Genomic DNA, 55,911 nt, shown 5'->3' with positions numbered 1-55,911 from the left:
CAGACCGTGGTCCGCGCCGCGAAGCTGGCGACCGTGGCCCGCGTCGTGACAATGCAGACCGTCCGCCGCGTCGCGAAGGCGAAGACCGGGCTCCCCGCCGTGATTTCGGCGATCGCCCCCGCGCCGATCGCTCCGGCGAGGAGCGCCCGCGCGGCGAACGTCCGTTCGGCGACAAGCCGCGTGGTGCAAAGCCCTTCGGTGACAAGCCTCGCGGCCCCAAGGCCTTCGGCGACAAGCCGGCCGGCCGGGCCTATGGCGACAAACCCGCCGGAAAGCCTTTTGGTGACAAGCCGGCTGGCAAGTCCTTTGGTAAGCCCGGCGGCAAGCCGGCTGGCAAGAGCTTCGGTGGCAAGCCGGGCGGTCGCCCTTCAGGCGGCCCGCGCTCCGGTGGTCCCGGCGGCTTCGGCGGCAAGCCCGGCGGTGGCGGTCGCGGCGCGCCGAAGGGCAAGAGGTAAGGCCTCATGCGCATCGTTGGCGGAGAGTTTCGCGGCCGTAACCTGGCCACGCCCAAATCCAATGACATCCGGCCGACTGTCGACCGGACGCGCGAAAGCCTTTTCAACATCCTTGCCCATGCCCATCCGGGCTTGCTCGATGGCACGCGCATCCTCGATCTTTTCGCCGGCACCGGTGCCGTCGGGATCGAGGCTTTGTCGCGCGGCTGCAAATCGGCGCTGTTCGTCGAAAACAGCGTCGAGGGTCGTGGGCTTCTGTGGGAAAACATCGAGGCCCTCGGCCTGCATGGCCGCGCCCGCATCCTGAGACGCGACGCGACTGATCTCGGTCCCTCGAACAATATCGAGCCCTTCGAAATCGTCTTTGCCGATCCGCCGTATGGCAAGGGCCTCGGCGAAAAGGCGCTTCTCGCGGCCCATCAGGGTGGTTGGCTGGCCCCAGGCGCGCTTGCGATCCTGGAGGAACGGGCCGATGTCCAGGTCGCGGTCGATCCGGTTTTCAACTTCATCGAACAGCGCACCTTCGGTGACACGAAAATGTACTTCTTTTCCTATAGGCCGGACTGACACTCTCTGCACAGCAGGCCCGTCGCATGGACCAGATCGCCGAAACGCCTATTCCCTCCACTGGCCGCAAGGCGGTCCCGACCATTGGTCTGGCGCTCGGCGCCGGGGGTGCACGGGGTTTCTCCCATATCGCCGTGCTCGACGTCTTCGATGAACTGGGCATCCGCCCCGCCTTGATCGCGGGCTCCTCCATGGGCGCGATCATCGGGGCGGGTTATGCGGCCGGCATGAGCGGCCGTGAGATCCGCGAATACGTGCTCGACCTCGCCGACAACAGGGCCCGCGTGCTGAATATGTTCTGGGGGCTGCGGCCCGCGAGCATCCGCGCGCTCGGCGGCTTTCGCATCGGCCAGTTCAATCTGCGACGCATCCTGCGCACCTTTCTGCCGCCGCAGATCCCCGAAACCTTCGATGCGCTCGGCCTGGCGCTCAAGGTGGTTGCCACGGATTATTACGGACAGTGTGAACTGGTCTGCTCCGACGGGGATCTCTATGAAGCGCTGGCGGCATCCGCCGCGATACCCGCTCTGTTTGCCCCTGTCGTCATCAATGGCCGCCTGATGATCGACGGCGGCATCTTCAATCCCGTTCCTTACGACCATCTCGCCGGTGAGACCGATCTGATGGTCGCCATCGATGTCATCGGCGCGCCGGAAGGTGACGGCGCACACATTCCCAACCGGATCGACAGCCTCTTTGGCGCCTCGCAATTGATGATGCAGTCGCATGTCGCGCTGAAGATGAAGCTCTGCCAGCCGGACATCTATTTGCGGCCCGACGTGAACGGTTTTCGCGTGCTCGACTTCTTCAAGGCGCGCCAGATCCTTGAAGCCGCAGACAGGCTGAAGGAACCGCTGAAGCGGGATCTGTCGGAGCGGATCGAGGATTTCATCCGCCGCTGACGCGTTACTCCGCGGCTACGGTGTCTTCGGCCTCGACGCTCTGCACGGGCCGCTTCGGCTTGACCAGCGGTTCCGGCTTGACCGGCCGCTGATGCATGAGTTCGCGCCCGGCCTGGATGCCTTCTTGCGCCTGCAGTTTCAGCCGCTCCTCGTCGCGACGGCGGATGTCCTCGCCGATCTCATAGGCTTCATCCTCGGAGACGCCGAGCCCTTCCAGGGTCCGGCGACCGAACAACAGGCCCGATTCCAGCGTTTCGCGCACTTCGTATTCAACGTCGCGGCTGCGCAACTCGATGCTGTGCACACGGTCATAGGAGCGGGCATAGATCCGCATTTCCGGGCATTCCGACTGGATCAGCTCGACGATCTTCGAGGTGGTTTCCTTCTTGTGCGTGCAGATCGCCACGATCTTCGCCTTCTCGATCCCGGCCGCCCTCAAGACATCGAGCCGCGTGCCGTCACCGAAATAGATGCGGAAGCCGAAGGCTGCGGCCTGGCGCACGCGGTCAGCGCTGTCGTCGATGATCGTGACATCGCGACCGCTGGCGAGCAGGATCTGCGCCGCGATCTGGCCGAAACGCGAAAACCCGATCATCAGCACGTCCGAACCGGCGCCCTCGAAATCCTCTTCCAGCTCCTCGCGCTCGCTCGTTTCGCGCGCCAGAAGCCGCTGCCCGATCAGCGCCGAAAGCGGGGTCAGAGCCATGGACAGCGTGACGATGGAAATCAGCAGCGAGCCTTGAGCATTGCTGAGCACGCCTCCGGCGGCAGCCGTGGTGAAAAGCACGAAGCCGAATTCGCCGCCCTGCGGTAGCAGAAGGCCGATCCTCAGCGCATCGCGATGCGGCGACCCGGCAACCCGGCAGATCCCGTAGAGCGTGATCGCCTTGGCGATCATCAGCACGGGGACCGCAACGAGAATGAGCAGCATGTTGTCGACGATGACCTGCAGTTCCATCGACAGCCCGACGGCGATGAAGAACAAGGCGAGCAGCAAACCGCGGAACGGCTCGATATCGGCTTCCAGCTCGTGTCGATAGGAGGATTCAGCCAGCATCACGCCAGCGAGGAAGGCGCCCATGGCCATTGACAGGCCGGCAAGCTGCATGACGAAGGCAGAGCCGAGCACCACGAAAAGGGCGGCTGCAATCATGACCTCGCGCGCACCCGTCCGGGCGATCACCTGGAACAGCGGCGTCAGCAGGTAGCGCCCCGCCATGATCATGGCGATCACGGCACCGATCGCGACGGCGATCTCGATCAGCGGCGACTGCTGTGCCTCGCCGCCTGGACCGCCGAGAACGCTGACCATGGCCAGAAGCGGCACGATGGCGAGGTCCTGGAACAGCAGGATGGAGAAGGAGCGCTGCCCGTAACGGCTGTTCATGTCGCCATAGTCTTCCAGCAGCTGCAAAGCAAAGGCGGTGGACGACAAGGCAAGGCCGAACCCGGCGACCAGCGCGCCGCGCCAGTCGAGAAGGCCCGATGCAATCACGACCCCGGTCAGCACGAGGCCTGTCAGGACCACCTGCGTGGCACCCAGGCCGAAAATGTCGCGCCGCATGTGCCAGAGCCGTGTCGGCTTCAGCTCAAGCCCGATAATGAAAAGAAGCAGAACGACGCCAAGTTCCGCAACCGCCAGGATCTCGCCCGAGCCGCCGATCAGATGCAGAACCGGGCCGATGACGACGCCGGCGGCGAGATAACCGAGAACGGTTCCAAGGCCCAGCTTGCGGAAGATCGGGGCGGCAACGACGGCGCCTCCCAGCAGGAGAAGGGGTTGGGCAAACAGGGCTTCGGTGGCGCTGGCCAAGTGTCGATCTCCTCAGGCGTCCATGCAGGGACAAGAATGGGACTGGAACTATGTCGGGCTCGTGAACGGGAAAAGCCCGAACCGCACTTGATGCCCTTTCTAAGGCACAATAAATGGAGCGGGAAGGAAAGGCCAAGCCATGCCCCATGAAATTGATTCCGCCAATCTCCTCGAACGTGCCGAACAACTGGTCCAACTGGCCCTGAAGGCAGGCGCGGAGAAGGCGGATGCTGTTGTCGTCCGCTCGCGCTCCAAGGGCGTCAGCGTCCGTCTCGGCAAGGTCGAGTCGACGGAAGCCTCCGAAAGCGACGATTTTTCGCTGCGCGTCTTCTTCGGTCGCCAGGTGGCGAGTGTCTCGGCCAATCCGGGCTTCGACCTGACGGCGCTGGCCGAACGCGCCGTCGCCATGGCCAAAGTCTCGCCGGAAGATCCGTTCGCCGGCCTCGCTGACGAGAGCGATCTCGCCCGTGATATCGCCGATCTCGAACTCTACGATCCGACCGAGGTTTCCAGCGACAGCCTGCGCGAAAGCGCGCTTGCCATGGAAGAGGCCGCACGGTCTGTGCCGGGCGTCAGCAATTCGCTCGGCGCCGGCGCCTCTGCCGGCATGGGCGGCCTGGTCCTGGTCACCTCGCACGGCTTTTCCGGAAGTTATGCCGGCTCGCGTTTCTCCCGCTCCGTCGGCGTCATCGCCGGCGAAGGCACGAAGATGGAGCGCGACCACGATTTCGACAGCCGCCTCTATTTCGCCGAGCTCGACAGCCCGGAAGAAATCGGGCGCCGCGCCGCAGAGCGCGCCATCCGCAGGCTGAACCCGCGCCAGGTCCCGACGGCATCCAATCTCACCGTTGTCTTCGACCCGCGCGTGGCGCGCGGTTTCGTCGGCACGATCGCCGGCGCCATCAATGGCGCGTCGGTCGCCCGCAAGACCTCCTTCCTGCGCGACCGCATGGGACAGCAGGTTCTGAAATCAGGCCTCAACATCACTGACGATCCGTTGAAGGTTCGCGGGTCCTCCTCGCGGCCGTTCGACGGCGAAGGCATTGCCGGCCAGCCGCTGACCATGATCGAGGACGGCGTGTTGAAGCACTGGTTCCTCTCCTCCTCGGTGGCGAGAGAACTTGGCCTCAAGACGAATGGTCGTGGCGTGCGTGGCGGCACCGCCGTCTCGCCATCCTCGACCAATCTCGCGCTCGAACCCGGCAACGTGTCGCCACAAGACCTGATCCGTGGTGTCGGCACGGGCCTCTACGTCACCGACATGATCGGCCAGGGCGTCGACATGATCACCGGTGAATACAGTCGGGGTGCGAGTGGCTACTGGATCGAGAACGGCGAGCTGACCTATCCGGTCTCCGAGATCACCATCGCGTCCAATCTCAAGGACATGTTCATGCGGATCACGTTGGCGAACGACATCGACCGCAAGTTCGGCGTCGCTTCTCCGACACTCGCCATTGAGGGCATGACCCTTGCCGGGCTCTGACGGCAGGGATCAGCCGGTGGACTGGACTGCCGATCTCGCCCTGATCACGCAAGCTGCCCGCGAGGCCGGCAAGGTGGCGCTGTCGCATTTCGGACAGTCGCCCGAAGTCTGGTGGAAGAACGAAGGCATGTCGCCCGTCAGCGCCGCCGATTACGCCGCCAACCGCGTGCTCGAACAGATGCTGCTCGCGGCCCGACCCGGCTATGGCTGGCTCTCGGAAGAGACGGACGATGATTCGGACAGGCTCGCCCGAGAAACGCTGTTCGTCGTCGATCCCATCGACGGCACGCGCGCTTTCCTTGCCGGCAAGAAGACCTGGTGCGTCAGCGTCGCCGTGGTGCACAAGGGCGCGCCCGTTGCGGGCGTGCTCGTCGCACCGGCTCTCGAGGAGGAGTTCACCGCCGTTGCCGGTGGCATCGCGCGGCGCAACGGCGTCGAGATTGTCGTTTCGACGCCGGAGCCAGAGGGCCGGCTGAAGATCGCCTCGGCCCAGGATATGGTGGCCGCCATCGACAGGGCTCTCCGCCCGCGCGTCGACCGCGTCGACCACATCCCCTCGCTCGCCTACCGGCTGGCGCTTGTCGCCGATGGCCGGATCGACGGCACATTGGTCAAGCCGAACGCGCACGATTGGGATCTGGCCGCCGCCGATCTCATCCTGTCGCGCGCCGGTGGTGCATTGACCGATCTTGAGGGCAGGGCGCTCGTCTACAATCGCGTCGAGGTCACGCATCCGGTCCTGTGCGCCGCCTCGGGCAGTATTCTTCCGATATTGCTGAAGAATATTACCCAACTTTCCCGGAGTTGACCTTTCCGGCGAAATCGCGCAGATGAATGACCGACAGATGACGAACGGGAAAAGACGGTAAATATGACGGATTCCAGCGAAAACAAGCAGCTCCTCCACCTGGTTTTTGGCGGCGAACTGTCGAACCTTGAAGAGGTTCAGTTCCGCGATCTGGACGCTCTCGATATCGTTGGTATTTTCCCGGATTACGCCAGCGCCCTCGTTGCCTGGAAGGGCAAGGCTCAGGCGACCGTCGACAATGCACATATGCGATATTTCATTGTTCATATGCACCGGCTTCTGAACCCGACGGAAAAGTAGGACGGGCACCCGGCGGTCCCTCCCAGCCGCCGCCTCCGAGGATCCGCAAGGGTCACGTTTTGAACTCAGTCTTCTTGCATCTCTCAGATATTGCGTTGCCCGCCTCCGGAAAGGGCCAAATGGTATTGTCGATCAAGATGAGCAGGTTGATCCGATGACGTTGAGCGAGGCCCTGGCATCGTTCGCGGTCAGATCCTATGGTTGGTTCGGCGCGGCCGCATACCCGCTGACCGCGCCGCTGCTCGCCTATCGGGCCGCCAAGGGCAAGGAAGATCGCAGCCGTCGTGCCGAGCGCCTGGGCCATGCGAGCCTGGAACGTCCCTTCGGGCCACTCGTCTGGATCCATGCCGCTAGCGTTGGCGAAACGACCGCCGTCATTCCGCTGATGCGGGAACTCCGCCGCCGCGATATCCACGTGCTGTTGACCACCGGAACGGTCACCTCGGCCGCCGTTGCCGAGAACCGGCTCGGTGACACGGTCATCCACCAATATGTGCCGCTCGATGTGCGCCCCGCCGTGCGCCGCTTCCTCGACTACTGGCAGCCGGACGCCGCCATCGGTGTCGAATCCGAGATCTGGCCGACGACACTTTCGGAATTGCGTCGCCGCCATATCCCCCAGATACTCGTCAATGCCCGCATGTCCGATCGCTCCTTTGATCGCTGGCAGCGTTACAAGTCGGTCGCCGAAGCCCTGTTCGGCAAACTGGCGCTGGTCATTGCCCAGTCGGATGTGGATGCCGAGCGGTTTCGCGATCTCGGCGCCTGGCCGGTGATCGTCTCCGGCAACATCAAGGTCGACAGCGACGCGCCGCCCTGTGACGAATCGGTTGTGGATTTCTACCGACGCCAGATCGCCGGACGCAAGACCTGGGCCGCCATCTCCACCTTCGAGGGTGAGGAGAAGATCGCCGCCATGGTGCAGCGAGCGCTGAAAGCCCATACGGGCCTCCTCACCGTGCTTGTGCCGCGCCACCCCGAGCGCAGCGACGAGATTGAGGCCATGCTGGTGGAGAAGGGGCTGGTTGTTGCTCGCCGCACCCGGGGCGATGCGATCACGCCGGAAACCGATGTCTTCCTCGGCGATACCATCGGCGAAATGGGCCTGTATCTTCGCCTGACTGAAGTCGCTTTTGTCGGCCGCTCGCTGTCCGGTGACGGTGGCCAGAACCCGCTGGAGCCGGCGCTGCTTGGCTGTGCCGTCCTGTCCGGCCCGCATGTCAGCAATTTCCGTGAGAGCTACCAGCGTCTCGTCCGCAAGGGTTCGGCCCGCATCGTGCGCGATGCCGAAATGCTGGCCAAGGCGGTTCACTTCCTGCTCAACAACGACGTGGCACGCCTGAAGATGATCGACGCCGGTCATGAGAGCGTGCAGGAGATGCGGGGCGCTCTGACCGCGACGCTGAAGGGGCTTGAACCCTATATCAGCCCGCTCTCGGTCAAGGCCAAGCTCGAGCCGCGCGGCGCAAGCCAGAGCTGACGGCCAGAGCAAAAATTAAGCCGGAGGACGCAGCATGAACGACAACGCCAAGATCGCCGGCATCCTGTTCGACAAGGACGGCACGCTGCTTGATTTTGATGCGAGCTGGGGGCCGGTCAACCGCAAGGTCGCCCTGATCGCCGCAGACGAAGATCAGGACCTTGCCGACCGACTTTTATTGGCCTGTGGCATGGATCCCGTTACCGGTGCCATCGTGCCCGACAGCCTCTTTGCATCAGGCAATACGCAGGAGATCGCCGAGGGCATGATCGCCGCCGGGGCTGCCGTGCCGCTCGAAACGCTTGTCCCGAGGATCGACGATTGTTTTGCCGAGGCCGCGAGGCTGTCCGTGCCGATCACCGACCTTGAGCCGCTGTTTGCCCGCCTCCACGGGCGAGGCCTGCGCCTCGGCATTGCCTCAAGCGACAATGAGCGCTCGATCCGCATCGCCGCCGAACGCTTCGGCATCCTGCCTTATCTCGACTTTATTGCCGGCTACGACAGCGGTCATGGCAGCAAGCCGCAGGCCGGCATGGTGCTCGGTTTCTGCGCGGCCACCGGTCTTGCCCCCGCGGAAGTCGCCGTCGTCGGAGACAACAATCACGATCTGCATATGGGCATCAATGCCGGCGCCGGTCTCAAGGTCGGCGTGCTCTCCGGCACCGGTTCGCGCGAGACGCTGACCCGGCATGCCGATGCCGTGCTTTCGGATATCACTGAGCTCGAAACCGTTCTCGGCTGATCTTCAAAGACCCTTTCGGATTGCAGGTGCTTGACCATTTCCTGCCGCGATGGTTCTTGTTGCGCGCATAAGGACGCAGGCGAGCAGCCTGCGGCCAAGGCAGGGATGAGGATGGTTTCAGAGGCACCGCCCTTTTGGTGGACGTCGATCGGCTGGCAGGCGCGTTGCCTCGCTCCGGTATCCTTCGTCTATGGCCGGGTCGCAGCTGCCCTGATGCGCCACCGCCGCCGTCACGCGCTGCCCGTGCCGGTGATCTGCGTCGGTAATTTTACTGTCGGCGGTGCCGGCAAGACCCCGACCGCCATCGCGATTGCGCGCGCCGCCAAGGCCAAGGGCCTGAAACCGGGCTTCCTCAGCCGCGGTTACGGCGGGTCACTCGATGTCACCACCGTCGTTGATCCCCATCATCACCGCTCGACCGCCGTGGGCGATGAACCGCTTTTGCTCGCCCGCGAAGCCGTCACCGTCATTTCCCGGCGTCGCATTCCCGGAGCCGAAAAGCTGGTCGCCGAGGGCGTCGACCTCGTCATCATGGACGATGGTTTCCAGAGTGCCCGTCTGAAGGTCGATTACGCGCTGATCGTCATCGACAGCATCCGGGGCATCGGCAACGGCCGGGTCGTTCCGTCAGGCCCGGTGCGCGCGCCGATCGGCGTCCAGATGAGCCACCTCGACGCGATCCTGAAGGTTGGAAAGGGCGACGCCGCCGATCGTCTCGTCCGCCAGGCCGCCCGGTCCGGCAAGCCGGTCATGGTCGCCGAGGTCCTGCCCGCAGAGCGGGATGCCTTGAAGGGTAAGTCGGTGCTTGCCTATGCCGGCATCGCCGATCCGACGAAGTTCTACAGGACGATTGAACAGATGGGCGCGCTCATTGTCGATCGCCAGGGTTTCCCCGACCACCATCATCTCGCCGAGGACGAGATCGCCGACTTGATCGAGCGAGCCGCGCGGCAGGGCTTGCAACTGGTCACGACGACCAAGGATCACGTCCGCCTGGCAGGCGGTCACGGCCGCAGCGGCGAACTCGCCGAACTGTCGCATGTGGTGGATGTCAACATGGTCTTCGACGACCCCAAGGCGCCCGATCTGATCATCGAGGCTGCCATCGCCAATTGCCGTCGCCGCAGGCTGGTGGCGGCGATCGAGGGCTAGCGTTTCTGGTTGGGCAGGGCACCCGCGCGCTTTTCGGCTTCGAGCGAAGCCGCAGCATCGGCATAGGCCTCCTGCCGGGCGACACTCCAATAGCGCAGCTCGTCGACCAGCACGGGCCGGCCGCTGATTGCGCAGGTCACGAAAGTGCCCGGAGTGAGAATCTGGAAATCGGCATCGAGATAGCGGATCTTGGCCTCGCGGTTGCCGCCGCCTTCAAAACGGTTCATCACTCTTCTCCTGCGCCGCGTGTCACGGACCTGCAATACAGCGACCTCCGTGCCTTTTAAAGGGTCTTTTGGCTTCGTCCTGCGATCAGCTCCGGCCGAACAGGCGCTCTATATCCGAAAGCTTCAGTTCGACATAGGTGGGCCGGCCGTGATTGCACTGGCCCGATCCCGGTGTCTGCTCCATTTGCCTCAGAAGGGCATTCATCTCCTCGACCCGCAACTGCCGACCGGAGCGCACCGAGCCGTGGCAGGCCATGGTCGCGGCGACGTGTTCAAGTTTGGCGTTCAGCCGGTCGGCCGTGTCCCATTCCGCGATTTCGTCGGCGAGATCGCGGACCAGGCCGGCCGTGTCCATTTCACCCAGCATGGCGGGCGTCTCGCGCACGGCAATCGCACCGGGGCCAAAGCGCTCGATGGCGAACCCCAACTGCTCCAGGCCCTTCGCATGGGTCATCAGCCGGTCGCAATCCTCTTCCGGCAGGTCGACGATTTCGGGGATCAGCAGACCCTGCGACGGCAGCCGCCGACCTGTCAGCGCCTTGCGCATCTGTTCGAACACCAACCGCTCATGCGCGGCGTGCTGGTCGACAATGACGAGACCGTCGGACGTCTGGGCCACAATGTAGTTCGCATGCACCTGCGCGCGCGCAGCGCCCAGCGGATAGCTGGCGATCGCCTCCACCTGACCGGCCGGCTGCGCGGCAACGGGCTCGCTGCGGGCTGTCGGAACGGAGAGGCTGTCGAAAGCGGCCTGAGCCACTTCGCCAAATCCGCGTGCGACCGAGGCCGCAGCCGCGCCTGAGCCGACACCACCGCCGAACCCGCCGCCAAAACCGGAGGATCCGCCATGCAGCGGCCGGCTGGGCGAGGCGTCCGCCGACCAGCCTTGTGCCGGTTGCGGGCTGAAACCGGGGCGAAACGCGCGGAGCATGCCTCCGGCTCCCGTCGTCGATGCCCGGTCGCCCTCTCTTTGCAGCGATTGCCGGATCGCGCCCACGATCAGCCCGCGCACCAGGCCGGGATCGCGGAACCGCACGTCGGACTTCGCCGGATGTACGTTGACGTCGACCAAAGCCGGATCGAGTGCCAGCGACAGGACCGCTACGGGATAGCGCCCCTGCGGAATGGTCTCGGCATAGGCGCCACGGATGGCAGACAGGATCTGCTTGTCCTGCACCGGGCGACCGTTGACGAAGGCATATTGATGCGCGGAATTCCCCCGGTTGAAGGTCGGCACCCCGGCAAAGCCGGTCAACCGCACATCCTCGCGCTCGGCATCGAGTTCGATCGCATTGTCCTTGAAGTCGGCGCCCAGCACCTGGGCAATGCGCGCCAGATGGTCGTCGCCGGTCGCCGGAAACTCCAGGAGCGAGCGATCGGTGCCCGAAAGCACGAAGCGGATCGCTGGAAACGCGATTGCCATGCGCTTGACGATCTCGGTAATCGCCCCGGCCTCCGCCTTTTCCGTCTTCATGAATTTCAGACGTGCCGGCGTCGCAAAGAACAGGTCGCGCACTTCGACGGTCGTGCCCGGATTGGCTGCTGCGGGTCGGACATCACCGACCTTGCCGCCGGTGACGGTGATTTCGGCCCCGCTGCCGGCCCCCTGCGGCCGGCTGGTGATGGTGAGTTTGGCGACTGAACCGATCGAGGGCAGCGCTTCGCCGCGAAAGCCGAGCGAGCGGATATCGAACAGCGTATCGCTGAGCTTCGAGGTGCAATGACGGCGGATGGCGAGCGACAGGTCGTCCGGCCCCATGCCCGACCCGTTGTCGATGACGCGCAGCAGCGTTTTGCCACCGCCGGCCGTTGCCACCTCGATGCGCGTCGCGCCTGCGTCGATCGCGTTTTCGATCAATTCCTTGGCGGCACTGGCCGGTCGTTCAATGACCTCGCCGGCGGCGATCTGGTTGATCAGGGTCTCTGAAAGCTGCTTGATGATCATGGAGCCATTTTCCGGGATTCGCCGCCTGCGGGAAAGGCCAAATCGCCGTCCGTGCTGACTGCCCCCATCATTAAGCCGGTTTTAACGGAATGATTCTAGTTTGACCAATGACTTGAGATGTTTCTCGGCGGGTCCGCGGACCAGAGGAAGAAGGACACAGCCGGTGTGTCCTTTGCCACACTCCTTGCCACATCAAGCACGATCGGCATGTTTAGCGCCTATCTTCAGCAGGAATTCAGGCTTGTCGCATCAGCGGCAATGGTCTTAGAGGCAGCAGTGTGAGCGAGTATCCACCGGCCCCCGGCGACAGAAAGGGACACCAGGGTCCGGATGCGCCATTGCCCGAGGCCTCGCTCGACCTTGCGCTGATGGATGCGGTGTCCGATGCCTTCCAGGCAGCTTTCCTGATCTACGACCGCAATGACGAGCTGATTTTTGCCAGCCGATCGGTCACCACCTTCCTGCCGCTGCCCTCAGAACATTTCCACCGGGGCAATCGCCTGCGTCATCTCCTGGGTGCGGCTTATGATCTCGGCCTGCGCGCTGGCGAACCCGATTCGGCACTCAGCCGTGACGAATGGCTGACGCGCCAGATCGCCACCAACTGGAAAGAGCGCTACGAGGCCCAGGTCAGCGAGGACGGCAAACGCTGGACGCGCTTTTCCAAGCGCCGCCTCCCGTCCGGTTACGGCTTCTGCATCATGACCGACATCAGCGAGCAGAAGCGTCGCGAGGAGCAGTGGCGCGCCGATGTTGAACGCGTGCAGATCACCGAGGAGATCCTCGACAACCTCGGCCACCCGGTGTTCGTCCAGGACCGCAATCTGCAACTGGTCGCGGTCAACAAGGTCTTCTGCTCGGCGCTGTCGATCGGGGCCGACAATGCGCTCGGTGCCGACCTTCGTCGCGTTTTCGATGCCGAGCTCGCGGCGAGGCTTCAAGCCGTCTCGCGCGACGTCCTGGAGAGCGGACTGACGGCGTCGATTACCCAGTCCATGCGTCTCTACGGCGACCCGCCGCGTCCGATCCTCGTCCACGTCCAGCGCGTCGGCAAGCCGGGCCGTTACTTCGTCGTGGCAAGCCTCGGGGAAGTGGGGGCTATCGGCACGGTTCCCGTCGTTGCCATCCCGTCCGCTGCCGAACCATCTCCGCCTGCACCGTCTGCAAGGCCGATCCGACCCGACCGCAGCCTCGCGGGCCGCAAGGCGCTCATCGTCTCGGGCGATCGGCGGTTCGAGGCCGCCGCCCTCGACATTCTCGAACTTCTCGGCCTCGACAGCTGCTGTGTGCGCGGCGAGGACGAACTGCAGGCCTTTCTCGATGCCGCCCGTTCCGTCCGCGTCACAATCGACCTCGCGATCGTCGACACCCATGCCGATCCGAGATGTCTGCAAGTCCTCCAGGCGGCCGAAGTCGACTATGCCAGCATCGCCGAAAACGACGTCGCCGCTGAACTCGCCTTCATCGTGCTCGAGCGTTTGGCAGACCTGAGGAGACGGCCGGAACCGGTCGATGACTGGGAAATCAGCACTGATCATGACCTGGCTGCGCCGGAGGTGCCGGAACCGCATTCGCCGGCTCCACAGCCCCTATCCTCACTGGTCCTCGTGGCCGAGGACAACGAGATCAACCAGATCGTCTTTTCGCAGATACTCGAAGGTCTCGGCTATTCCTATCAGATCTGCGACCACGGCGAGGAGGTCGTGAGGCTCTGGGCCGAACTCAATCCGGCTGTCATCCTGATGGACGTGACGCTTCCCGGTATCAACGGCTTCGAGGCGGCCCGGCGCATTCGCGAAGCCGCCGGTGACCAGGCGGAGGGAACTCCGATCATCGGCGTGCTCGCCCAGGCCTTCGACCGCGATCGGGAGGCTTGTTATGCCTCCGGGATGAATGACGTCATTTTGAAGCCACTGAGCCCCGATGTCGTCGAACAGGCTCTGATGCGCCTCGTCCCGCAGGTGGCTCGCGCGACGACCGGCTGACTTGCGCCAGGCGGCCGCCCTCCCGCAAGTGCCCGTTGCTATTATTATATTAATGCTTTGGATCCATTATCCCGGCTGTGGAAGGAACCGTAGCAGGAAGAATGAATGGGTCCCGCTGGCACTGCCCTTGAGCAGCACAACCAGAAAGAGCTTCAGCGCTTGGCCTACACCGATCATCTGACCGGATTGGGCAACCGCAACCGCCTTGCAGACAAGATCCGCCAACTCGCTGCCGATCGCGCCTCCGATCCTGCCCCCTTCACTGTCGGCATCGTCAACCTCGACGGCTTCAAGCCGATCAATGATCTCTTCGGCCAGGCCTCCGGCGACGAAATCCTCTGCCAGGTCGCCCATCGCCTCAAGGCCTGCGTGCCCGATGGCGCCACCGTCACCCGCCACGACGGAGACGAGTTTGCCATTGTCCTGCCGTTGGTCTTCGAGCGCACAGGGGCCGAACGCGCCGGCCAGTTGATCAAGGACGTGCTCTCGGCCCCTTACGATCTCGGTGACCGCAACGTGCGCCTCTCGGCGTCGCTGGGCTTTGCGGTCTATCCCTTCGCCGGCGAGGAATTCGAAGAGCTGATGAAGAGTGCGGAGACCGCACTCTACCGGTCCAAGCGTCGTGGCCGCGGCCAGATCACCGTCTATTCGCGCGAGATCGCCCAGGAGATGAAGCGCGCGACGCAGCTTGAGCAGGCCCTGCGCAACGCCATCATCAACGACACGGTCGACGTGCATTTCCAGCCGATCGTGCGCCTGCGCGACAACCGCGTCGTCGGTTTCGAAGCGCTCGCCCGCTGGATCGATCCCGATCTCGGCTTCGTCTCGCCCGCCGTCTTCGTGCCGCTCGCTGAAGAGCGTGGCTTCATCGACACGCTGTCGGAGACCCTGCTGCGCAAGGCTGCCGAAGCAACGCTCGCCTGGCCGCGCGACCTCTTCCTCTCGTTCAATCTTTCGTCCGTCCAGCTGATGGATCTGCGCACCTCGCACAACACGCTGTCGATCCTGAATAGCGTCGGCTTCGACCCGCGCCGGCTGGAGATGGAGATCACCGAAACCGCCGTGATGACGTCGGCCGATACCGCGCGCCGCATCATCAAGGACCTGAAGGACGCCGGCATCCGCATCTCGCTCGACGATTTCGGCACGGGTCAGTCGAGTCTGGGGCGCCTGCGTGACTTCACCTTCGACAAGGTGAAGATCGACCGCGCCTTCGTCTCCGCCATCACCACCGACCGCACCTCCGAACACATCATCAAGGCCATCATCACGATGTGCGAGGGGCTGGATCTGGAAGTTGTCGCCGAAGGCATCGAGACGGAAGCCGAGGCGCAGAAGCTGCGTGATCTCGGCTGCGGCATGGGGCAGGGGTATCACTTCGGCCGCCCCGCCGATGCCGCCGCGACCCTGCGTTATCTCGCCGAACACCACCACGAATTCGCCCTCGTGGATCGCATCTCGGCGTAAGCCCCTGTCCTATCACGCGTGATCGAGCAGCCAGTTGCGCACGCGCGTCGCCGCACCGCTGAGGTCACGCGACCGTGGCCAGACGACGTGAAAGGCAAGCTCCGTGCGAAGGGCGTGTCCGCCCACCTCCACCAATTGCCCCTGCGCGACAAGCTGCCGCACCAGATGCGTCCAGCCAAGCGCGATCCCCTGGCCGGCCAGCACCGCCTGGATGACGAGCACGTAGTCGTTGATTGCGAGGCGCCGGCTGGCCGGCTTGTAGTCGATGCCGGCCGATGAGAACCATTCGGGCCAACTGCAGGCCTGGCGCACCGGCTCTTCCAGCCAGATCAGCGGATGGTGGGTGAGCGCTTGGGGTGTTTCAGGCATGCCATGGGCCTCGACGAAAGCCGGGCTTGCCACCGCCGTGATGACCTCGGGCGCCAGGAGCGCGGAATGGTAATGTGGCCAGTCTTCCGCCTTGCCACCGCGCACGCCGAGCGGAATGGCTTCTTCCTCGAGGTCGAGATCCCGCACACTGGTCTGGATGCGCAAGTCGATATCCGGCAGGTCTTCCCGCAAGGCCGTCAGCCGCGGCAGCATCCACATCGAGGCAAAGGCCGTGGAGGCGGCGAGCGTGACATTCACTTCCCGCCCCTTGCTGCGAATATCCTCCGCCGCCCGGCCAATGCGCGAGAGACCGGCCGAAACATCCGCGTGAAAGCGTTCGCCCACCTCCGTCAGCCGCGCCGCCCGATGCTGGCGTTCGAACAGCGCGACCCCAAGCTGCTGCTCCAGCCCGCGAATGGCATAGGAGACCGCGACCTGCGACATGCCGAGCTCAGCCGCAGCGCGGGTAAAATTCTCGTGCCGCCCGGCCGCCTCGAAGACGATGAGCGCATTGGCCGACGGGATCAGGTGCCGATAGGGTGTCATAAGTTCAGCTTATTGCATCACGAGGATTTTTCCAGCGTCACAGGCAACTTGTGCTGCTCTAGCCTGCGAAAAAAGCGAGGGCAGGGCGATGGACAGCGTAACAGCGGAACAGACGGGTGGCAGAAAGAACAGACCGGTGCGACGCAGCGCCGGTTCGCAGGCGGGCCTGAAGGTCCCCTTCATCCGCCGAAACATTCCAACCTACGACATCCTGTCCGAGGAGAACCTGCAACGGATCGAGGCCGTGGCGGATCGCATCCTCGCCGAAATCGGCATCGAATTCCGCGATGACCCGGCAGCGCTGGAGCTCTGGCGCAAGGCCGGTGCCGAGATCGACGGCCTGCGCGTCCGCTTTCCCAAGGGCATGCTGCGCGAGATCCTGGCGTCAGCCCCGCCGGTCTTCACCCAGCACGCCCGCAATCCTGCGAACAATGTCGAGATCGGCGGCAGTGCCGTGGTCTTCTCGCCGGCTTATGGCTCGCCCTTCGTCATGGATCTCGACAAGGGGCGTCGCTACGGCACGATCGAGGACTTCCGCAACCTCATCAAGCTCGGCCAGTCCTCGCCTTATCTGCATCATTCCGGCGGCACGATCTGTGAACCGGTCGACGTGCCCGTCAACAAGCGCCATCTCGACATGGTCTACAGCCATATCAAATATTCCGACCGCGCCTTCATGGGTTCGGTCACGGCAGAGGAGCGCGCGGAAGAGTCGATCGAGATGGCCCGCATCCTCTTCGGCGCCGACTTCGTCGACCAAAACTGCGTCATCCTCGGCAATGTCAACGTCAACTCGCCGCTCGTCTGGGATGGCACCATGACCAAGGCCTTGCGCGCCTATGCCCGCGCCAACCAGGCCGCCGTCATCGTGCCCTTCATTCTGGGCGGCGCCATGGGCCCGGTCACCTCGGCCGGTGCGATCGCCCAGTCGCTCGCCGAAACCATGGCCGGCTGTGCGTTGACCCAGCTGGAGCGCCGTGGCGCCCCCGTGATCTTCGGCAACTTCCTCTCCTCCATGTCACTCCGCTCCGGCTCGCCAACCTTCGGCACGCCGGAACCCGCCATCGGCTCCATGGTCATCGGTCAGCTCGCCCGCCGCCTGAAACTGCCGCTCCGCTGCGCCGGCAACTTCTCCAATTCCAAGCTGCCGGATGCCCAGGCCATGCAGGAGGGCGTCATGTCGATGCTGTCTGCCGTGCATTGCGGCGCCAATTTCATCCTGCATTCGGCCGGCTTCGTCGATGGATTGCTCGCCATGTCCTACGAGAAGTTCGTGATGGACACCGACTTCTGCGGTGCCCTCCACTCCTACCTCGCCGGCGTCGTGGTCGACGACAACACGCTCGCCATGGATGCCTTCGAGGAGGTCGGCCCCGGCAGCCATTTCCTCGGCTGTGCCCACACCATGCGCAATTACCAGACCGCCTTCTGGGATTCGGCCCTCTCCGACAACGAACCCTTCGAGAAATGGTCGGAAGCCGGCTCGACCGACATGGCGACGCGGGCCAATGCGCGCTGGAAAAAGACGCTCGCCGAATACGAAGCGCCGCCTTTGGACATCGCCACCGACGAAGCGCTCCTTGATTATGTGGAACGCACGAAGCGCGCCAAGCCGGATGCCTGGTACTGAATAGGACGCAATGACGCATGACTGAAAGCCGGGACCCGCTCCTCCAGCCCTTCCAGCTGAAGCACCTCACCTTGAAGAACCGCATCATGTCGACGGCGCATGAACCGGCCTATTCGGAAGCCGGCATGCCGACCGAGCGTTACCGGCTTTACCATGTGGAGAAGGCCAAGGGCGGCATCGCGCTCACCATGACGGCCGGTTCCGCCAGCGTCAGTCGCGACAGCCCACCCGCTTTCGGAAATCTCTTGGCCTGGAAGGACGAGATCGTCCCGCATCTGAAGCGGTTGACCGACGACTGTCACGAGCATGGCTGCGCCGTGATGATCCAGCTCACCCATCTCGGCCGCCGGACCAACTGGAACAAGGGCGATTGGTTGCCGGTGCTCGCCCCATCCCCGATCCGCGAACCGGCCCACCGGCATTTCCCCAAGGAGATCGAGGACTGGGATATCGAGCGCATCGTTGCGGATTACGCGACCGCCGCCGCCCGCATGCAGGATGCCGGCCTCGATGGCATCGAGTTCGAAGCCTATGGCCACCTGATGGACAGCTTCTGGTCGCCGGCGACCAACCGCCGCGACGACGAGTTCGGCGGCTCGCTCGACAATCGCATGCGGTTCTCCAACATGGTGATCGATGCCGTCCGACAGTCAGTCGGCCCGGATTTCATCGTCGGCATCCGCATGGTCGCTGACGAGGACTGGGACAAGGGCTTGACCCGCGACGAAGGCGTTGAGATCGCCAAACGTTTTGCCGGCGGCGGAAAGATCGACTTCCTCAACATTATCCGAGGCCATATCGAACACGACGCCTCCCTCAACAACGTCATCCCCATCCAGGGCATGGCTGCCTCGCCGCATCTCGATTTTGCCGGAGACGTGCGCGCGGCGACCAAATTCCCTGTCTTCCATGCCGCCCGCATCGCCGATGTCGCGACCGCCCGCCATGCGATCGCCGAAGGCAAGCTCGACATGGTCGGCATGACCCGCGCCCATATCGCTGATCCGCATATCGTGCGGAAGATCATTGAGGGCCGAGAGGATCAGATCCGCCCCTGCGTCGGCGCAACCTATTGTCTTGATCGCATTTATGAAGGCGGCGAGGCGCTGTGCATCCACAATGCCGCGACCAGCCGCGAGGCGCTGATCCCGCATCAACTTCCGAAGGCGGCGAAGTCCCGCAAGGCGGTCGTCGTCGGGGCAGGCCCGGCCGGCCTCGAAGCCGCCCGGGTGCTCGCCGAACGGGGGCACAGGGTCGAGGTTCTCGAGGCGTCGGGCAAGGCCGGCGGTCAGGTCAACCTGATGACGCGCAACCCGCGCCGAAAGGAAATGGTCGGCATCGTCGACTGGCGTCTCTCCGAACTCGACCGCCTCGGCGTCACGATTCACTACGACACCTATGCCGGTGCTGACGAGGTTCTCGCCCATCAACCGGATCTCGTGGTGATCGCAACCGGTGGCATCGCGCAATCGCCGGAACTGGAAGAGGGCGAGGATCTGGTGATATCGAGTTGGGACATCCTGGCGGGCGCCGTGAAGCCGGAAGGCCCGGTTCTCCTCTTCGACGACAATGGCGGTCATCCGGGCATGAGCGCTGCGGAAGTGATTGCCCATGCCGGCGTCGAACTGGAAGTGGTCTCGCCCGAACGTTTCTTCGCGCCGGAAATGGGCGGCATGAACCACGTGCCCTATGCAAAAACCTTTGCCGAGAAGAATGTCCGCGTCACCATCAACACAAGGCTGTCAGGCGTTCGCCGTGAGGGCAATGGTCTCGTTGCCACGCTCGGCTCCGATTTCTCCGATGTGAAGGTCGAACGGCGGGTCGCCCAGGTGGTGGTCGAACATGGCACCATGGCCAATGCCGATCTCTATCTGGAACTGAAGCCGCTCTCCCGCAATCGAGGGGCCGTCGATTACACCGCCCTCATTGCGCGTCAGGAACCGCTGCCGCTCAAGGACGAGACGGCAGGCTTCGATCTGCTGCGCATCGGCGATGCGATCGAGAGCCGAAACATCCACGCCGCGATCTATGATGCGCTGCGCTATTGCAGCCTGCTGTAGCCCAAACATGAAAAGGCGGCGCCGAAGCGCCGCCCATCAGGACCTAGAGCACGAAGCTCGTTCCGGGATTAGTTGTTGTCCGTCGACGAGGTGGTGGTGCCGTCGGTCGTCGTCATGCCCGTGCCGGTGGTGCTGCTTGCGTCGGCAGCCTGATCATCCAGGGTCTTGAACTCAGGCGCGTTCTTCAGGCTGTCAGCCGTCTCGGTCGTCGTCAGGCGCACTTCGGCTTCGGCAACGACTTCCGCCTTGGTGTCGCCATCGGCAGCCGCATCAGCTGCGTCGCCGGTCGCGGTTTCGCGGGTGATGGTGATCTTGTCGAACGGGATTGCGACATTCTTTTCGCCGATCCCGAGGAAGCCACCGACGCCGACGACTGCAGCGACAACGCCGCCATCATTCTGCACCAGCAGGTCGTTGATATTGCCGATCGACTGGTTGTCGGCGGTGTAGATCGCCTGACCCATGAAGTCGTTGACCGAAATCTGGTTTTCAGCCTGCTCCGTCAGGTAGGTGGCAGAGCCGGCGGCGTCCGCAGTCGTGTTCGGCGCCATGGTGGTGGCAGCGCCGCCAGTGGCGTCAGGTGTTGCCGGTGCCATTTCGGTGGCGGCTGGAGGAGTGGTCGTGGTCGTGCCCGTGGCGTCCTGGGCGAAAGCGACCGGTGCCATGGCGGTGGAGCCGAGCAGCATGGCGGCGGCGATCGTGGTAAGGGTCTTTTTCATGGTGGGCTACCTTTCCTCTGAGATAACTGGTGACTGGCGAGGCTTGGCAAAAACTGCCTGGGCCGCGTCGGTTCGAGAGGAAAATGCCCGGGAGGCGGCTTCGTTCCCGGCTTTATTTTTGCCTGTTATGCGGAACAAATCAGAGACTTGGCGGTTTCGCGGCGCCTTCGGGCGGGGCCTGGGTTGGGAAAGTCCGCAGGCGCCTTGGCCTGTAAGTCGTGGCCGGCGCGCTGGAGCACGCCGGCCACGAGGATCAAAGCTTGAAGACAGGCTCCGGCTTGCCCTGGACCGGAAGCCCCAGTTCGAACAGCGATCCGGCATGCACATCTGTCTGCCGTTCGGCATCGCTCAGCCCTTCCCAGCAGGAGGTGACTGCCAGTCGGTCGAAGCCTGGGCCGAAGAAGGCGGGGCAGGTCGGACGACGGGTCGGGATCTCGAAGCGTCCGATCTGGCTTCCGTCCGGGGCATAACGGTCGACGGCACCGCCATCCCAATTGGAATTCCAGATCGTGCCTTCGAGGTCGACCACCGATCCGTCGATCACCCCATTGCGCGCCGACTGGTCGATGAAGACGCGCGGCGCACCTGTCGGCATGCCTGTTGCCGGGTTGAGGTCGACGCGCATCATGTGGTTGACCTTGGAATCGTTGAAGTAGCCGACCGCGCCATCCGGCGAGAAGCAGATGCCGTTCGGAATGCTGACCGCCTCGAACAGCTTCGTCACCTGCGTCCCGGCCACGTGATAGATCGCGCCGGCACCGGTGTCGGCCGTCTTGCTCATCGTGCCGATCCACAATGCGCCGCTTGGATGCACGCGCCCGTCATTCGAGCGGTTCTGCGGCTTGTCGGCCTCGATCTTGGCATACGGTTTCAACACGCCGGAAGAGCGCTCGCGCAGGAAAAGCCCCTGGTCGGAAGCGATCAGCTGGCGATCCTTGTCGATCACGGCGAGCACGCTGCCGAGGAAGGGCAGGTCGTGTTTGACGAGCGTGCCCGTCTCGACGGTCAGCTCGCACAGGGTCTTGCCCAGGATGTCGAACCAGAACAGCGAGCCGCTCAGCGGGTCGTAGGTCGGGCCCTCTCCCAGTTCCATCTGCTCGGCCACCAATACCTTACCCTTGAAGCTTTTAGTCGGGATCACGTTCTTCTCCTCGTTGGACTGTGTGAATCTGTCGCCATTAGCCGATTTCTGACAGGGGTTTACGGTAAAATACAGGGTCTCTCTGGACCCTCCCGCCTTTAGAAGTCTATGGTTTATAACCTTAAGGGGTCGAGATTCGCGTGGATGCTCACTTCTGCTCTCCCGGGGTTCTTTTCGATACGGTGTCCAGGTACCCAGGAATGGGATTGGCGCTTGCGGATCAAATCGTGGATGATGCCTCCCACCGGCGCTCGAACAACCGTAGGTTTGGAAAACAGTTGACGTATTCATCGATCAAGTTTGGATTCCTCTTGATGGCGAACCGGCCGTGAAGAAAACGCGCTCATGACAGATCTGGATCCGCCCACGTTTGAACGCATCGAAAGCCTCGTGACCGAGGTCAAGACGTTCAAGACCCAATTCGACGTGTTTCGCTTCATGAAGCGGGCCACGGAAGCGTTCGGTGCGCGCTGCTTCATGGTGCTCAACATGCCGGGGCCGACGGCGAGGGACCTCAGCAGCAGTTCGATCATCACCAACTGGCCCTCCGACCTTCTGACCGAGTTCGACCAGGTCTCCCTGCTGTCGGACAGCCCGGTCCTTGCCCATCTGCGCCGCGCATCCATCCCGTTCCGCTATGACATGGATGATACCAGCTTCGTTCGCGATCCGCGCTCGACCGAGGTGGCGAAGTCGCTTTTCTGCCGCTTCCGGATGAATCGCGGGGCCTATTTCCCGGTGCATGACGCAAGCGGTGCCCGCGGGGCCGTCTCCTTCAACGGCGACCGTGAGCCGTTCACGACAACGGAGATGATGGAGCTGACCTATCTGTCGGTCCACGTCTTCAACCGCCTGGCCGAAATCCGGGAGATGGACAGTCGCAACAGCGACATGCTGACGGAACGTGAACTGGACTGCCTCAACTGGACGGCGGCCGGGAAGACCAGTGTCGAAATCGCGGAAATTCTGACGCTGTCGGAGCACACGATCAACCACTACCTCAATCGGGCGACCAAGAAGCTCGATGCGGTCAACCGCACTCAGGCGGTCGCCAAGGCGCTTCGGCTTGGTCTGATCAAGTAGGTCGGACCTGTCGCTTTTTTGGGCGGATTTGCGAGACGAGCCTAGTTTGCTGGCAGATCCTCTCGCAGTTTACCGGTTCTTTGCCCTGATTTGCCGGTAAACCCGGCGCAGAACCGCTCTATTCGGATTGGCACGCTTCCTGCATTTCAAGTGTCAGTCCAGAGGGGACGCTGCAAGCTGCCCGTAAAGGGTGCTGCAAGGACAAGCCGCCGCAGGGAGCTCATCCCCCTGCAGGCGGCTTTCCTTTTTTGTGGTCCATTCTTCCTTCCCGAAAATCTGTCGCACAGGCTCGCTGCATTTGCGGTTGGCGAAGCCGCAGCACTCCATTATTGGTTCGGCAACACAGTGAAGCGGAAAGAGGAAGACGATGGCCGATTTGACGCGCGATACGGTTCTGGAAGCGCTCGGTCGCGTCCGCGGCCCGGACCTTGATCGCAGCATCGTCGAAATGAAGATGGTCTCCGACATCTTCATTTCGGATGGCAAGGTCTATTTCTCGATCAACGTTCCCGCAGAACGCGCCCAGGAACTGGAGCCCTTGCGCCAGGCAGCAGAGCGCACCGTGAAGGCACTGCCCGGCGTCAAGGGCGCCGTGGTCAGCCTGACGGCGGAGCGCAAGCAGGGGTCTGCACCCCCGCCGCCGCGTCCGCAGGCGGGTGCCCCGGCGCATTCCCATGGTCACAGTCACGCGCCGGCCCCTTCGGGCACCCAGCGTTCGAAGGCCGGTGTTCCCGGCATCGAGGCGATCATTGCCGTCGCCTCCGGCAAGGGTGGCGTCGGCAAGTCCACGACGGCCGTCAATCTCGCTTTGGCGCTGAAGGCCAATGGTCTGCGTGTCGGCATCCTCGACGCCGATGTCTATGGCCCGTCCATGCCGCGCCTGCTCGGGATCACCGGCCGCCCGCAGCAGATCGAAAATCGCATCATCGTGCCCATGGAGAATTTCGGCATCAAGGTCATGTCGATGGGCTTCCTGGTCGACGAAGGCACGGCGATGATCTGGCGCGGCCCCATGGTCCAGTCCGCTCTGATGCAGATGCTGCGCGAGGTCGCCTGGGGTGATCTCGACGTGCTCGTCGTCGACATGCCGCCGGGCACGGGCGATGCCCAGCTCACCATGGCCCAGCAGGTGCCGCTGTCCGGCGCGGTCATCGTCTCCACACCGCAGGATCTGGCCCTGATCGATGCCCGCAAGGGCCTCAACATGTTCAACAAGGTCGAGGTGCCGGTGCTCGGCATCGTCGAGAACATGAGCTACTTCATCGCGCCGGATACCGGCCATCGTTACGATATCTTCGGCCATGGCGGCGCCCGCAAGGAGGCGGAGAAGATCGGCGTGCCCTTCCTCGGCGAAGTGCCGCTGACCATTTCGATCCGCGAGCATTCCGACGACGGCACCCCCGTCGTGGTCGCGGAACCGGAGAGCCCGCAGACAGCCGTCTATCTGTCGATTGCCGAAAAAGTCTGGGCTGAAGTGAAGGCCCGTTCCGGCCGCACGGCACCGGCCATTGTGTTCGAGTGAAGCCTGAAACGTGGCGGTGATGCGTCGTTTTTGCGCAGCTGCTGTGCAAAACCTGCAATTCGGTCTGTATGAATCATCTTGGCTTTATCAGCAGACTGTGATTGTGTCCGGCCAAAGTCACCCGAGGCGTGCCATGAGAGCGACCTGTCCTTGATCAGGGCCTATAGAACAGACGGAAGCGCCGTAACATTCGGCCCCGACGCTGCCAAAGACCATATTTCTTCCGACATCATCTGGATCGACCTCGTAAGCCCGAGCGTCGAAGAAGAGCATGCTGTCGAGCATGCGATCGGCATTCCGCTGCCGACGCGTGAGGAGTTGAAGGACATCGAACCGTCCAGCCGGCTCTATGTCGAGAACGAAGCGGTCTATATGACCGCCTCGCTGATCTACAAGGCCGATACGGCCCTGCCACAGCTGACCGATATTGCCTTCATCCTGCATGACAACAGGCTGATTACCATCCGCTATGCCGAGCCAAAATCCTTCGCCCTGTTCAGCGCGAGCCTCCTGCGGCTCAACGACCAGTGCAAGTCCGGCGCAACCCTGCTTGGCAGCCTGCTGGAAACGGTTGCCGATCGCACGGCCGAGATTCTCGAAACCCTGGCCGTCCGCCTGGACACGCTGTCGGTCTCCGTCTTCGTGGATCGAAAGGCTGCCAAGCGCCGACCGCCGCGCTTTCTTGAGGACAAGCTGCTCGACATCGCTGCCCATCACCAACTGGTCAGCAAGGTGCGCGACAGCCTTGTTTCGCTCTCCCGCCTGGTGACCTTTCTGAGCTCCCAGTCGGTCGTTCGTTCGGATGCGCTGGCGACTGAACTCTGCGGCATCGTTGCCCGCGACATTCAGTCGCTGGGCGAGCATGCGGCCTTTGTCGGCAACAACATCACATTCATGCTCGACGCCTCGCTCGGCCTGATCAGTGTCGAGCAAAATGCCATCATCAAGATCTTCTCGATCGCGTCCGTGGTCTTCCTGCCGCCCACGCTCGTCGCGTCGATCTACGGCATGAACTTCCGCCTCATGCCGGAGCTCGAATGGGGCTTCGGTTATCCCATGGCGCTGGTCGCCATGTTGATATCGGCAGTGATACCCTTTTTGTTTTTCCGTTGGAAAGGCTGGCTCTGACGAGCCTGTAGTCCCATGCAACACAGTGACAACCAGTCCGAGACTGGCCCCAAGGGTGCGCGAAGCCTGCTATTGCTCGCGCTTGGCTCCGTCGGCGTCGTCTATGGCGATATCGGTACGAGCCCGCTCTACGCCTTTCGCGAGGCATTGAAGCCGATCGGCCACGACGGCATCACCCGTGTCGAGGTCATCGGCCTCATTTCTCTGATGATCTGGGCGCTGACGATCATCGTGACGCTCAAATACGTCCTGTTTCTGCTGCGCGCCGACAATGACGGCGAAGGCGGCACACTCTCGCTTCTGGCACTTCTGTCGAAGACCGCCAATGGTCACGGCAAGATCCTGATGGTGCTTGGCCTCATCGGCGCAGCCCTCTTTCTCGGCGATTCCATGATCACGCCGGCATTGTCCGTCCTCTCGGCGGTCGAAGGCCTGAAGCTCGTGGCGCCCAGCATGGGCGAATTTGTCCTGCCCATCTCGATCGTCATTCTTGTCGGCCTGTTCACCGTGCAATCGCGCGGTACTGGTGCGGTCGCCCGCTATTTCGGCCCGATCACTGCTGTCTGGTTCCTCGTCATGGCAGCCGGAGGCATCGGCCACATTTTCGACGATCCGGGCATCGTTGCCGCTTTCAATCCCTGGTACGCGGTGAGCTTCCTGCTGCGCGAAGGTTTTCTCGGCGTGGTCGTTCTTGGTGCCGTCTTCCTGACGGTCACGGGTGCGGAAGCCCTTTATGCCGATCTCGGCCACTTTGGCCGCCGTCCGATCCAGTGGGCCTGGTTCATGCTGGTGTTTCCCTCCCTGGTGCTGAATTATCTCGGCCAGGGGGCCATGGTCCTGCAGCATCCGGAAACCGCCTCAGATCCCTTCTTCCTGATGTTCCCGTCCTGGGCACTGCTGCCGATCGTCATTCTCGCGACTTGCGCGACGATCATCGCCAGCCAGGCCGTCATCACCGGCGCCTTCTCTCTGGTCCGCCAGGCCATCCATCTCGGCTTCCTGCCGCGCATGCAGATCCTCTTCACATCCGAGACGCAGACCGGCCAGATCTATCTGCCCTCGGTCAACACGCTGCTGCTTTTCGGTGTGATTGCATTGGTCCTGCTCTTCCGGAGTTCGGAAGGCCTCGCCACCGCCTACGGGATCTCGGTCACCGGAGCGATGGTCGTGACCACGATCATGGCCTTCGAATTCGTCCGGAAGAAGTGGCAGTGGAGTGCCGCACTCGCCGTGGCCGTATTGACGCCTCTGCTGGTGCTGGAACTCGTCTTCCTCGGCGCAAATCTTCTCAAGATCCATGACGGCGGTTACATTCCGGTGCTGTTCGCCGCTGGCTTCACCATCGTCATGTGGACCTGGCGGCGCGGTACCGCGATCATCTTCCAGAAAACCCGTCGCGATGACATTCCCCTCGAATCCTTCATCGGCATGATCGAAAAGAAGGGCGATCACGGCCCGGCCTGTGTTTCGGGAACCGCGATCTTCCTCACGAGCGATCCCACGCGTGCACCCGCCGCCCTGATGCACAACCTCAAACACAATCACGTCATCCACGAGCGCAACATCATCCTGACGATCCGCACGCTCGGTCGTCCGCGCGTCTCGGATGACCAGCGTTTCGAGGTCGAGGAACTGTCGGATCGCTTCTCGCGCGTCGAAATCCGCTTCGGTTTCATGGAAACCCAGAACGTCTCGAAGACACTGGCGAGCCTGCGTCGCGGCGGTCTGAAGTTCGACATCATGTCGACCTCCTTCTATCTCGGCCGCCGCAAGCTGGTGCCGGGCAAGTCCATGGGCATGCCGCACTGGCAGGACCGGCTCTATATCGCGTTGGCTGATCTGGCCGCCGACCCCTCGGATTACTTCCGCCTGCCGGCCAATCGCGTGGTCGAACTTGGCTCGCACGTGATCATCTGAGCGCCTTTGGTTGCTGCAAAAAGACATCAGGCCGCCGGGGCAACCCGGCGGCTTTTTTGCGCCCGAGCCGCGCCTGCTCTCTCTCCTTGGTATCCGCCGTTAACCGTCCATCAAGGTTAACGAGAGATAGTTTGCTAATGTAGTTCCCGTTGGGTCCGCGTAGCCTTGGAGTTTGGCCTTGCGTCTCTCGTTCCGTCCTTCGAAGAAGGCCCTGTCTCGTCTGGAGACCTGGGCCTCTCCCCTGGTGTTCGGCCTCGCATCCTGGCTGATCTTCCCAAGCGTCGCCGCCCAGGCCGATATGGCAGGCATGTTGGCCGGTCTCGACCGCGGCGCCAGCAACTGGCGCATGGTGCTGACGGCCTCGCCGGCCGGCTCCATCCACGAGGCGAGCCTCTCTTTCCCAGGCGAACAGTCGGAAGGCCTGCAGGCCGGTGCCGGTCTGGTGCTTCCCGATGGTCGCCGCATCGCCTTCGATGGTGGCAAGGCCGATCCCGATGCGCTGCCTGATGAAATGCGTGTGACCCGTGACCTGAAGAAGGGCAGGGTGGTCGCCGTCGAGCCCATGCTGCCGCCGCGCGCCTTCTCCGCCGGCTCGATCCTCCAGCGCACCAGCTTTCTTCTCGATCCGGAGGTCAATGCCCCGGCGGCCTTTGCGCCGAAGGACAAGAAGACAAAGCCGGTTGAACTTGCGAGCTTCTACTTCAAGCGCGAGACACCGGTCGTGGATCCCGCCGTCCCGTCCATGATCGCCGATCTCGTCACCAACACCACGCCGGATGTGCTGGCCACGGCTTATGCACCGCCCGCCCCGGACTATGCCAGCGTTTCCCCCTTCGATTCGATCCTGACTGAAAAGGACGAAAACGCCGGACGCTTCATCCCGGAGATCGGTCCGCAGGATCATGCCTGGGCTGCAACGCCGCTTCCAGCGACCGTCTTTTCCGCCAAGGAACAGAAGTGCCTCGCCGAGGGCATCTATTTCGAGGCCCGTGGAGAATCGGTGAAAGGGCAGGCCGCCGTCGCCCAGGTCATCCTCAACCGCGTGCGCAATCCGCATTATCCCGACAGCATTTGCGGCGTCGTGTATCAGAACGAAGACTGGCGCAATCGCTGCCAGTTCTCCTTCGCCTGTGACCGCATCCCCGACATCGTCACATCTCCGCGCCACTGGAAGATCGCCAAGGACATCGCCATGGCGGTGACGGCCGGCAAGATCTGGTTCAAGGATGTCGGCTCCGCCACCCATTACCACGCCACCTATGTCCGCCCGGCCTGGGGCCCGACGATGAAGCGGGTGGAAAAGATCGGCAAACACATCTTCTACCGCACCTATGGCGGCGGCTGGAGCTGACGGGATGTGCACAGGCGCCAAGGTCTAAGGACCTCCGAGCAGAGGCACCAGCTGACTAAGCCTTCAATCCGTCTGACGATCATACCATGTCGCCCCTTGTGTCGGGAGGCTGGAACGCCCGCCCAGCATCACCGGATGCATCGAAGGCGAGGCCCTCGAATGACCGGGCTTTGGGCCGACTCCGCCCGCTCGCCCGTCGAGGGATTCTGGCCGTCCGCCGCGGCCAAGTGACACGATTTGCCCGATGTCATTTGGCCGGAAACGCCGCAGTACGGTTAAGCCAATGATTTTTATGGGTTAATTTGTCGTGTAAGTTGCCCTTTCTATGCCTTGACTATATGGGGCCTCAAAATTATGGTGCGGCCGACTTCAAAGCGGGCCAGAAGGGTTTGTCTCCGGCCGTTTCTGCATTCAAATCGGGCACAAACGGCCCGTGAAAGACGGAGCGGGCGGAGAGATCATGACGGATAACCGAGAAGAAAGTCTGGACGAACGTCGTCGACGACTGACTGCGGAACTCGCACAGCGGGGTATCGCGGACAAGGCCGAGGAACGCGACGAGATCCGCGCCGAAGAGACCCGCAAGGGTTACGGAATGGCGATGAAGATCTCGAGTGAATTCATCTCGGCTGTGATCGTCGGTGCGATCCTGGGCTATCTTTTTGACCACTTTGTGGGCACGTCCCCCTGGGGCATGATAATCATGCTTCTCTTGGGGTTCTGTGCCGGCGTGTTGAACGTCCTGCGGACTGTCGGAGCGGTGGCAACGCCAAATCCGGTCGAACGCAAGATGGATTTGGAAAACAAGGGCAAAGACCGCTAGTCGGTTTGAGCCGGAAGAGAATGCCCGCCTTCGGCGGCAAAAGCGAAAGAGCAGAACGTGTCGAACGATCCTACTCATCAGTTCCTGGTTCAGAAGATTGTGCCGATCGAAATCGGTGGAGTTGATCTTTCGTTCACCAATGCTTCGCTGTTCATGGTTGCAACGGTGGCCGCCGCCGCCGGCTTCCTCTACTTCTCCACGGCCAATCGCGGCTTGATCCCGACGCGCATGCAGTCGGTCGCCGAGATGTCCTATGAATTCATCGCATCGATGCTGCGCGAAGGCGCCGGCAGTCACGGGATGAAATTCTTCCCCATGGTCTTCTCGCTGTTCATGTTCGTCCTGACGGCGAACCTGCTCGGCATGGTGCCTTACTTCTTCACCATCACCAGCCAGATCATCGTGACGTTTGCCCTGGCGCTCTTCGTCATCGGCACGGTTCTGGTTTATGGTTTCTACAAGCACGGCCTTCACTTCCTGAAGGTCTTTGTGCCGAGCGGTGTCCCCGGTGCGCTTCTGCCGCTGGTCGTCGCGATTGAAGTGATCTCGTTCCTGTCGCGTCCGATTTCGCTCTCCGTGCGTCTCTTCGCCAACATGCTGGCCGGACACATCACGCTCAAGGTTTTCGCAGGCTTCGTTACCTCGCTCAGCGCGCTCGGCGCGCTCGGCATCGGTGGCGCCATCCTGCCCCTCCTCATGACCGTCGCCCTGACGGGTCTCGAGTTCCTCGTCGCCTTCCTCCAGGCCTATGTTTTTGCGGTGCTGACTTGCATGTACCTCAACGACGCAATACACCCCGGCGGGCACTAAGGATCACCGACATCGGCGCTGTTGGCGCCAGTCAAAAGCCGCAAACAACCATCTCGAAGGAGTTCATTCATGGAAGCGGAAGCAGCAAAGTACATCGGCGCAGGTCTGGCTTGCTTTGGCATGGCCGGCACGGCTCTCGGCCTCGGCAACATCTTCGGCAGCTACCTGTCGGGCGCACTGCGCAACCCGTCTGCCGCTGACAGCCAGTTCGGCCGTCTGGTATTCGGCTTCGCCGTTACGGAAGCTCTGGGCATCTTCTCGCTGCTCGTTGCTCTCCTTCTCCTGTTCGTCGTCTAATAACGACCACAGTCTGGGATCACGGCGCGCCAAGTCGGCAGCCGTGATCTCGTGCATTTGAGCCTACACCTGGAGGTGAGCATGTTTGTGACCCCCGCCTATGCTGAGGAAGTCCCGGCAGAAGGCCAGCTTCACACCGAGACCGGCGTTGCCCATGACGAAGGTCACGGCAAGGCAGTATTCGGACCGTTCGATACCAGCACCTTTGCATCGCAGCTTCTGTGGCTGGTCATTACGTTCGGCCTCTTCTACATGCTCATGCAGAAGGTCATTGTCCCGCGCGTTGGCAGCATTCTCGAGAATCGCCACGACCGGATCGCGCAGGACCTCGACGAGGCTGCCCGCCTCAAGTCTGAGGCTGATGCCGCCATCGAAACATACGAGCGCGAACTGAGTGCAGCCAAGGCGAAAGCCGGCCAGATCGCTTCCGCAGCCCGCGACGAAGCCAAGGCCAAGGCTGATGCCGAACGCGCCAAGGTCGAATCCGACCTGAATGCCAAGATCGCCGCCGCCGAAACGCGGATCGCCGAGATCAAGGCCAAGGCTTTCGCCGAAGTCGACACGATCGCCATCGACACCGTGGGTTCGATCGTCGAGGAACTGATCGGTTCCAAGGCGACTGCCGCCGACATCAAGGCCGCCGTCTCCGGCGTCGCCAAGCAGGGAGCGTGACGACCATGCATCTCGACGCAACTTTCTACGCCCTCGTCGGCCTTCTCATCTTTCTGGCCCTGATCGCCTATCTCAAGGTGCCGGGCATGATGGCGAAGGCGCTTGACGAGCGCGCTGACAAGATCACGGCCGAACTGGCGGAAGCCAAGCGCCTGCGCGAAGAAGCCCAGCATCTGCTGGCCGAATACCAGCGCAAGCGCAAGGAAGCCGAAGCGGAAGCTGCCAGCATCGTGGCTGCTGCCGAGCGCGAGGCATCCGCGCTTGCTGCCGAAGCCAAGCAGAAGACGGAAGAGTTCATCGCGCGCCGCAATGCGCTCTCCGAGCAGAAGATCAAGCAGGCCGAAACGGAAGCCGTCAACGCCGTGCGCTCCGCAGCCGTTGATCTTGCCATCGCCGCCGCCGAGAAGGTGCTGGCGAAGAAGGCCGATGAAAGCGTTCAACAGACGCTGTTCAAGGCCTCGCTCGGTGAGGTAAAGTCGCGCCTGAACTGAGTTCGGGCGGCGTCATCAGCGCCGAAGATTTCAAACGCCCCGATCGGTCACCGGTCGGGGCGTTTTTCATTTGGAGGCATCGACATGACACCACGTTTCCATGGCGCATCCGCTCTTCTGGCCCTTGCAGGCGCTCTCGCGACGGTCACCTTAGCCGCGGCAGAGGAAAATCTCGCATGGCATGGCTGGAGCGCGGAAGGCGCCGCCCAGTTGGTTTATGGCGTTGCGGAAAGTGACCATGTGCTGCTGTCCTTTGCCTGTGAACAGTCAGGCTCGCCGATCAGGGTCGTCTATCCCCACGAACCCAAGCCGGCGCGCGATGGCGCTGCCTATGACGTGACGCTGAAGGCGGGCAAACAGATCATGCGTCTGAAGACCACGGGCACAAGGCTGGAGATGGACGATCTTTTCATTCTGGAAGGTGAATTGCCGAAAGGCGCGGATCTCGTCGGACTTCTGACCGGCGGCAAGACGCTGGTCGTCTCCGTGGGCAAGGATGTGACGGAATTGCCGCTGAAGGATGCGGCGGCGGCAGGCTCGGCGCTGTTTGAAATCTGCGGTCGCTGAGCTGGTCGATTGCCGGCCGCCAGTCAGGCTAAAGAATCGGTTTCGAGGCTTGGCTTGAGCGGTCGGAAGCTCATCCGGTGCAAAGGGCAGGGGCCATGGGCCACGATGGCGCTGCGATGCCGGTCGGTGCCATAGCCGGCATGCAGGTCAAAACCGTAAGCAGGATAGACGAGGCCCGCCCGCACCATCATCCGGTCCCGCATGACTTTTGCGAGGATCGAGGCTGCGGCGATCGACACGGACCGCCCGTCGCCCTTCACCACGGCCTCGCCCGAGCATCCAAGGCCGGGCGGTACATCGCGTCCGTCCGTGAGCACATGGCGCGCTTCGATAGAGAGCCCTGCAACGGCCCGGCGCATGGCATCGAGGCTCGCCTTGCGGATGTCGATGAGGTCGATCCGTTTCGGCGAAGAAGACGCAATCGACACGGTCGCCGTTGCGATAATCTCTTCGTAGAGGGCCTCCCGCTGGCGGGCGGAGAGCTTCTTGGAATCGTTCAACCCTTGAGGGATACGCTTCGGATCGAGAATGACGGCGGCTGCCACCACAGGCCCTGCCAGAGGCCCGCGTCCCGCCTCGTCGGTGCCGGCAACCGGCCACGTGCCCCTCCGCTTCGCCCGGCTCTCCAGCGAGAAATCCGGAACAAGCGGCAGGTCTGGAAAAAGGCCAGGAGAATCGGGTGGCGTGCGCGTTTTCATGCGGCAGAAATCGCACGCGCACCCGACCTCCTGCAAGTCCCTGGTCCCCTCGACCTTTGACGACCTTGGGGGCGGCTTACCAGGGACCACATCCGGTGCGAGGCGGCGGACAACAGCACCGGAATGTCAAAACACATCCGCTGTCAGAGCAGCGAAAGCTGGACCCCGTCGCTGTTCGGCGACAGGAAGAGATCCTCGCGCAGATGCAGGCTGCGGCGCATCAGGCCGAGCCGCTTCGTTGCCATTTCGAAGCGCCGGCTGATCTGCCAGGCATAGGGGCCGGCGCCCTTCATCCGCTTGCCGAATTCGGCATCGTAATCCTTGCCGTCGCGCATGGAGCGCACCAGCGACATCACGTGGCGGTAGCGATCCGGATAGTGCTGCAGCAGCCAGTCGCGAAACAGGGGGCTCACCTCCAGCGGCAGGCGCAGGAGCACATAACTCGCCTCCGAGGCGCCTGCGGCCTTGCCGCTATCAAGCACCCGCTCGATCTCGTGGTCGTTCAGCGCCGGGATGACGGGGGCCATCATGATCGCCACCGGAATACCGGCCTCGGACAGCGCCTTGATCGCCTCCAGCCGCTTGGCCGGCGTCGAGGCGCGCGGCTCCATGGTCCGGGCCAGTTTGCGGTCCAGTGTGGTCACGGAAATCCCGACCTTCACCAGGCCACGCTCCGCCATCGATTTCAGGATATCGATGTCGCGCAGGATCAGCGCCGACTTGGTCACGATCACCACCGGATGGTTCGCCTTGTCGAGGATCTCCAGGATCTGGCGCATGATCCGCCATTCCCGCTCGATCGGCTGGTAGGGGTCGGTATTGGTGCCGATCGCGATCGGCTTCACCTTGTAGCCCGGCTTCGACAGTTCCCGCTCCAGAAGACGCGGCGCATCCGGCTTGGCAAACAGCTTCGCTTCGAAATCGAGACCGGCGGACAGGCCCATATAGCTGTGCGTCGGCCGGGCAAAGCAGTAGATGCAGCCATGCTCGCAACCGCGATAGGGATTGATCGAGCGATCGAAGGGAATGTCGGGAGACTCGTTGCGGGTGATCACCGTGCGCGGCTTTTCCACCTGCACCTCGGTCTTGAACGGCGGCATCTCCTCGAGCATCTGCCAGCCATCGTCGAAGGCCACCCGTTCGAGCTTTTCGAACCGTCCGGCGGGGTTGATGCCCGCTGCCCGTCCGCGCCGCCGATCGATCTCGATCCGCAGGCCGGAGGCGCCCATGACTGCATCGGCAATATCTGCCGTATTGCCGGGCTGAAAGGCAGCCTGGCTCACAAGAGACAGCTCGTTCATGTTTGCTCCTCGCGGGCTTCGGTGACCCACTCAATGACTTTATTCCTAAGCCAGAAATGAGAACAATGCAAGAACAAACTTCATGAATCTCTCAGTGGCAAAACTTTGTGCAATGCGATAGATATAGGCAATGCTGACAGTCATCATGGAATGCCGCGATCAGGAGCCCGAACTCGCACAGACGCTGTCGGTGCTGGTTGCTGGTGCTGTGGAGGGGCTGGTGAGTGATGTGATCGTGCTGGATCACGGCTCGCAGGACGGGTCCTCCATGGTTGCGGATGCCGCAGGCTGCCGCTTTTATCAACAATGGGACATGAAGGACGTGCTCGCCAAGGCCCGCGGCGAATGGCTGCTTCTGGTCGAGCCGGGTGCTCGTCTTGGGCAGGGCTGGGTCGATGAGGTCGCGGAATATGTGGCGCTGAATGGCGTTCCCGCCCGCTTCTCGGAATCGAGAACCTATCGGCTCCCCTTCTATCGCCGCCTGACGCGCAGCCGCCCGCCGCTGGAAACCGGCCTGTTGCTTCCCAAGCGCCAGGCCTTGGCGCTTGTCGATTCGCAGACGGATCTGTTGCAACTGGCCCGTGGCCAGAAGGCACGACGTCTCGCCTCCGAGATCATCCCCTCATGGGTCGCCCGCGAAGCCCGCCGCTGAACGAAAGCCGTCTTCTTGTTTTGCGCAATTCCGGACGCAAAACCGCTGCGCAGTTTTGCTGGAACGGCTCTAGCCGCCGCGCTTCAGGTGCTCGTCCAGCCTCGGCATGATTTCCACGAAATTGCAGGGCATGTGGCGGTAATCGAGCTGCAGCTTGATGATCCCGTCCCAGGCGTCCTTGCAGGCGCCGGGCGAGCCTGGGAGCACGAAGATGAAGGTCGCGTTCGCCACCCCGCCGGTCGCCCGCGACTGGATGGTCGAGGTGCCGATCTTGTCATAGGAGATGCGATGGAAGACTTCGGAAAACCCGTCCATCTTCTTCTCGAACAGCGGCTCCAGCGCCTCCGGCGTCACGTCCCGCCCGGTAAAGCCCGTGCCGCCGGTGGTGATCACAACGTCGATCTCGGGGTCCGTCGTCCAGCCCTGCACCTGCTCGAAGATCGCGGCCTTGTCGTCCTTGACGATGGCCCGCGCCACCAGCCGGTGTCCGGCCTCCGCAATCCGCGCCGCCAGCGTATCGCCGGACCGGTCGTCTGCCACCGTGCGGGTGTCGGAAACGGTCAAGACCGCAATGCCGACGGGAATAAAGGGGCGGCTTTCGTCAAGGCGGCTCATCCAGGCTCTCCCGCAATCGTGTGAGTGAGCAAGACATACCAGTCGGGCCGGAAGCTGGACAGTGCAAGGGCTGCCCTCAGTGCGGCCGGCTCGCTGTCGTAAAGCCCGAAGCAGGTCGCGCCCGAGCCCGACATGCGCACGAACCCTGCCAGGCTCTGGCGAAGGTAATCGCAGGCCTCGGCAATTTCGGGCACAAGCGCTTCGGCAGGCGGTTGCAGATCGTTGCGCAGCGCAGACAGAGCGGCAAACCAGTCGTCCGCTCCGGCAGTGTCCGGAAGACTGCCAATCGCCGGATTATCCTTGCGTGGCAACTGGCGGAATATCTCCGGCGTCGAGACAGGCAGCATTGGATTGACGAGCACGATTGGAAAGGAGGGCAGGGCAATGCGCTCCAGCGCCTCCCCGATCCCGCGTGCCCGAAGCGGTCGCGATGCAAGACACATCGGCACGTCCGCGCCGAGCTTCAGGGCGATCGCCTGCAGGGCATCTTCGGCAAGCGTGGCCTGCCAAAGGCGCATCAATCCGCGCAATGTTGCCGCAGCATCGGCCGAGCCGCCACCGATCCCCGAGGCAATCGGCAGGTTCTTGTCGAGCGTGATCGCAACGGGGGCATGGCTCTGCCCGGTCTCATCGAGCACAGACCTCAGGAGGTCGCGCGCGCGCAAAACGAGATTGCCGTCCTGACCGGCGGGGTCGAGCGCAAGCACCGAGCCGAACCGGCCGCTGAGCGTCAGGCTGTCCACCTCGGCAGGGGCAAAGGTCAGTTCGTCCCCGTCTTCGGCAAAGGTCACCAGACTGTCGAGCAGGTGATAGCCATCGCTGCGCTGGCCGGTGACATGCAGGGCAAGATTGATTTTGGCCGGAGCCGTCTCTTCGACCTTCTCCGGCGATGTCACGGCGACGGAAGACATCGGGCTCAGGTCTTCTTGTCGTCTTTCTTCGGTTCTGCCGCCGGTTCGGCATTCACCTTGGCGGCATCGGCCTCGATCGGCGGCAGACCCTTTTCGATCTTCGCCTGGATGGCCGGGACCTGTGCCTCTTCCGGCTCGGAGGCCAGGGCCCGCTTCCACTGGAAGGTGGCCTCAAGCTTGCGTCCCACGCGCCAATAGGCGTCGCCCAGGTGGTCGTTGATCGTCGCGTCGCCGGCCTTCAGCTCGATTGCCCGCTCCAGCTCGGTCACCGCCTCGTCGAAGCGGCCCATGCGGTAATAGGCCCAGCCGAGCGAGTCGACGATGTAACCGTCGTCCGGACGCAGTTCCACGGCCTTCTTGATCATGTCCAGCCCTTGCTGAAGGTTCCGGTTCATGTCGACCCAGGAATAGCCGAGATAGTTGAGAACCTGCGGCTGGTCGGGATTGAGCTCAAGCGCCTTGTTGAAGTCCGGCTCTGCCTTGTCCCACTTCTTCAGGCGCTCATAGGCAATGCCGCGCTGGAAGAAGACCGACCAGTGATTGCGCGTCGGTGCAGGACCGATCACCTCCACCGCCTTGTCGTAGTTCGCCGCCATCGCCGCGTAATCCTTGGCATCGGACAGCACGCTGCCATAGGCGAGATAACTGCGCACATCCTTCGGGTCGGACGCGATCAGCTTCTGCAGATGCGCACGCGCTTCATCGACCTTGCCGGTCTCGGCCAGCGTCAGGCCAAGCTGCAGTTCGGAAATCCGCCGCATCGGCGAGGTTTCCGGCACCTGGCGGTAGAATTCGATCGCCTTGTTCGGCTGCCCGGCCTTTTCCGCGATCCCGCCGAGCAGGATCAGCGTATCGGCCGCTTCCTTGTCCAGCGCGCGCGAGAACTGCAGGTACAGCATCACCGTGTCTTCCGCGCCGTCGCGGTTCAGCGCGCCGCCAATGGAAAACAACACGCCGGCGGCCCCCTGGGCTGCCGTCTCGATGACCGGCTTCGGCTTGCGGCCGGCCTCGATCTCGTCGCGCAGCGCCTTGAAAGGCGCGAAATTCGTGATCAATTCGTCACCGGCGGAAAGCGCATCGAGTGCCTTCTGCTTGTTGCCGGCATTGGCCTCCAGCGTGGCAAGCGCCATCACCGCCCGCGCATAGGTGTCGGGGGCCGTCGCGCCGCCATTCTTGTCGGTCACGGTCTCGGTAAAGGCCTTGCGGGCGCCATCCTCGTCACCGACGACGCTGGCAATGGCGCCGATATTGTAGTTCGTGAAGATGCTGTACCAGCTCGGACCCTTCAGATCCTGCAACTGCTTCAGGGCCTCCTTGCCTTTGCCTTCGCCGACCTTGGTCCAGGCGGTCAGCAATTCGTTCATCAGCCGGTCAAGGTCATTGGGGCCTTCGTATTTCAGCGATTTCATCGCCTTTGCATAACTGCCGTCACGGATCGCCTGGAAGCTCAGCGCAACCGATGTGACCCGCTCGACGGCCGGATCCTTTTCCAGGAGCTTGGCAAGCTTGGCGCCTTCATCGAAATCGCCGTTCATGAACAGCGCGATCATCAGGCGCTGCTGCAGTTCGAGCTCATTGGGCGAAAAGTCCAGCGCCTTCTTGTAGAACTGGATGGCGTTCGGATAGTCGCGATCGGCCTCTGCCGTGCGTGCCGCGAGAAACGCGCCCGCAAAGGAGTCAACGGTGCCGTAATCGAAGCTTTCCGAGCTCTCAGGCGCTGCGGCCTTCGTAGACGAGGCCGCTTGCGTGAACGAAACGCCGAGGAGCAGCGCCAGCGCAGTGCCGGCGAGGATGCGAAGGGCGGGGCTTTGCCGCATGAACGAGCCTTTCAGGAACCGATGACAAGCAGTCTCGCCCACACGGACGACACGCGATGATTCACGCACAGAATGGCTTTTTTGAAGCAGCCTCGCAAGGCGATCCACAGCTCTGCGTCAATTGACGCGGGAAATGCAGAAATCGATCACGTCGTTGAGAGCGTCCTTCCACGGCGAGTTCGGCAGTGGCGCCAATGCATCACGCGCGATCTTGCCGTAATGCTGTGCCCGCTGGATGGTGTCGCTGAGCGCGCCATACTTGCTGATCAGGCCAAGTGCCTTCTCCAGCCTGACGTCGTCGTTCTCGCCGCCTTCGATCGAGGCCTTCCAGAACTCGCGCTCCGGGGCCGTGCCGCGGCGGTAGGAGAGGATGACCGGAAGGGTGATCTTGCCCTCGCGGAAATCGTCGCCGACATTCTTGCCGGTCTCGGCAGCCTTGCCGCCGTAATCCAGCACATCATCGACCAGCTGGAAGGCGAGGCCGAGATTCATGCCGTAGGATTTGAGCGCGCTGCGCGTCGCCTTGTCCGTGCCGGCGACGATCGGGCCGACTTCAGCCGCCGCTGCAAAGAGCGCTGCGGTCTTGGCGCGGATGACGGCGAGATAATCGTCTTCGGTCGTCTCCATGTTCTTGGCGACCGAGAGCTGCAGCACTTCCCCCTCGGCAATCACACAGGCTGCCGTCGACAAGACGTCGAGCGCATCGAGCGAGCCGACTTCGACCATCATGCGGAAGGCCTGGCCAAGCAGGAAGTCGCCGACGAGAACGCTCGCCTGGTTGCCCCAGATGGTACGCGCCGTCGATTTGCCCCGGCGCAGGTCGCTTTCATCGACCACGTCGTCATGCAGAAGCGTTGCGGTGTGCATGAACTCGACCGAGGTCGCGAGCTTGATATGATGGTCGCCCTCGTAGCCGAACATGGCAGCCGTCGCGAGCGTCAGCATGGGCCGCAGACGCTTCCCGCCGGAGGAGATCAGGTGGTTCGCCACCTCCGGAATCATCTGCACATCGGAGCCGGCCTTCGACAGGATCAGCTGGTTGACACGCTCCATCCCGCTTTTCGTCAGGTCCACCAGAGGCTTGACAGATGCCTGTTTGTTTTTGCTTTCCTCAAGCGGTATGACTACGCCCAACGCACCGGACTCCTGTTCAGTTTGGTCGCCGACCATAAAAAGGCCGGGAGCCCACGGCAAGGGGCGAATTGCCTCGGTCGGCGCCGGAACGCCGGTTTTACCTGTTAACAGTGAGTTCTGAAATCGATGCATGAGATCATTCGCAGCAACGACGTCGTCCTGCTCTCCTTTGCCGAAAGCCTGATGCGCGACGCCGGGATCGCGACAATGATCGCCGATCAGTCGATGAGCATTCTCGAAGGTTCGCTCGGCATGCTGCAGCGCCGCCTGATGGTGGATGGCGATTGCGTGGATCAGGCGCGTCGCATTCTGACCGATGCCGGTCTCGGCGCCGAACTGCGTGACCACGACGCCTGAGCCTGCCCATGGAGCCTGTGCACTCTCCGATGGCCGAGCAAACGATCGACGCCTTTCATCGCGGCGCTTTCCATCTGGTCCAGCCCGTCGGCCGTGGACACCGCGCCGGCATGGATGCCATGTTGCTAGCAGCTCTGGTGGTGGATGACAGGCCCGTCCGCATTGCCGATCTCGGCGCCGGTGCCGGCGCTGCCGGCCTCGCCGTTGCCACGCGGTTGCCCAATGCATCTGTCGTCCTGGTCGAACGTTCGAAAGACATGGCCGGTTTCGCCCGCAAGAGCCTGGCTTTGCCGGAGAACGCCCGGTTCGCCAGCCGCGCCGGCGTGCTGGAAGCCGATGTCACCCTGACCGGCCGCGCCCGTGTCGCAGCCGGCCTTCTCGACGACAGCTTTCACCACGTCATCATGAACCCGCCCTTCAACGATCCAGGCGATCGCAAAACGCCGGATGCCCTGAAGGCGGAGGCCCATGCGATGACCGAAAACCTCTTCGAAAGCTGGATCCGCACGGCGGGTGCGATCCTGATCCCCGGTGGCCAGCTGTCGCTGATTGCCAGACCCCAGTCGATTGCCGAGATCATCGCAGCCTGCGGCAAACGCCTTGGCGGGCTGGAAATCACCGCCATCCATCCGCGTCAGGGCGAGAATGCGACCCGCATCCTCGTGACGGCCATCAAGGGGTCGCGCGCCCGGCTGCAGCTGCGTGCGCCGCTTCTGATGCATGACAACCCCGACAGCCATGCCTTCGCCCCCGTCGTCGACGATCTCAACAACGGCCGCGCGGGCTATCGCCGCCTGCGTTGAAATCGCTGATTCTTTAGCGGAACCATTGTGTTTGTGCCGACGCTTCTTACATCTCCCGTCAGAGTGAAGATCGTGAGGAGTTGAGACACGACCATGGCAGATTTTCTGAAACGGCTGGTTCCCAAGCGCTTCCGCAAGAAGGGCGTCGTCATTCCGGTCGTCAGGCTGCACGGGCCGATCATGAGCGGCGGGTCCCGTTTCCGTCCCGCACTTAATCTCGCCTCGGTCGCCGGCCAGCTGGAAAAGGCCTTCGCCATGAAGGACAGCCCCGCCGTGGCGCTCTCGATCAATTCGCCTGGCGGCTCCCCCGTGCAGTCACGCATGATCTACGACCGTATCCGCGCGCTCGCCGAGGAAAAGAACAAGCGTGTTCTGGTCTTCGTCGAGGATGTCGCGGCGTCCGGCGGCTATATGCTCGCGATATCAGGCGACGAGATCATTGCCGATGCCACCTCGATCGTCGGTTCGATCGGCGTCGTCTCTGGCGGTTTCGGCTTTCCCGAACTCCTGAAGAAGATCGGCGTCGAGCGCCGCGTCTACACATCGGGCGAAAACAAGGTGATCCTCGATCCCTTCCAGCCCGAGAAGGAAAGTGACATCGAATATCTGAAGACCCTGCAGGCCGAGATCCACGAGATCTTCATCGACATGGTCAAGGCGCGGCGCGGCAGTTTGCTCGCTGACGATCCGGCCCTTTTCTCCGGCCTGTTCTGGACTGGCCGCAAGGGGCTGGCACTCGGCCTCGTCGACCGCCTTGGCGGCCTGCGCGAAGAAATCAAGACGCGTTACGGCAAGGATGCCCGCCTCGAACTCGTCGGGGCCCAGAAGGGCCTCTTCGGTCGCCGGGTACCGGGCATTGGTGCCTTCGGGTCGACCGATCAGATCGCAGCCCAAGCCGTCGCCGGTCTTGCGGAGACGCTCGAAGAAAAGGCACTATGGGGCCGCTACGGTCTGTGATCGAAGCGACAGACAAGGGCCGACGGGCGAGGGGACATGGCGCAGCTGATTTTTCTTCTGATCCTGGTGGGTGGCAGCTGGCTGCTTTATCGGAAATTCGTCAGCGATGCCGAAAAGCTCGCGGCTCGCTCGCGGGCGCGCGAAAAGGAGCGGGAGACGGATGCGATCGGCACTCTGGTCCAGGATCCTGAAACGGGCGAATATCGTCTGCGTCGCGAGGATGATGTCTGACAGATCGGCCGAAATGGCAATTTCGTTCTCTCTATGTTGCTTCGACTTGAGTTCGAAGCGGCGAGACGGTACCAAAGGTCAATCTAACGGCAATGACGTGCCTTCTTGAACGTCATGCCAGTCGTCATCCCGGAGAGCCATGAACCATCAGATGCATTTTCTCGGCTCGCCGGGGCAAGTGGCGGACGAAATTCGTGCCTTTGACTGGAGCGCCACCTCACTCGGTCCGATTGAGGGCTGGCCGCCGGCATTGCTGACGACGTTGCGGCAGGTCCTGGCAACACGGCAGCCCATGTGCTTCTGGTGGGGCGATGACCTTCTCCAGTTTCACAACGACGCCTATCTGCCGATCCTGGCCGAGCGTGTCAGCAGCGCGCTGGGGCAGCCGTTTCGCGAATACTGGTCGGATGTCTGGGTCGGCGTGGAGCCCTTCGTGACGCGTGCCATGGCGGGCGAGGGAACCTGGATGGAAAACCTGCCGCTGCGCATTCTGCGCAACGGCGAGGTCCAGGAGAGCTATTGGAGTTTTTCCTATAGCCCTCTCTACGACGATCAGGGCGTCATCGCCGGCATCTTGAACGTGGTGACGGAAACCACCAACGCCGTGCTGGATCGCAAGGCGCTGCAGGAAGCGTATCAGGAGGCGCAGAGGCATCTCACTGAGCGTGAGCAGCACGAGGAGGAGTTGAAGCTCCTCAACCGCGAGCTTGCGCACCGGATGAAGAATACGCTGGCAATGGTGCAATCCATCGTCACCCAGAGCCTGCGCACGGCAACGTCGATCCCCGATGCCGCCGCCACCATTGGCGCCCGCATTCAGACCCTGGCCAAGGCACAGGATGTGCTGACCGGCATGAGCGTGACGGCTGCGGAAATCACCACCATTGCCAAGGTTGCCGTCGCTCCGCATGTGGATGATGCGCGACGCATCGAAATCAACGGTCCCCGGGTATTCCTTTCGGCTCAACAGGCCCTCGGCCTGTCGCTCGCGATCCATGAACTCGCGACCAACGCCACCAAATATGGCGCGCTCTCCCGTCCCGAGGGACGTGTGTCGATCCGTTGGGACAAGCAGGCGGACGACCGTTTCACCTTCGACTGGCAGGAAACGGGTGGTCCCCTGGTGACCGAACCGACCCGCCGCGGCTTCGGATCGAGACTGACCGAACGGATCGTCTCCGATCTTTTCCAGGGACAGGCCGGCCTTCGTTTCGAGCCGACCGGGGTTGCCTTCTCGCTGAACGGCAAGCTGCACAGCGAGGGCGACTTCGAGCATTGAAACCTCCAGGCGTCATTGGCCGACTTGCCGAGACGCTTGACCCTTCCGTCCGCTCATGGCACCAGACGGGCCGCAACTTGAGCCAACCCGATGGATAGCCCGATGACCACGCCCCTTGCCCCGCACATGGACCCCAAGCGCTCCTTTCAGGCGCTGATCCTGACGCTGCATGCCTATTGGGCCGACAAGGGTTGCGCGGTGCTCCAGCCCTACGACATGGAAGTCGGCGCCGGCACCTTCCATCCGGCGACCACGCTGCGCGCGCTTGGGCCAAAGCCCTGGCGTGCCGCTTACGTGCAGCCCTCGCGCCGTCCCTCCGACGGTCGCTACGGCGAAAACCCCAACCGTTTGCAGCATTATTACCAGTATCAGGTCATCCTGAAGCCGAACCCGTCCAACCTGCAGGAACTCTATCTCGGCTCGCTGAAGGCGATCGGGCTCGATCCGCTGCTGCATGACATCCGCTTCGTCGAGGACGATTGGGAAAGCCCGACGCTGGGTGCCTGGGGTCTCGGCTGGGAATGCTGGTGCGACGGAATGGAAGTCTCGCAGTTCACCTACTTCCAGGCTGTCTGCGGCATCGACTGCTCGCCGGTCGCGGGCGAACTGACCTACGGTCTTGAGCGCCTCGCCATGTATGTCCAGGGCGTCGACAACGTCTACGACCTCAACTTCAATGGCCGCGAAGGCGAAGAGAAGATCTCCTATGGCGACGTCTTCCTGCAGGCCGAGCAGGAATATTCCCGCCACAACTTCGAATTCGCCAACACCGAGATGCTGCATCGCCATTTCATCGATGCCGAAAAGGAATGCCAGGCCCTGCTCGCCGCCGGCGCCCCCTCGGATACGGAAAACCAGCGCCTGCACAAATGCGTCTTCCCGGCCTATGACCAGTGCATCAAGGCGTCCCACATCTTCAACCTGCTCGACGCCCGCGGCGTCATCTCGGTCACCGAACGCCAGGCCTATATCGGCCGCGTCCGCGCTTTGGCGAAAAGCTGCGGCGAGGCGTTTCTGCTGACCGATGCGGGTGGGGCGAATTTCGGTCGGGCGGCCTGAGACCCTAAAACTCCAGCCCCGCCGCCACCCGGTTTTCGATCCTGACCACCAGGCCGTGGATCTTCGCCATCAGCACGTCGAAGTCGATCGGCTTCGTCAGATAGCTTTCGGCGCCCGCGCCAAGCCCTTCGATCAGTTTTTCCCGGTCGGCGAGTGCCGTCAGGAAGACGAAGGGCATGTTGGAGAATTGCGGATGGTTGATCTGCAATTCGCCGAGCATGGAGATGCCGTCCATCTCCGGCATGGTGATGTCGGAGATGACGATATCGGGCCGGTTATGCAGGATCTTGTCGAGCCCTTCCTTGCCGTTTTCCGCCTGCAGCACGCGGATGCCCGCATCCTCCAGTTCTTCGACGATCAGTTCACGAACGTCTCTTTCGTCTTCGACGCAAAGTACCGTGATCATGTTGTCCTCCTCTTCTCCCCGTCGGGGGATCACGCGGCATGGGTCTCCGCTGCCGCCTCGGTTTCGCTCGCCCGCGCCGGTCCTTTAACCGGCAGAACCAGCGTAAATGTTGTTCCCTTGCCCCGTTGGCTCTCCACGAAGATATCGCCGTCATGCAGCGTGACGATCTGCTTGACGAGCGACAGCCCGATGCCGGTGCCGGCAATGCCGGTCGAGGTGCGAGCGCGGAAATAGGGTTGGAAGAGCTTGTCGATGTCCTCGGCATCGATCCCGACACCCTCGTCCCTGACCGACAGGAAAACGAAACCTTCCTCTTCCCAGCCGCGGATCAGGATGTCCGGCGCGCGGGGCGCATATTTGATCGCATTCGACAGGAGATTGGTGATCACTTGCGAGATGCCCAAGGCATCGCAGCGGATCATCGGCGGCAAGGCATCGATATCCGTTTCAAAGCGGTGATGCGGCGAAGACAGCTTCTGCCGCTTGATTGCCTGTTCCACCAGCTTGTGCAGCGCGCAGTCGACCAGCGAAAGCTCAGCCTTGCCGGTTTCCATGCGCCCGGCCGAGAGAAAACTCTCCATCAGTTCGACCATGCGCGCCACCGCCGAGCGGATCTGCTGCGTCTTCTCGCCCAGGAAGGCCGCATCGATGCCGCCCTTCTTGCGCAGCAGCCGCTGGGCTGCACCGTCGATGATGGCAAGCGGCGTGCGAAATTCATGGCTGGTCATCGCCACGAACTGCCGCTGCATGGCGTTGATGTTCTTTTCCTGCTGCAGCGCCTCTTCGAGCGCCGCCGCCTGGGCTGCGATCTCCGCGGTGCGTTGGCGAACGGTCTTTTCCAGCTCGTCGCGGTTGCGGATCAGGTCCTTCTCCGCCCGCTTGCGCACCGTGATATCGGTATAACTCAGCACATAACCGCCGTTGGACAGCGGCTCGGAGCGCACAGCCAGCACCTTGCCGCTCGTCCGCTCGCGCTCGAAGCTGTAAGGCAGCCCGAGTTCCGCCTGCTCGACACGCTCGCGCACCATGGCCTCGTGGTCGCCGTCACCCCATTCGCCACGGCAGGCATTGTAGCGCAGGATGTCCTCGAAGGCGGAGCCTGGCGGGAACAGCTCCGGCGGAATGTTCATCAGGTCGTAAAGCCTGCGGTTCGCCATCAACAGCCGCGACCGGTTGTCGAACACGCCGATGCCGCCCGGAATGGCATCGAACACCTGTTCCAGGAGGCCAAAGGCCTTGCGCTGGTCGGCGGTGGCGATCGCCACTTCGGCAAAAAGATCGGATTCTTGGCCCTTGATCCGCCACACATGCACCTTCACGGGATAAACGGTGCCGTTGCGCCGCCGCTGGATGGTGTCGAAGGAAATCTTCTGGGCCCGTCCCAGCATCAGCGGCACCAGCCGCGCCCGGTAATCGGCCTCGGAAACACCGGCCTTCAGCTCAGCCGGCGTCATGGCTGACAGCGCCTGGGCGGAATAACCGGTCCGGACACTGGCCGTTGCATTGGCCCGCGTGATCTGCAGGCTTTGCGGATCGAAGACATAGATCTCGTCGGTGGAAAGCTCCACCATGTCGAGCAGTGTGCCGGTACAGCCGTTTCGATGCGCAATGATCGTGCCGATTTCTTCCGACAGCATGCGCAGGATCGCCAGCTTTTCCTGGCTCATCCGTTTGCCTGTTCGCCCGAAGAACAGGACCGTTCCCATGCGCCCGCCTGACGGATGGTGAAGCGTTAGCGGATAGATCGCGGCTTTCGATCGGCTGCTTGCCCCCGGCGGCAAGCCCTCGTCCGGGCAGATGTCGAGCGGCAGGGAAAGCTCATCCGCGGCGTTTTGGTGAAACAGGCGATCGCGGTCGTGCTGGCTGTCGGCGAGATAGACGGCAAAGGCGGGCGTAAGGTCGAAGGCGGTGACCGTGGTGATCACGGCGCTGACATCGGTCAGCACATCCGTCAGGCGACGTTCGGGTGTCGCCGCGCGCAGGATGTCGCGATCGGCCAGCAGGGCCCAGACAGGCAGGTCGTTCCAGGTCATCGTCTGCATGCGCAGGTCCCAATCGAAAGCTGCTCGGAGATCTATATTAGGCTCTGCGAATTAACCGCTGCCGTAGAACTTCCGCGCAATTTGAGCCATCGCGGATCCAATCGCGGAAAAATCGGCCAAGTTCGGTTCATGGCGTCTTCGCTCATGACTTTCCCGTGATGAAAGGCTAACTTGCAGCCACCTCAGCTGGGAGCCTTCCGCATCATGTTCACGATACTTGCCATCCTGGTCGCCATCGGCGCCTATCTTGTCTTCGTCTACAATGGCCTCGTGAAGTCGCGGCAGATGGCCGAGGAAGCCTGGTCGGGTATCGACGTTCAGCTGAAGCGCCGCGCCGACCTGATCCCCAACCTGATCGAAACGGTGAAGGGCTATGCCGGCCACGAAAAGGGCACGCTGGAAAGCGTCGTCGAGCTGCGCAACAAGGCCCAGGCCGTGCCGGCAGGCGATGTCGCCGGTCGCGCCCAGGCGGAAGGTCTGCTGGGGGCGGCACTGGGCAAGATCATCGCGCTCGCCGAAGCCTATCCGGACTTGAAGGCGAACGAAAATTTCGTCGAACTGCAGCGTTCGCTCGAAACCATCGAGGGCGAGATCCAGATGTCTCGCCGCTATTACAATGGCGCTGCCCGTGATCTGAACGTCAAGGTCGAGAGCTTCCCCTCGAACCTCGTCGCCGGCCAGTTCGGCTTCTCGAAGAAACCCTATTTCGAGATTGCCAACGAGGCCGACCGTGCGGTACCGACGGTCAAGTTCTGACGTCCAAACAAGGACGCGCTTGAGAGACCGAATTGATGACGACTGACAGTGTGACCATCCTTCCGCCCGCCCATGCCCTGACCGGCAAGGTGAGCCCTCCGGGTTCGAAATCCATCACCAACCGCGCTTTGCTGCTGGCTGGTCTCGCGAAGGGCACCAGCCGCCTGACCGGCGCGCTGAAGAGCGATGACACCCGTTACATGGCCGAAGCGCTGCGCCAGATGGGCGTGACCGTCGATGAGCCGGATGCCACCACCTTCGTCGTCACCAGCTCGGGCGAACTGAAGGCGCCAACTGCCCCGCTCTTCCTCGGCAATGCCGGCACCGCCACCCGCTTTCTCACTGCTGCGCTGGCGCTTGGCCAGGGCCGCTACGTCGTCGATGGCGACGAGCACATGCGCAAGCGCCCGATCAAGCCGCTGGTCGAAGCGTTGAAGTCGCTCGGTGTTGCGATCGAATCTCCCACCGGCTGCCCGCCTGTCACGATCGACGCCACCGGCCGCTTCGAGACGAATCACGTCGTCATCGATGCCGGCCTGTCGAGCCAGTATGTCTCGGCCCTTCAGATGGCAGCCGCCTGCGGCTCCGAGCCGTTTACGATCGAGCTTGCCGGTGCCGATATCGGCGCCCGCGGTTACATCGACCTGACGATGTCGGCCATGCGTGCCTTCGGCGCCAAGGTCGAGCAGCCGACGCCGGCCTCCTGGGTCATCCAGCCGACGGGCTATACCGCGACTGATTTCCACATCGAGCCGGATGCCTCCGCCGCCACCTATCTCTGGGGCGCGGAAGTCCTGACCAAGGGCCGGATCGACATCGGCACGCCGTCGGATGCCTTCACCCAGCCGGACGCCAAGGCCTATGACGTGATCGCGCAGTTCCCCAACATGCCCGCCGTCATCGACGGCAGCCAGATGCAGGACGCGATCCCGACGATTGCCGTGCTCGCCGCCTTCAACGAGACGCCGGTGCGTTTCGTCGGCATCGAGAACCTGCGCGTCAAGGAATGCGACCGCATCCGCGCCGTCTCGACCGGCCTCAACAACATCCGCGATGGCCTGGCGAGGGAAGAGGGCGACGATCTCCTGGTCTTCTCCGATCCCGCGCTCTCAGGCCAGTCGCTGCCGGCGGACATCGACACCTTCGCCGACCACCGTATCGCCATGAGCTTTGCGCTCGCGGGCCTGAAGATCCGCGACATCACCATCCTAGACCCCGCCTGCGTCGGAAAGACCTATCCCGGCTACTGGGATGCGCTCGCCTCGCTCGGTGTCGACCTCGTCAGGAACGACAAGAAATGACCACGCTCTTCCGCCTGTGCTCCGCTTTCCTTCTCCTCATCTGGATGGCATGCGGCGCGCAGGCCGAAGAGGTCATCCGCGATTTCCAGGCGGATATCGTGGTGTCGGCCGATGGCAGCATGGAGGTGACGGAGACGATCACCGTCAAGGCCGAGGGCAATGACATCAAGCGCGGCATCTTCCGCGATTTCCCGCTCTATGCCGTCGATGAGAAGGGTTTTCGCCGACAGGTTGATTTCGAGCTCTTGTCCGTCGAGCGGGACGGGCAGCCGGAAGACCATCACACAGAGAGCGTCACCGGCGGCATCCGCATCTATACCGGCTCGGCCGACGTTTTCCTTGAGCCCGGCGAATACACCTACGCGATCACCTACCGCACCGGCCGGCAGATCCGCTATTTCCACGATCACGACGAACTCTACTGGAACGTCACCGGCAATGGCTGGATGTTCCCGATCGAACATGCCGGCGCGCGCGTCACCCTGCCTGACGATGCAATCCCGACCAGGACGGCGGTCTACACCGGCGCCATGGGGTCGACCGACACCAACGCCCGCACACGGCCAGGCTCGAACGGCCGGGAGTTCGAAACCACACGGCCCCTCGGCCCCCAGGAAGGCCTGACCATCGTCCTCGGTTTCGCCAAGGGCCTCGTTGCGCCCCCATCCGCGCAGGAGGGTTTCTGGTGGTTCCTGCGCGACAACCTGAATTTCATCATCGCCTTTGGCGGCCTCGTCCTCGTCTCGCTCTACTACCTGCGCTCCTGGTTCGCCGTCGGCCGCGACCCGGCGAAAGGCGTGATCGTGCCGCGCTGGGATGCCCCCGACGGCATCTCGCCGGCACTCGTCAACTACATCGACAACAAGGGGTTCTCCGGCGGCGGCTGGACCGCGCTCTCGGCCTCCGCCCTCGATCTGGCCGTGAAGGGTTATGTCGAACTCGATGATCTCGACACCGGCATCACCATCCGCCGCACGAAGAAGCCGATCGAAGGAACGCTGGAAGCCGGCCAGGCCCGTCTCCTCAAGGAAATCCCCTCTGCCGGCAACGAACTCGTCATCGACAAGGAAAACGGCAAGCGCGTCCAGACGGTCGGCTCTGCCTTCCGCTCGGCAATCGAGAAGGAACACCGCGACAAGTATTACAAGAGCAATGCCGGCTATATCAGCTTCGGCATCGCCATGTCCGTTGTCATCATCCTCGCTCTGTTCATCTTCGGCACGCTGGATGAAGACGTCTATGCCCTGATGCTGGTGCCCGCCTTCTTCTCGCTCTTCTTCGGCAGCTTCACCGTCGGTCTGGTCAAGATGTTCCAGCGCGGCCGCTCGCTGTTCACCAAGATCTTCTCGATCATCGCTTTGGCCTTCATCGGTTTCATCGCCCTGTCGACCATGGGCCTGATGTTGCTCTCCATGTGGATGGATCTCGAACAGACCCACCAGATCCCGCTGCTGCTCGCCTTCGGCGGCATCCTGCTGGTCAACTTCCTGTTTCTTTTCCTGATGGGCGCACCGACCCCGCTCGGCCGCAAGCTGATGGACGGCATTGAGGGTCTGAAGATCTATCTGACCCTTGCCGAACAGGACCGGATGAACATGGCCGGCGCACCAAAGATGTCGCCGAGCCACTTCGAAAAACTCTTGCCCTATGCGGTGGCGCTGGGTCTCGAAAAGCCGTGGTCGCAAACCTTCGAAGCCTGGCTCGCCTCAGCCGCCGCCGGCGCCGCTGCCGCCGCCTACAGCCCGGCCTGGTACCACGGCAGCAACCCCAGCGGTTTTGGAGACCGCATCGGTGGCTTCTCTTCCTCAATGGCCTCCACCATCGCCTCCACCATTCCGGCTCCGCCCCCTTCCAGCTCCTCGTCCTCGTCGTCAGGCTTTTCCGGAGGTTCGTCCGGCGGCGGCGGTGGCGGCGGCGGCGGGGGAGGGTGGTAGCCACCCACCTCCCCCTTGAGGGGGGAGGTCGCCGCGAAGCGGCGGGTGGGGGTGACCACGGATGATTGCACGCATTCACTTGGGAGGGACGCTAGGATGTCCATCCCTTGCGTAGCCTTGTCTTCTACCCAGAGACCCCGCCGCCTGGTGTGATCACCCCACCCTGGAGCTCCGCTCCGACCCTCCCCCTCAAGGGGAGGGTGGTGAAGACGCCGGCGCCACTGTCCACCTCCCCCTTGAGGGGGGAGGTCGCCGCGAAGCGGCGGGTTGGGGGTGATCCATGGGTCGGCCGACCATTTCCCTTCAATTCCCAGAGTTGAAGCGCCCTGAGTTTCGACGTTTGTTGGAAGGGTTACGGATCGGGAACCAGAGCTATGCCCAGACCTCCGACGTCCATGGAACGCTTTCGCCGCGCCAATGCCAGGCGCCTGCGATCCACCAGCACGGATGCCGAGCGGAAACTCTGGCGCCATCTCTGGCGCATTCCGATCGACGGGAGCCATTTCCGCCGCCAGGTCCCGATTGGTCCCTACTTCGCGGACTTTGCTTGTCATCAGATCGGGCTGATCATTGAGCTGGACGGTTCTCAGCATGGCACGGATGTGGGGCTGGTGCGGGATGCCGCACGCACCGCCTTTTTGGAGGCCCAGGGTTACAAGGTGATGCGTTTCTGGAATGTCGAAGTCCTGACGGAGCTCGAAGCGGTTCTCGACACGATCTATGCGGCGGTCCGCGAGCGGGAGAAACTCCTGGAACTGCACCCTGAAGCAAGTCCCCTTCGTCAAACCTTTGCCAAGTTGGTAGCATCCACCAAACAGGCGAACCTTCAAAACGCGGAGGATCACCCCACCCCGGAGCTTCGCTCCGACCCTCCCCCTCAAGGGGAGGGTGGCTGAAACGCCGGCGCCGTGCACCCCACCTCCCCCTTGAGGGGGGAGGTCGCGCGGAACGCGCGGGTGGGGGTGACCACTGGCTGAATGGTGATGATCCCATTGTCCGCCGCCTGATCCACCCCCATTTTGCTCCGATCCATGGATGACTTTTGCCGCGCGGCTTGCTAAGTCCGCCGCAGCCCTTTGCAACAGCTCAAAAAGTCAGACCCCATGCCCGATCTACTGCTCGAACTCCGTTCCGAAGAAATCCCGGCCCGCATGCAGCGCAAGGCGGCTGGCGATCTGAAGAAGATGGTAACCGATGCGCTTGTTGATGCGGGTCTGACCTATGAAGGTGCGCGCGAATACTGGACGCCGCGACGCCTGACGCTGGATATCCGGGGCCTCACCGCTCGTTCCGCCGATATCAAGGAAGAAAAGAAGGGCCCGAGCGTCTCGGCACCTCAAGGAGCCATCGACGGCTTCCTGCGCGGCGCCGGCCTCTCCTCCATCGATCAGGCGATCATCAAGACCGATCCGAAGAAGGGCGATTTCTACGTCGCCTACATGGAAAAGCCCGGCCGCGCGGCCGAAGAGATCATCGCCGATGTCATGCCCGGCATCATCAGGGCCTTCCCCTGGCCGAAGTCGATGCGCTCCGGCTTTGCCTCCATGCCCAAAGGCTCGGGCTATGGCGGCATCGAGGGCAAGGGCATGGAAAGCCTGCGCTGGGTCCGCCCGCTGCAGTCGATCCTCTGCACCTTCGGCCCCGAGCATGACGAAGTCCAGGTCATCCCCTTCGAGATCGACGGCATCGTCGCGTCCAACGTCACCTATGGCCACCGTTTTCACGCGCCGGATGCCATCACCGTCAAGCGCTTCGACGATTACGTCACCAATCTGGAGCGCGCCAAGGTCATCCTCGATGCCGAGCGTCGCAAGGACATGATCCTGCACGACGCCCGCGACATCGCCTTCGCCAATGGCCTGGAACTGGTCGAGGACGAGGGCCTGCTGGAAGAAGTCTCCGGCCTCGTCGAATGGCCCCAGGTTCTGCTTGGCACGTTCGAGGAGGATTACCTCTCGATCCCCGCCGAGATCATCCGCCTGACGATCAAGACCAACCAAAAGTGCTTTGTCGTGCGCCCTCAGGCTACCCACCTCCCCCTTGAGGGGGGAGGTCGCGCGGAACGCGCGGGTGGGGGTGACGCTTCGACGGTTGTGGGTCACCCCACCCCGGCCCTTCGGTCCGACCCTCCCCCTCAAGGGGAGGGTGTGCTCTCCAACCATTTCATACTCATTTCCAACATCCAAGCCACCGATGGCGGCCGCGAGATCATGCATGGCAACGGCAAGGTCGTGCGCGCCCGCCTGTCGGATGCGCTGCATTTCTGGAAGCGCGACCAGGGCGACCTGCCGGACCTCGACACGCTGAAGGCCTCTGCCGCCAAGTTCGATCTCGACCTGAAGAAGCCGCTCGACCAGCGCATGGCCAAGCTCGACGCGCTGAACGTCACCTTCCACGCCAAGCTGGGCACGCAAGGCGAGCGCGTCGCGCGTATCCGCGAATTGGCCAAGGTGCTGGCGCCGATCGTCGGCGCAGACGCTGCCCTCGTCGACCGCGCCGTGGTGCTGGCAAAGGCCGACCTGCGCACCGAAGCCGTCGGTGAATTTCCCGAACTCCAGGGCGCCATGGGCCGCAAATATGCGCTCCTGCAGGGCGAAGATGCCTCCGTCGCTGCCGCGATCGAGGACCACTGGAAACCGAACGGCCCGTCCGACCGTCTGCCGGAAGACAAGGTCGGCCTCACCGTCGCGCTCGCCGACAAGCTCGATACGCTCGTCGGCTTCTGGGCGATCGACGAAAAGCCGACCGGCTCAAAGGATCCTTATGCACTGCGTCGTCAGGCACTTGGCGCTGTACGCATGATCCTTGAACGAGGGATACGCATGCGTTTGGCTGACTTAGCTGAAAGCCATGCTATTCAGATAAGCCTAACGCAACTTCAGAGTGGTAGGGCATACCAGTCATTGGATCCTTTGCTGCATGGCATCACGAACGATGTAAACTACAACAAGATCCTGCACATAAAGGGTATGGCACCAGATCTTAACTGGATCGAAGTCATGCTCAACTCGGGCTACCTGTTGGCGGACGCGGAGACGGTCTATTATACAGAGGATGAGCAGAAGTACGCAAATCAAGGCTCGACTTGGGTTTCGCCGGCGCGCGAGTATGTCTCTAACCTCCTCTCCTTCTTCCACGACCGCCTAAAAGTCTACCTGCGCGACCAGGGCGCCCGCCACGACATTATCGATGCCGTGCTGACGCCTGAGGCCGACGATCTCCTGATGGTCGCCCGCAAGGCCGAGGCGCTCACCGCCTTCATTACCTCGGAAGACGGCCTGAACCTCTTGGCCGGCACCAAGCGCGCCACGCAGCTTTTGGCTGCCGAAGAGAAGAAGGGCACCGTCGTCGCCGATGGCGTCTCGGAAGCGCTGCTGAAGCTCGACGCCGAAAAGTCCCTCTTCGCCGCCATCCAGTCGGCCTCGAAATCGGCAGCGGAGGCCGTGGCATCGGAAGACTTCCGCTCCGCCATGCAGGCGCTCTCGACGCTGCGCGGCCCGGTCGACACATTCTTCGAGGACGTCCTGGTCAACGACGAGGATGCCGCCATCCGCGCCAATCGTCTGGCGCTCCTGAAGGCGATCCGCGAAGCGACCGGCACGGTCGCGGACTTCTCCAAGATCACAGGTTGATGATGTGAGACCCCGCTTCGGCGGGGTTTTTCGTTTTCACCGCCCGTTTTCCGACCTTGGTTTCGTGTGTTATCGTGGACACGAAGAGACCCGGAGCCGCCAGCATGAACAAGCCCGTCCAGGTGACAATTGCCGAGCCCTATGACCGCTTCATCGACGCCCAGCTCGAAAGTGGCCAGTTCAACTCGGCCGAAGAGGTGGTCGAGGCGGGGCTCAAGCTTCTGAAGGAAGAGCAGGCCAGGATCGAGTGGCTGCGCAATGCGCTGATCGAGGGTGAGAACAGCGGGCCGGCGGTACCGTTCGATCCTGAGGATCTGATGACTTCCGTTCGCGAAAGATGGGCGAGCCGTGGCTGAGATCCGGCTCAGTCCTGCCGCACGCCAGGATTTTCTCGAAATCGGTGACTATACGCGGGATCGATGGTCCGAAGCTCAGGCGGAGCGATACCTCCGGCAAATCCTGGCAATGATTGCCGAAATTGGCACACATCCGTTTGCCGGCAAAGAAGAGGCTTCGCTGCGGCCCGGCTATCGTCGCCGTCGGTCCGGATCTGATATCATCTTCTATACCATTCTTGAGGGCGGCAGGATCGAGGTCGTCCGTATTATTCACGAGCGAGCCGACCATGCGGGTAAATTGGACGAATGACTTCCATGCCTGCTAAAATCTTCATCAGCGCCTGCCTGCTTGGTCGTCCCGTCCGTTACGACGGCAAGGGCAAGCCCCTTCATGATCCTTTCGTCGAGCGCTTGAAGGCCGAAGGTCGCCTCGTCGGCTACTGTCCCGAACAGGCTGGTGGCCTGCCGACGCCGCGCCCACCCGCCGAGATCGAGAGCGGGATGAATGGCGGCGACGTGCTCGCCGGCCGCGCCCGCGTGCTGGAGGTCACAGGCGGCGACGTGACGGCGGAATTCATCGAAGGCGGCAAGAGGGCTGTGGCCTTTGCGCAGGAGCAGGGCTGCAAGGTGGCGCTCCTCATCGACGGCAGCCCCTCCTGCGGATCCGGCTTCATCTATGACGGTTCGTTTTCCGGGAGCCGCCATCCGGGCTTCGGTGTGACGGCAGCCCTGATGCGTCAGGCAGGCATCGAGGTCTTCTCCGATCGCGAGCTTGATCGGCTTTCGGCCCACATCGCCCAGACAGGCTGAAATGAAAAGGCCGCCGGATCGCTCCGACGGCCTTACGTTTTATCGTCCGAGACCTGGCTCAGCTTGCCATGCGATAGGCCTGCTGGCCGGCTCCGGCCTGGCTGGTTTTGAAGCTGCGAATCAGGTTCAGGAGATCGCCGGTATCGTTGGCGAGAACCTCGGCCGAAGCCGTGGTTTCCTCCGCCATGGCGGCATTCTGCTGGGTTGCCGTATCCAGTTGGTTGACCGCGGACGAGATAGAACGCAGCGTCGTGTCCTGTTCCTGGGCGCTGTGCGAGATCTTCGACACGATGTCGTTAGCGCTGGCGATCTGGTCTGAGATACGCTTCAGCGCCTCGCCCGTCTGACCGACCAGCTGCACGCCCTGTTCGACCTGGGCAGACGAACGGGCGATCTGGTCCTTGATCTCCTTGGCGGCCGCTG

54 protein-coding genes (2 of these 54 cut by a window edge) are annotated in these 55,911 nt (G+C 62.8%); 39 read left to right on the top strand and 15 right to left on the bottom strand.

Going from position 1 to position 55,911, the window contains the following annotated elements; all coding sequences use genetic code 11:
* The 3 genes in view from DMY87_RS02875 to DMY87_RS02865 are tightly spaced (at most 26 nt apart) and all read left to right on the top strand, a layout consistent with a single transcriptional unit that may run on beyond the window.
* Window positions 1-455, top strand: the 3' portion of a protein-coding gene (locus tag DMY87_RS02875; protein WP_110789762.1) for a pseudouridine synthase. 1,495 nt of this gene lie to the left of the window's left edge; 455 of the gene's 1,950 nt are visible here — the last part of the coding sequence; its start codon lies off the left edge, out of view; the stop codon is at window positions 453-455.
* 6 nt (window positions 456-461) lie between these two features.
* Complete coding sequence (gene rsmD / locus DMY87_RS02870; RefSeq protein ID WP_110789761.1) at window positions 462-1,022, top strand: 16S rRNA (guanine(966)-N(2))-methyltransferase RsmD; 561 nt, start codon at window positions 462-464, stop codon at window positions 1,020-1,022.
* Window positions 1,023-1,048: 26 nt separating this feature from the next.
* Complete coding sequence (locus DMY87_RS02865; RefSeq protein ID WP_110789760.1) at window positions 1,049-1,924, top strand: patatin-like phospholipase family protein; 876 nt, start codon at window positions 1,049-1,051, stop codon at window positions 1,922-1,924.
* 4 nt (window positions 1,925-1,928) lie between these two features.
* On the opposite strand, the gene DMY87_RS02860 is transcribed toward DMY87_RS02865, so the two are convergent.
* Window positions 1,929-3,737: a monovalent cation:proton antiporter-2 (CPA2) family protein gene (locus DMY87_RS02860; RefSeq protein WP_110789759.1), complete on the bottom strand. Its 1,809-nt coding sequence runs from the start codon at window positions 3,735-3,737 to the stop codon at window positions 1,929-1,931.
* A 139-nt stretch (window positions 3,738-3,876) separates the two neighbouring features.
* Here DMY87_RS02860 and DMY87_RS02855 point away from each other — a divergent pair, with 139 nt between their 5' ends.
* From DMY87_RS02855 to lpxK, 6 genes are all read left to right on the top strand, one after another.
* Window positions 3,877-5,223 (top strand): TldD/PmbA family protein, encoded by a 1,347-nt coding sequence (locus tag DMY87_RS02855; RefSeq protein ID WP_110789758.1) that lies wholly within the window; start codon window positions 3,877-3,879, stop codon window positions 5,221-5,223.
* Window positions 5,210-6,031, top strand: coding sequence for a 3'(2'),5'-bisphosphate nucleotidase CysQ (locus DMY87_RS02850; protein WP_110789757.1), 822 nt, complete (start codon window positions 5,210-5,212; stop codon window positions 6,029-6,031). Before DMY87_RS02855 ends, DMY87_RS02850 begins: the two co-directional genes overlap by 14 nt.
* A 63-nt stretch (window positions 6,032-6,094) precedes the next feature.
* Window positions 6,095-6,331 carry a DUF4170 domain-containing protein gene (locus DMY87_RS02845; RefSeq protein WP_110789756.1) on the top strand — a complete coding sequence of 79 codons (237 nt, stop codon included), beginning with the start codon at window positions 6,095-6,097 and terminating at the stop codon, window positions 6,329-6,331.
* Between the two features lie 160 nt (window positions 6,332-6,491).
* Window positions 6,492-7,811: a lipid IV(A) 3-deoxy-D-manno-octulosonic acid transferase gene (gene waaA / locus DMY87_RS02840; protein WP_165826153.1), complete on the top strand. Its 1,320-nt coding sequence runs from the start codon at window positions 6,492-6,494 to the stop codon at window positions 7,809-7,811.
* Window positions 7,812-7,845: 34 nt separating this feature from the next.
* Window positions 7,846-8,553, top strand: a complete 708-nt coding sequence (locus tag DMY87_RS02835) for an HAD family hydrolase (RefSeq protein ID WP_110789754.1) — start codon at window positions 7,846-7,848, stop codon at window positions 8,551-8,553.
* A 111-nt stretch (window positions 8,554-8,664) separates the two neighbouring features.
* A complete protein-coding gene (gene lpxK / locus DMY87_RS02830) occupies window positions 8,665-9,705 on the top strand; it encodes a tetraacyldisaccharide 4'-kinase (RefSeq protein WP_110789753.1) in 1,041 nt (346 codons plus the stop codon).
* On the opposite strand, the gene DMY87_RS02825 is transcribed toward lpxK, so the two are convergent.
* Entirely contained in the window at window positions 9,702-9,932 is a 231-nt protein-coding gene (locus DMY87_RS02825; RefSeq protein WP_110789752.1) for a DUF2093 domain-containing protein, read from the bottom strand. The genes lpxK and DMY87_RS02825 overlap by 4 nt on opposite strands.
* 85 nt (window positions 9,933-10,017) lie before the next feature.
* On the bottom strand, window positions 10,018-11,877 hold the full coding sequence (gene mutL, locus DMY87_RS02820; protein WP_110789751.1) for a DNA mismatch repair endonuclease MutL: 1,860 nt from the start codon (window positions 11,875-11,877) through the stop codon (window positions 10,018-10,020).
* A gap of 278 nt (window positions 11,878-12,155) precedes the next feature.
* Between mutL and DMY87_RS02815 the strand changes: the two genes are divergently transcribed.
* The gene (locus tag DMY87_RS02815) at window positions 12,156-13,862 is read left to right on the top strand and encodes a response regulator (RefSeq protein WP_205908133.1); all 1,707 of its coding nucleotides are present in this window, start codon (window positions 12,156-12,158) and stop codon (window positions 13,860-13,862) included.
* A 105-nt stretch (window positions 13,863-13,967) separates the two neighbouring features.
* On the top strand, window positions 13,968-15,329 hold the full coding sequence (locus tag DMY87_RS02810) for a putative bifunctional diguanylate cyclase/phosphodiesterase (protein ID WP_110789750.1): 1,362 nt from the start codon (window positions 13,968-13,970) through the stop codon (window positions 15,327-15,329).
* Between the two features lie 12 nt (window positions 15,330-15,341).
* Here the strand turns inward: DMY87_RS02810 and DMY87_RS02805 are convergent, their stop codons facing one another.
* On the bottom strand, window positions 15,342-16,244 hold the full coding sequence (locus DMY87_RS02805; RefSeq protein ID WP_110789749.1) for a LysR substrate-binding domain-containing protein: 903 nt from the start codon (window positions 16,242-16,244) through the stop codon (window positions 15,342-15,344).
* 88 nt (window positions 16,245-16,332) lie between these two features.
* Here DMY87_RS02805 and DMY87_RS02800 point away from each other — a divergent pair, with 88 nt between their 5' ends.
* Together DMY87_RS02800 and DMY87_RS02795 are read left to right on the top strand one after the other, a co-directional pair.
* The gene (locus DMY87_RS02800) at window positions 16,333-17,874 is read left to right on the top strand and encodes a trimethylamine methyltransferase family protein (RefSeq protein WP_110789748.1); all 1,542 of its coding nucleotides are present in this window, start codon (window positions 16,333-16,335) and stop codon (window positions 17,872-17,874) included.
* A 17-nt stretch (window positions 17,875-17,891) separates the two neighbouring features.
* Window positions 17,892-19,934, top strand: coding sequence for an NADH:flavin oxidoreductase (locus DMY87_RS02795; protein WP_110789747.1), 2,043 nt, complete (start codon window positions 17,892-17,894; stop codon window positions 19,932-19,934).
* Between the two features lie 68 nt (window positions 19,935-20,002).
* On the opposite strand, the gene DMY87_RS02790 is transcribed toward DMY87_RS02795, so the two are convergent.
* Window positions 20,003-20,653 carry a PRC-barrel domain-containing protein gene (locus DMY87_RS02790; protein ID WP_110789746.1) on the bottom strand — a complete coding sequence of 217 codons (651 nt, stop codon included), beginning with the start codon at window positions 20,651-20,653 and terminating at the stop codon, window positions 20,003-20,005.
* Window positions 20,654-20,906: 253 nt separating this feature from the next.
* Window positions 20,907-21,794, bottom strand: a complete 888-nt coding sequence (locus tag DMY87_RS02785; RefSeq protein ID WP_425353459.1) for an SMP-30/gluconolactonase/LRE family protein — start codon at window positions 21,792-21,794, stop codon at window positions 20,907-20,909.
* Window positions 21,795-22,139: 345 nt separating this feature from the next.
* On the opposite strand from DMY87_RS02785, the gene DMY87_RS02780 reads away from it, so the two are divergent.
* The 11 genes from DMY87_RS02780 to DMY87_RS02730 all read left to right on the top strand — a co-directional run bounded on the left by DMY87_RS02780 (window position 22,140) and on the right by DMY87_RS02730 (window position 32,455).
* Window positions 22,140-22,877 (top strand): helix-turn-helix transcriptional regulator, encoded by a 738-nt coding sequence (locus tag DMY87_RS02780; protein ID WP_110789745.1) that lies wholly within the window; start codon window positions 22,140-22,142, stop codon window positions 22,875-22,877.
* A gap of 367 nt (window positions 22,878-23,244) precedes the next feature.
* Complete coding sequence (gene apbC, locus DMY87_RS02775; RefSeq protein ID WP_110789744.1) at window positions 23,245-24,399, top strand: iron-sulfur cluster carrier protein ApbC; 1,155 nt, start codon at window positions 23,245-23,247, stop codon at window positions 24,397-24,399.
* Between the two features lie 150 nt (window positions 24,400-24,549).
* Window positions 24,550-25,527 (top strand): magnesium transporter CorA family protein, encoded by a 978-nt coding sequence (locus DMY87_RS02770; RefSeq protein ID WP_110789743.1) that lies wholly within the window; start codon window positions 24,550-24,552, stop codon window positions 25,525-25,527.
* Window positions 25,528-25,542: 15 nt separating this feature from the next.
* Window positions 25,543-27,444, top strand: coding sequence for a potassium transporter Kup (locus tag DMY87_RS02765; protein ID WP_110789742.1), 1,902 nt, complete (start codon window positions 25,543-25,545; stop codon window positions 27,442-27,444).
* 178 nt (window positions 27,445-27,622) lie between these two features.
* Window positions 27,623-28,795 carry a cell wall hydrolase gene (locus DMY87_RS02760; RefSeq protein ID WP_110789741.1) on the top strand — a complete coding sequence of 391 codons (1,173 nt, stop codon included), beginning with the start codon at window positions 27,623-27,625 and terminating at the stop codon, window positions 28,793-28,795.
* 460 nt (window positions 28,796-29,255) lie between these two features.
* A complete protein-coding gene (locus DMY87_RS02755; protein ID WP_110789740.1) occupies window positions 29,256-29,618 on the top strand; it encodes an AtpZ/AtpI family protein in 363 nt (120 codons plus the stop codon).
* A gap of 57 nt (window positions 29,619-29,675) precedes the next feature.
* A complete protein-coding gene (locus tag DMY87_RS02750) occupies window positions 29,676-30,428 on the top strand; it encodes a F0F1 ATP synthase subunit A (RefSeq protein ID WP_110789739.1) in 753 nt (250 codons plus the stop codon).
* 69 nt (window positions 30,429-30,497) lie between these two features.
* Window positions 30,498-30,725: a F0F1 ATP synthase subunit C gene (locus DMY87_RS02745; protein ID WP_110789738.1), complete on the top strand. Its 228-nt coding sequence runs from the start codon at window positions 30,498-30,500 to the stop codon at window positions 30,723-30,725.
* 81 nt (window positions 30,726-30,806) lie between these two features.
* Window positions 30,807-31,397: a F0F1 ATP synthase subunit B gene (locus DMY87_RS02740; protein ID WP_110789737.1), complete on the top strand. Its 591-nt coding sequence runs from the start codon at window positions 30,807-30,809 to the stop codon at window positions 31,395-31,397.
* A gap of 5 nt (window positions 31,398-31,402) precedes the next feature.
* Window positions 31,403-31,888, top strand: a complete 486-nt coding sequence (locus tag DMY87_RS02735) for a F0F1 ATP synthase subunit B (RefSeq protein ID WP_110789736.1) — start codon at window positions 31,403-31,405, stop codon at window positions 31,886-31,888.
* A gap of 84 nt (window positions 31,889-31,972) precedes the next feature.
* On the top strand, window positions 31,973-32,455 hold the full coding sequence (locus tag DMY87_RS02730; RefSeq protein ID WP_110789735.1) for a hypothetical protein: 483 nt from the start codon (window positions 31,973-31,975) through the stop codon (window positions 32,453-32,455).
* Between the two features lie 23 nt (window positions 32,456-32,478).
* On the opposite strand, the gene DMY87_RS02725 is transcribed toward DMY87_RS02730, so the two are convergent.
* Both DMY87_RS02725 and DMY87_RS02720 read right to left on the bottom strand, forming a co-directional pair.
* The gene (locus DMY87_RS02725; RefSeq protein WP_110789734.1) at window positions 32,479-33,153 is read right to left on the bottom strand and encodes a ribonuclease HII; all 675 of its coding nucleotides are present in this window, start codon (window positions 33,151-33,153) and stop codon (window positions 32,479-32,481) included.
* Window positions 33,154-33,296: 143 nt separating this feature from the next.
* Entirely contained in the window at window positions 33,297-34,454 is a 1,158-nt protein-coding gene (locus DMY87_RS02720; protein ID WP_110789733.1) for a PA0069 family radical SAM protein, read from the bottom strand.
* A gap of 130 nt (window positions 34,455-34,584) precedes the next feature.
* Here DMY87_RS02720 and DMY87_RS02715 point away from each other — a divergent pair, with 130 nt between their 5' ends.
* The gene (locus DMY87_RS02715) at window positions 34,585-35,106 is read left to right on the top strand and encodes a glycosyltransferase family protein (RefSeq protein ID WP_110789732.1); all 522 of its coding nucleotides are present in this window, start codon (window positions 34,585-34,587) and stop codon (window positions 35,104-35,106) included.
* Between the two features lie 69 nt (window positions 35,107-35,175).
* Here the strand turns inward: DMY87_RS02715 and moaB are convergent, their stop codons facing one another.
* The 4 genes from moaB to DMY87_RS02695 all read right to left on the bottom strand — a co-directional run bounded on the left by moaB (window position 35,176) and on the right by DMY87_RS02695 (window position 39,583).
* Window positions 35,176-35,721 carry a molybdenum cofactor biosynthesis protein B gene (moaB, locus tag DMY87_RS02710; RefSeq protein ID WP_110789731.1) on the bottom strand — a complete coding sequence of 182 codons (546 nt, stop codon included), beginning with the start codon at window positions 35,719-35,721 and terminating at the stop codon, window positions 35,176-35,178.
* A complete protein-coding gene (locus DMY87_RS02705; protein WP_110789730.1) occupies window positions 35,718-36,632 on the bottom strand; it encodes a 4-(cytidine 5'-diphospho)-2-C-methyl-D-erythritol kinase in 915 nt (304 codons plus the stop codon). The genes moaB and DMY87_RS02705 overlap by 4 nt, the downstream gene beginning before the upstream one ends.
* 5 nt (window positions 36,633-36,637) lie before the next feature.
* Entirely contained in the window at window positions 36,638-38,449 is a 1,812-nt protein-coding gene (locus tag DMY87_RS02700) for a tetratricopeptide repeat protein (protein ID WP_110789729.1), read from the bottom strand.
* A gap of 117 nt (window positions 38,450-38,566) precedes the next feature.
* The gene (locus tag DMY87_RS02695) at window positions 38,567-39,583 is read right to left on the bottom strand and encodes a polyprenyl synthetase family protein (RefSeq protein ID WP_110789728.1); all 1,017 of its coding nucleotides are present in this window, start codon (window positions 39,581-39,583) and stop codon (window positions 38,567-38,569) included.
* Window positions 39,584-39,709: 126 nt separating this feature from the next.
* Between DMY87_RS02695 and DMY87_RS02690 the strand changes: the two genes are divergently transcribed.
* The 6 genes from DMY87_RS02690 (at window position 39,710) to DMY87_RS02665 (ending at window position 44,269) form a co-directional block, all read left to right on the top strand.
* Window positions 39,710-39,940 (top strand): putative signal transducing protein, encoded by a 231-nt coding sequence (locus tag DMY87_RS02690; RefSeq protein ID WP_110789727.1) that lies wholly within the window; start codon window positions 39,710-39,712, stop codon window positions 39,938-39,940.
* Between the two features lie 29 nt (window positions 39,941-39,969).
* On the top strand, window positions 39,970-40,743 hold the full coding sequence (locus DMY87_RS02685; protein WP_110789726.1) for a tRNA1(Val) (adenine(37)-N6)-methyltransferase: 774 nt from the start codon (window positions 39,970-39,972) through the stop codon (window positions 40,741-40,743).
* A gap of 93 nt (window positions 40,744-40,836) precedes the next feature.
* Complete coding sequence (locus DMY87_RS02680) at window positions 40,837-41,700, top strand: S49 family peptidase (RefSeq protein ID WP_110789725.1); 864 nt, start codon at window positions 40,837-40,839, stop codon at window positions 41,698-41,700.
* Between the two features lie 36 nt (window positions 41,701-41,736).
* On the top strand, window positions 41,737-41,931 hold the full coding sequence (locus tag DMY87_RS02675) for a hypothetical protein (RefSeq protein WP_110789724.1): 195 nt from the start codon (window positions 41,737-41,739) through the stop codon (window positions 41,929-41,931).
* A gap of 139 nt (window positions 41,932-42,070) precedes the next feature.
* Window positions 42,071-43,210 carry a sensor histidine kinase gene (locus DMY87_RS02670; protein WP_110789723.1) on the top strand — a complete coding sequence of 380 codons (1,140 nt, stop codon included), beginning with the start codon at window positions 42,071-42,073 and terminating at the stop codon, window positions 43,208-43,210.
* Between the two features lie 126 nt (window positions 43,211-43,336).
* Window positions 43,337-44,269, top strand: coding sequence for a glycine--tRNA ligase subunit alpha (locus DMY87_RS02665; protein ID WP_110790348.1), 933 nt, complete (start codon window positions 43,337-43,339; stop codon window positions 44,267-44,269).
* A 4-nt stretch (window positions 44,270-44,273) separates the two neighbouring features.
* On the opposite strand, the gene DMY87_RS02660 is transcribed toward DMY87_RS02665, so the two are convergent.
* Both DMY87_RS02660 and DMY87_RS02655 read right to left on the bottom strand, forming a co-directional pair.
* Entirely contained in the window at window positions 44,274-44,675 is a 402-nt protein-coding gene (locus DMY87_RS02660) for a response regulator (RefSeq protein WP_110789722.1), read from the bottom strand.
* 29 nt (window positions 44,676-44,704) lie between these two features.
* The gene (locus tag DMY87_RS02655) at window positions 44,705-46,717 is read right to left on the bottom strand and encodes a sensor histidine kinase (RefSeq protein ID WP_110789721.1); all 2,013 of its coding nucleotides are present in this window, start codon (window positions 46,715-46,717) and stop codon (window positions 44,705-44,707) included.
* Between the two features lie 204 nt (window positions 46,718-46,921).
* Between DMY87_RS02655 and DMY87_RS02650 the strand changes: the two genes are divergently transcribed.
* From DMY87_RS02650 to DMY87_RS02615, 8 genes are all read left to right on the top strand, one after another.
* Window positions 46,922-47,473 carry a LemA family protein gene (locus DMY87_RS02650; RefSeq protein ID WP_110789720.1) on the top strand — a complete coding sequence of 184 codons (552 nt, stop codon included), beginning with the start codon at window positions 46,922-46,924 and terminating at the stop codon, window positions 47,471-47,473.
* A 35-nt stretch (window positions 47,474-47,508) separates the two neighbouring features.
* Window positions 47,509-48,774 (top strand): 3-phosphoshikimate 1-carboxyvinyltransferase, encoded by a 1,266-nt coding sequence (locus DMY87_RS02645; protein ID WP_110789719.1) that lies wholly within the window; start codon window positions 47,509-47,511, stop codon window positions 48,772-48,774.
* Entirely contained in the window at window positions 48,771-50,708 is a 1,938-nt protein-coding gene (locus tag DMY87_RS02640; protein ID WP_110789718.1) for a DUF2207 domain-containing protein, read from the top strand. The genes DMY87_RS02645 and DMY87_RS02640 overlap by 4 nt, the downstream gene beginning before the upstream one ends.
* Window positions 50,709-51,103: 395 nt before the next feature.
* On the top strand, window positions 51,104-51,604 hold the full coding sequence (locus DMY87_RS02635; RefSeq protein WP_110789717.1) for an endonuclease domain-containing protein: 501 nt from the start codon (window positions 51,104-51,106) through the stop codon (window positions 51,602-51,604).
* 207 nt (window positions 51,605-51,811) lie between these two features.
* Window positions 51,812-54,340, top strand: coding sequence for a glycine--tRNA ligase subunit beta (locus DMY87_RS02630; protein WP_110789716.1), 2,529 nt, complete (start codon window positions 51,812-51,814; stop codon window positions 54,338-54,340).
* 104 nt (window positions 54,341-54,444) lie between these two features.
* Window positions 54,445-54,696 carry a type II toxin-antitoxin system ParD family antitoxin gene (locus DMY87_RS02625; RefSeq protein ID WP_110789715.1) on the top strand — a complete coding sequence of 84 codons (252 nt, stop codon included), beginning with the start codon at window positions 54,445-54,447 and terminating at the stop codon, window positions 54,694-54,696.
* Entirely contained in the window at window positions 54,689-54,988 is a 300-nt protein-coding gene (locus DMY87_RS02620) for a type II toxin-antitoxin system RelE/ParE family toxin (protein WP_110789714.1), read from the top strand. The genes DMY87_RS02625 and DMY87_RS02620 overlap by 8 nt, the downstream gene beginning before the upstream one ends.
* Entirely contained in the window at window positions 54,985-55,488 is a 504-nt protein-coding gene (locus tag DMY87_RS02615) for a 2-thiouracil desulfurase family protein (protein ID WP_110789713.1), read from the top strand. Before DMY87_RS02620 ends, DMY87_RS02615 begins: the two co-directional genes overlap by 4 nt.
* 58 nt (window positions 55,489-55,546) lie before the next feature.
* Here the strand turns inward: DMY87_RS02615 and DMY87_RS02610 are convergent, their stop codons facing one another.
* Window positions 55,547-55,911, bottom strand: partial view of a methyl-accepting chemotaxis protein gene (locus DMY87_RS02610; RefSeq protein WP_110789712.1) — the 3' portion only. 1,456 nt of this gene lie beyond the right edge of the window; only the last 365 of its 1,821 coding nucleotides appear in the window; its start codon lies off the right edge, out of view; the stop codon is at window positions 55,547-55,549.

Origin of the sequence: Peteryoungia wuzhouensis (assembly GCF_003205195.1) — a bacterium.
In the GTDB taxonomy this organism is placed as follows: domain Bacteria; phylum Pseudomonadota; class Alphaproteobacteria; order Rhizobiales; family Rhizobiaceae; genus Allorhizobium; species Allorhizobium wuzhouense.
This window is presented reverse-complemented; position numbering and strand designations above follow the sequence as displayed.

Excerpts from the sequence above, each read along its gene's own strand:
- rsmD (WP_110789761.1), top strand. The coding sequence starts at position 462 with ATGCGCATCGTTGGCGGAGAGTTTCGCGGCCGTAACCTGGCCACGCCC.
- DMY87_RS02865 (WP_110789760.1), top strand. The coding sequence starts at position 1,049 with ATGGACCAGATCGCCGAAACGCCTATTCCCTCCACTGGCCGCAAGGCG.
- DMY87_RS02855 (WP_110789758.1), top strand. The coding sequence starts at position 3,877 with ATGCCCCATGAAATTGATTCCGCCAATCTCCTCGAACGTGCCGAACAA.
- DMY87_RS02845 (WP_110789756.1), top strand. The coding sequence starts at position 6,095 with ATGACGGATTCCAGCGAAAACAAGCAGCTCCTCCACCTGGTTTTTGGC.
- DMY87_RS02835 (WP_110789754.1), top strand. The coding sequence starts at position 7,846 with ATGAACGACAACGCCAAGATCGCCGGCATCCTGTTCGACAAGGACGGC.
- lpxK (WP_110789753.1), top strand. The coding sequence starts at position 8,665 with ATGGTTTCAGAGGCACCGCCCTTTTGGTGGACGTCGATCGGCTGGCAG.
- DMY87_RS02825 (WP_110789752.1), bottom strand. The coding sequence starts at position 9,932 with ATGAACCGTTTTGAAGGCGGCGGCAACCGCGAGGCCAAGATCCGCTAT.
- mutL (WP_110789751.1), bottom strand. The coding sequence starts at position 11,877 with ATGATCATCAAGCAGCTTTCAGAGACCCTGATCAACCAGATCGCCGCC.
- DMY87_RS02810 (WP_110789750.1), top strand. The coding sequence starts at position 13,968 with ATGGGTCCCGCTGGCACTGCCCTTGAGCAGCACAACCAGAAAGAGCTT.
- DMY87_RS02805 (WP_110789749.1), bottom strand. The coding sequence starts at position 16,244 with ATGACACCCTATCGGCACCTGATCCCGTCGGCCAATGCGCTCATCGTC.
- DMY87_RS02800 (WP_110789748.1), top strand. The coding sequence starts at position 16,333 with ATGGACAGCGTAACAGCGGAACAGACGGGTGGCAGAAAGAACAGACCG.
- DMY87_RS02795 (WP_110789747.1), top strand. The coding sequence starts at position 17,892 with ATGACTGAAAGCCGGGACCCGCTCCTCCAGCCCTTCCAGCTGAAGCAC.
- DMY87_RS02790 (WP_110789746.1), bottom strand. The coding sequence starts at position 20,653 with ATGAAAAAGACCCTTACCACGATCGCCGCCGCCATGCTGCTCGGCTCC.
- DMY87_RS02780 (WP_110789745.1), top strand. The coding sequence starts at position 22,140 with ATGACAGATCTGGATCCGCCCACGTTTGAACGCATCGAAAGCCTCGTG.
- apbC (WP_110789744.1), top strand. The coding sequence starts at position 23,245 with ATGGCCGATTTGACGCGCGATACGGTTCTGGAAGCGCTCGGTCGCGTC.
- DMY87_RS02765 (WP_110789742.1), top strand. The coding sequence starts at position 25,543 with ATGCAACACAGTGACAACCAGTCCGAGACTGGCCCCAAGGGTGCGCGA.
- DMY87_RS02755 (WP_110789740.1), top strand. The coding sequence starts at position 29,256 with ATGACGGATAACCGAGAAGAAAGTCTGGACGAACGTCGTCGACGACTG.
- DMY87_RS02745 (WP_110789738.1), top strand. The coding sequence starts at position 30,498 with ATGGAAGCGGAAGCAGCAAAGTACATCGGCGCAGGTCTGGCTTGCTTT.
- DMY87_RS02740 (WP_110789737.1), top strand. The coding sequence starts at position 30,807 with ATGTTTGTGACCCCCGCCTATGCTGAGGAAGTCCCGGCAGAAGGCCAG.
- DMY87_RS02735 (WP_110789736.1), top strand. The coding sequence starts at position 31,403 with ATGCATCTCGACGCAACTTTCTACGCCCTCGTCGGCCTTCTCATCTTT.
- DMY87_RS02730 (WP_110789735.1), top strand. The coding sequence starts at position 31,973 with ATGACACCACGTTTCCATGGCGCATCCGCTCTTCTGGCCCTTGCAGGC.
- DMY87_RS02725 (WP_110789734.1), bottom strand. The coding sequence starts at position 33,153 with ATGAAAACGCGCACGCCACCCGATTCTCCTGGCCTTTTTCCAGACCTG.
- DMY87_RS02720 (WP_110789733.1), bottom strand. The coding sequence starts at position 34,454 with ATGAACGAGCTGTCTCTTGTGAGCCAGGCTGCCTTTCAGCCCGGCAAT.
- DMY87_RS02715 (WP_110789732.1), top strand. The coding sequence starts at position 34,585 with ATGCTGACAGTCATCATGGAATGCCGCGATCAGGAGCCCGAACTCGCA.
- moaB (WP_110789731.1), bottom strand. The coding sequence starts at position 35,721 with ATGAGCCGCCTTGACGAAAGCCGCCCCTTTATTCCCGTCGGCATTGCG.
- DMY87_RS02705 (WP_110789730.1), bottom strand. The coding sequence starts at position 36,632 with ATGTCTTCCGTCGCCGTGACATCGCCGGAGAAGGTCGAAGAGACGGCT.
- DMY87_RS02700 (WP_110789729.1), bottom strand. The coding sequence starts at position 38,449 with ATGCGGCAAAGCCCCGCCCTTCGCATCCTCGCCGGCACTGCGCTGGCG.
- DMY87_RS02690 (WP_110789727.1), top strand. The coding sequence starts at position 39,710 with ATGCATGAGATCATTCGCAGCAACGACGTCGTCCTGCTCTCCTTTGCC.
- DMY87_RS02685 (WP_110789726.1), top strand. The coding sequence starts at position 39,970 with ATGGCCGAGCAAACGATCGACGCCTTTCATCGCGGCGCTTTCCATCTG.
- DMY87_RS02680 (WP_110789725.1), top strand. The coding sequence starts at position 40,837 with ATGGCAGATTTTCTGAAACGGCTGGTTCCCAAGCGCTTCCGCAAGAAG.
- DMY87_RS02675 (WP_110789724.1), top strand. The coding sequence starts at position 41,737 with ATGGCGCAGCTGATTTTTCTTCTGATCCTGGTGGGTGGCAGCTGGCTG.
- DMY87_RS02670 (WP_110789723.1), top strand. The coding sequence starts at position 42,071 with ATGAACCATCAGATGCATTTTCTCGGCTCGCCGGGGCAAGTGGCGGAC.
- DMY87_RS02665 (WP_110790348.1), top strand. The coding sequence starts at position 43,337 with ATGGACCCCAAGCGCTCCTTTCAGGCGCTGATCCTGACGCTGCATGCC.
- DMY87_RS02660 (WP_110789722.1), bottom strand. The coding sequence starts at position 44,675 with ATGATCACGGTACTTTGCGTCGAAGACGAAAGAGACGTTCGTGAACTG.
- DMY87_RS02655 (WP_110789721.1), bottom strand. The coding sequence starts at position 46,717 with ATGCAGACGATGACCTGGAACGACCTGCCTGTCTGGGCCCTGCTGGCC.
- DMY87_RS02650 (WP_110789720.1), top strand. The coding sequence starts at position 46,922 with ATGTTCACGATACTTGCCATCCTGGTCGCCATCGGCGCCTATCTTGTC.
- DMY87_RS02645 (WP_110789719.1), top strand. The coding sequence starts at position 47,509 with ATGACGACTGACAGTGTGACCATCCTTCCGCCCGCCCATGCCCTGACC.
- DMY87_RS02640 (WP_110789718.1), top strand. The coding sequence starts at position 48,771 with ATGACCACGCTCTTCCGCCTGTGCTCCGCTTTCCTTCTCCTCATCTGG.
- DMY87_RS02635 (WP_110789717.1), top strand. The coding sequence starts at position 51,104 with ATGGAACGCTTTCGCCGCGCCAATGCCAGGCGCCTGCGATCCACCAGC.
- DMY87_RS02630 (WP_110789716.1), top strand. The coding sequence starts at position 51,812 with ATGCCCGATCTACTGCTCGAACTCCGTTCCGAAGAAATCCCGGCCCGC.
- DMY87_RS02625 (WP_110789715.1), top strand. The coding sequence starts at position 54,445 with ATGAACAAGCCCGTCCAGGTGACAATTGCCGAGCCCTATGACCGCTTC.
- DMY87_RS02615 (WP_110789713.1), top strand. The coding sequence starts at position 54,985 with ATGACTTCCATGCCTGCTAAAATCTTCATCAGCGCCTGCCTGCTTGGT.